The organism is Pseudomonas saponiphila, assembly GCF_900105185.1.
GTDB lineage: Bacteria > Pseudomonadota > Gammaproteobacteria > Pseudomonadales > Pseudomonadaceae > Aquipseudomonas > Aquipseudomonas saponiphila.
Genome location: NZ_FNTJ01000001.1, coordinates 2,561,447 through 2,619,117, shown reverse-complemented (window position 1 = coordinate 2,619,117; position 57,671 = coordinate 2,561,447). Strand labels below are relative to the sequence as shown.

General features: G+C 64.5%; 49 protein-coding genes, 1 tRNA gene and 2 pseudogenes (2 of these 52 running past the window's edge). 27 read left to right on the top strand and 25 right to left on the bottom strand.

Annotated elements, in window-relative coordinates; translation table 11 throughout:
• The 10 genes from speD to BLV47_RS12250 form a co-directional block, all read right to left on the bottom strand.
• Positions 1-260 carry the 5' portion of an adenosylmethionine decarboxylase gene (speD, locus tag BLV47_RS12295; RefSeq protein ID WP_016964572.1) on the bottom strand. Its footprint begins 160 nt before the window's first position, so only the first 260 of its 420 coding nucleotides appear in the window; its start codon is at positions 258-260; its stop codon lies beyond the left edge, outside the window.
• 323 nt (positions 261-583) lie between these two features.
• Positions 584-1,738: an NAD(P)/FAD-dependent oxidoreductase gene (locus BLV47_RS12290; protein ID WP_208605262.1), complete on the bottom strand. Its 1,155-nt coding sequence runs from the start codon at positions 1,736-1,738 to the stop codon at positions 584-586.
• A complete protein-coding gene (locus BLV47_RS12285) occupies positions 1,735-3,588 on the bottom strand; it encodes a LodA/GoxA family CTQ-dependent oxidase (RefSeq protein ID WP_092313888.1) in 1,854 nt (617 codons plus the stop codon). The genes BLV47_RS12290 and BLV47_RS12285 overlap by 4 nt, the downstream gene beginning before the upstream one ends.
• Positions 3,589-3,756: 168 nt before the next feature.
• The gene (locus BLV47_RS12280; protein ID WP_092313886.1) at positions 3,757-4,542 is read right to left on the bottom strand and encodes an SIR2 family NAD-dependent protein deacylase; all 786 of its coding nucleotides are present in this window, start codon (positions 4,540-4,542) and stop codon (positions 3,757-3,759) included.
• 312 nt (positions 4,543-4,854) lie between these two features.
• Positions 4,855-4,930: transfer RNA gene (locus BLV47_RS12275), tRNA-Gly, on the bottom strand.
• Between the two features lie 65 nt (positions 4,931-4,995).
• Positions 4,996-5,556 carry a CDP-diacylglycerol--glycerol-3-phosphate 3-phosphatidyltransferase gene (gene pgsA / locus BLV47_RS12270; RefSeq protein ID WP_011061839.1) on the bottom strand — a complete coding sequence of 187 codons (561 nt, stop codon included), beginning with the start codon at positions 5,554-5,556 and terminating at the stop codon, positions 4,996-4,998.
• Positions 5,557-5,588: 32 nt separating this feature from the next.
• Positions 5,589-7,412, bottom strand: a complete 1,824-nt coding sequence (gene uvrC / locus BLV47_RS12265) for an excinuclease ABC subunit UvrC (RefSeq protein ID WP_092313884.1) — start codon at positions 7,410-7,412, stop codon at positions 5,589-5,591.
• Position 7,413: 1 nt separating this feature from the next.
• Positions 7,414-8,055: a response regulator transcription factor GacA gene (gene gacA, locus BLV47_RS12260; protein WP_011061841.1), complete on the bottom strand. Its 642-nt coding sequence runs from the start codon at positions 8,053-8,055 to the stop codon at positions 7,414-7,416.
• Positions 8,056-8,226: 171 nt separating this feature from the next.
• Positions 8,227-8,679 carry a GNAT family N-acetyltransferase gene (locus BLV47_RS12255; RefSeq protein ID WP_092313882.1) on the bottom strand — a complete coding sequence of 151 codons (453 nt, stop codon included), beginning with the start codon at positions 8,677-8,679 and terminating at the stop codon, positions 8,227-8,229.
• Positions 8,679-9,434: a carbon-nitrogen hydrolase family protein gene (locus BLV47_RS12250; RefSeq protein WP_092313880.1), complete on the bottom strand. Its 756-nt coding sequence runs from the start codon at positions 9,432-9,434 to the stop codon at positions 8,679-8,681. Before BLV47_RS12250 ends, BLV47_RS12255 begins: the two co-directional genes overlap by 1 nt.
• A gap of 159 nt (positions 9,435-9,593) precedes the next feature.
• On the opposite strand from BLV47_RS12250, the gene BLV47_RS36730 reads away from it, so the two are divergent.
• The 13 genes from BLV47_RS36730 to BLV47_RS12190 all read left to right on the top strand — a co-directional run bounded on the left by BLV47_RS36730 (position 9,594) and on the right by BLV47_RS12190 (position 26,735).
• On the top strand, positions 9,594-9,728 hold the full coding sequence (locus BLV47_RS36730) for a hypothetical protein (RefSeq protein WP_279626575.1): 135 nt from the start codon (positions 9,594-9,596) through the stop codon (positions 9,726-9,728).
• Between the two features lie 347 nt (positions 9,729-10,075).
• Positions 10,076-11,167, top strand: a complete 1,092-nt coding sequence (locus BLV47_RS12245; RefSeq protein ID WP_092313878.1) for a 3-deoxy-7-phosphoheptulonate synthase — start codon at positions 10,076-10,078, stop codon at positions 11,165-11,167.
• A 193-nt stretch (positions 11,168-11,360) separates the two neighbouring features.
• Positions 11,361-11,642 (top strand): peptidylprolyl isomerase, encoded by a 282-nt coding sequence (locus tag BLV47_RS12240; protein ID WP_007924449.1) that lies wholly within the window; start codon positions 11,361-11,363, stop codon positions 11,640-11,642.
• Positions 11,643-11,773: 131 nt separating this feature from the next.
• Positions 11,774-13,636 (top strand): extracellular solute-binding protein, encoded by a 1,863-nt coding sequence (locus BLV47_RS12235; protein WP_092313876.1) that lies wholly within the window; start codon positions 11,774-11,776, stop codon positions 13,634-13,636.
• A complete protein-coding gene (locus tag BLV47_RS12230; protein ID WP_092313874.1) occupies positions 13,636-14,697 on the top strand; it encodes a microcin C ABC transporter permease YejB in 1,062 nt (353 codons plus the stop codon). Before BLV47_RS12235 ends, BLV47_RS12230 begins: the two co-directional genes overlap by 1 nt.
• A complete protein-coding gene (locus tag BLV47_RS12225) occupies positions 14,697-15,719 on the top strand; it encodes an ABC transporter permease (protein WP_092313872.1) in 1,023 nt (340 codons plus the stop codon). Before BLV47_RS12230 ends, BLV47_RS12225 begins: the two co-directional genes overlap by 1 nt.
• A 14-nt stretch (positions 15,720-15,733) precedes the next feature.
• Positions 15,734-17,308: an ABC transporter ATP-binding protein gene (locus BLV47_RS12220; protein WP_092313870.1), complete on the top strand. Its 1,575-nt coding sequence runs from the start codon at positions 15,734-15,736 to the stop codon at positions 17,306-17,308.
• A 238-nt stretch (positions 17,309-17,546) separates the two neighbouring features.
• A complete protein-coding gene (locus BLV47_RS12215) occupies positions 17,547-18,965 on the top strand; it encodes a sigma-54 interaction domain-containing protein (protein WP_092313867.1) in 1,419 nt (472 codons plus the stop codon).
• Positions 18,966-19,251: 286 nt separating this feature from the next.
• Positions 19,252-20,643 (top strand): GntP family permease, encoded by a 1,392-nt coding sequence (locus BLV47_RS12210; protein WP_092313864.1) that lies wholly within the window; start codon positions 19,252-19,254, stop codon positions 20,641-20,643.
• A 7-nt stretch (positions 20,644-20,650) separates the two neighbouring features.
• Complete coding sequence (locus BLV47_RS12205; protein ID WP_092313861.1) at positions 20,651-21,424, top strand: 3-hydroxybutyrate dehydrogenase; 774 nt, start codon at positions 20,651-20,653, stop codon at positions 21,422-21,424.
• A gap of 123 nt (positions 21,425-21,547) precedes the next feature.
• Positions 21,548-23,503 (top strand): acetoacetate--CoA ligase, encoded by a 1,956-nt coding sequence (locus BLV47_RS12200; RefSeq protein ID WP_092313858.1) that lies wholly within the window; start codon positions 21,548-21,550, stop codon positions 23,501-23,503.
• 364 nt (positions 23,504-23,867) lie between these two features.
• Positions 23,868-26,408: a PAS domain-containing hybrid sensor histidine kinase/response regulator gene (locus tag BLV47_RS12195; RefSeq protein ID WP_092313855.1), complete on the top strand. Its 2,541-nt coding sequence runs from the start codon at positions 23,868-23,870 to the stop codon at positions 26,406-26,408.
• A gap of 51 nt (positions 26,409-26,459) precedes the next feature.
• Positions 26,460-26,735 (top strand): peptidylprolyl isomerase, encoded by a 276-nt coding sequence (locus BLV47_RS12190; RefSeq protein WP_011061856.1) that lies wholly within the window; start codon positions 26,460-26,462, stop codon positions 26,733-26,735.
• A gap of 120 nt (positions 26,736-26,855) precedes the next feature.
• Here the strand turns inward: BLV47_RS12190 and BLV47_RS12185 are convergent, their stop codons facing one another.
• The 4 genes from BLV47_RS12185 to BLV47_RS12170 all read right to left on the bottom strand — a co-directional run bounded on the left by BLV47_RS12185 (position 26,856) and on the right by BLV47_RS12170 (position 30,720).
• Positions 26,856-27,764, bottom strand: a complete 909-nt coding sequence (locus tag BLV47_RS12185) for a sugar kinase (protein ID WP_092313853.1) — start codon at positions 27,762-27,764, stop codon at positions 26,856-26,858.
• A 417-nt stretch (positions 27,765-28,181) separates the two neighbouring features.
• Positions 28,182-29,399: an amino acid deaminase gene (locus tag BLV47_RS12180; protein WP_092313850.1), complete on the bottom strand. Its 1,218-nt coding sequence runs from the start codon at positions 29,397-29,399 to the stop codon at positions 28,182-28,184.
• A 47-nt stretch (positions 29,400-29,446) separates the two neighbouring features.
• Positions 29,447-30,211 (bottom strand): IclR family transcriptional regulator, encoded by a 765-nt coding sequence (locus BLV47_RS12175; protein ID WP_092313847.1) that lies wholly within the window; start codon positions 30,209-30,211, stop codon positions 29,447-29,449.
• 119 nt (positions 30,212-30,330) lie between these two features.
• Positions 30,331-30,720: a RidA family protein gene (locus tag BLV47_RS12170; RefSeq protein ID WP_047304975.1), complete on the bottom strand. Its 390-nt coding sequence runs from the start codon at positions 30,718-30,720 to the stop codon at positions 30,331-30,333.
• 445 nt (positions 30,721-31,165) lie between these two features.
• Here BLV47_RS12170 and BLV47_RS12165 point away from each other — a divergent pair, with 445 nt between their 5' ends.
• The 3 genes from BLV47_RS12165 to BLV47_RS12155 all read left to right on the top strand — a co-directional run bounded on the left by BLV47_RS12165 (position 31,166) and on the right by BLV47_RS12155 (position 32,180).
• A complete protein-coding gene (locus BLV47_RS12165; protein WP_092313844.1) occupies positions 31,166-31,435 on the top strand; it encodes a hypothetical protein in 270 nt (89 codons plus the stop codon).
• Between the two features lie 89 nt (positions 31,436-31,524).
• Positions 31,525-31,704 carry a type II toxin-antitoxin system HicA family toxin gene (locus tag BLV47_RS12160; RefSeq protein WP_092313841.1) on the top strand — a complete coding sequence of 60 codons (180 nt, stop codon included), beginning with the start codon at positions 31,525-31,527 and terminating at the stop codon, positions 31,702-31,704.
• 50 nt (positions 31,705-31,754) lie between these two features.
• Entirely contained in the window at positions 31,755-32,180 is a 426-nt protein-coding gene (locus BLV47_RS12155) for a type II toxin-antitoxin system HicB family antitoxin (RefSeq protein ID WP_092313838.1), read from the top strand.
• Positions 32,181-33,022: 842 nt separating this feature from the next.
• On the opposite strand, the gene BLV47_RS12150 is transcribed toward BLV47_RS12155, so the two are convergent.
• The 4 genes from BLV47_RS12150 to BLV47_RS12135 form a co-directional block, all read right to left on the bottom strand.
• Entirely contained in the window at positions 33,023-33,568 is a 546-nt protein-coding gene (locus tag BLV47_RS12150) for a hypothetical protein (protein ID WP_092313835.1), read from the bottom strand.
• A 188-nt stretch (positions 33,569-33,756) separates the two neighbouring features.
• Positions 33,757-35,190 carry an RtcB family protein gene (locus tag BLV47_RS12145; RefSeq protein WP_092313832.1) on the bottom strand — a complete coding sequence of 478 codons (1,434 nt, stop codon included), beginning with the start codon at positions 35,188-35,190 and terminating at the stop codon, positions 33,757-33,759.
• A gap of 198 nt (positions 35,191-35,388) precedes the next feature.
• Entirely contained in the window at positions 35,389-36,174 is a 786-nt protein-coding gene (locus tag BLV47_RS12140; RefSeq protein WP_092313829.1) for a hypothetical protein, read from the bottom strand.
• A 136-nt stretch (positions 36,175-36,310) separates the two neighbouring features.
• The gene (locus BLV47_RS12135; protein WP_092313826.1) at positions 36,311-37,135 is read right to left on the bottom strand and encodes a hypothetical protein; all 825 of its coding nucleotides are present in this window, start codon (positions 37,133-37,135) and stop codon (positions 36,311-36,313) included.
• Positions 37,136-37,362: 227 nt separating this feature from the next.
• Between BLV47_RS12135 and BLV47_RS12130 the strand changes: the two genes are divergently transcribed.
• The gene (locus BLV47_RS12130; RefSeq protein WP_092313823.1) at positions 37,363-37,935 is read left to right on the top strand and encodes a type 1 glutamine amidotransferase family protein; all 573 of its coding nucleotides are present in this window, start codon (positions 37,363-37,365) and stop codon (positions 37,933-37,935) included.
• Positions 37,936-37,980: 45 nt separating this feature from the next.
• Here the strand turns inward: BLV47_RS12130 and BLV47_RS12125 are convergent, their stop codons facing one another.
• Entirely contained in the window at positions 37,981-38,778 is a 798-nt protein-coding gene (locus tag BLV47_RS12125; protein ID WP_092313820.1) for a hypothetical protein, read from the bottom strand.
• Positions 38,779-39,183: 405 nt separating this feature from the next.
• Here BLV47_RS12125 and wecB point away from each other — a divergent pair, with 405 nt between their 5' ends.
• Positions 39,184-40,350, top strand: a complete 1,167-nt coding sequence (gene wecB / locus BLV47_RS12120) for a non-hydrolyzing UDP-N-acetylglucosamine 2-epimerase (RefSeq protein ID WP_092313817.1) — start codon at positions 39,184-39,186, stop codon at positions 40,348-40,350.
• A gap of 134 nt (positions 40,351-40,484) precedes the next feature.
• Here wecB and BLV47_RS12115 read toward each other — a convergent pair.
• A pseudogene (locus BLV47_RS12115) lies at positions 40,485-41,621 on the bottom strand (TerC family protein); the annotation flags it as partial.
• A 219-nt stretch (positions 41,622-41,840) separates the two neighbouring features.
• On the opposite strand from BLV47_RS12115, the gene istA reads away from it, so the two are divergent.
• On the top strand, positions 41,841-43,526 hold the full coding sequence (gene istA, locus BLV47_RS12110) for an IS21 family transposase (RefSeq protein WP_062838241.1): 1,686 nt from the start codon (positions 41,841-41,843) through the stop codon (positions 43,524-43,526).
• Positions 43,414-44,163: an IS21-like element IS1474 family helper ATPase IstB gene (gene istB / locus BLV47_RS12105; protein WP_062838242.1), complete on the top strand. Its 750-nt coding sequence runs from the start codon at positions 43,414-43,416 to the stop codon at positions 44,161-44,163. Before istA ends, istB begins: the two co-directional genes overlap by 113 nt.
• 94 nt (positions 44,164-44,257) lie before the next feature.
• Here the strand turns inward: istB and BLV47_RS12100 are convergent.
• The 3 genes and pseudogenes from BLV47_RS12100 to BLV47_RS12090 form a co-directional block, all read right to left on the bottom strand.
• Positions 44,258-44,695 (bottom strand): annotated as a pseudogene (locus BLV47_RS12100) (TerC family protein); the annotation flags it as partial.
• A gap of 342 nt (positions 44,696-45,037) precedes the next feature.
• A complete protein-coding gene (locus BLV47_RS12095; RefSeq protein WP_092317198.1) occupies positions 45,038-45,415 on the bottom strand; it encodes a VOC family protein in 378 nt (125 codons plus the stop codon).
• Between the two features lie 75 nt (positions 45,416-45,490).
• Complete coding sequence (locus BLV47_RS12090; RefSeq protein ID WP_208605260.1) at positions 45,491-46,372, bottom strand: LysR family transcriptional regulator; 882 nt, start codon at positions 46,370-46,372, stop codon at positions 45,491-45,493.
• A gap of 104 nt (positions 46,373-46,476) precedes the next feature.
• Between BLV47_RS12090 and BLV47_RS36185 the strand changes: the two genes are divergently transcribed.
• The 7 genes from BLV47_RS36185 (at position 46,477) to BLV47_RS12065 (ending at position 55,222) form a co-directional block, all read left to right on the top strand.
• Positions 46,477-46,626: a hypothetical protein gene (locus tag BLV47_RS36185; RefSeq protein WP_167365652.1), complete on the top strand. Its 150-nt coding sequence runs from the start codon at positions 46,477-46,479 to the stop codon at positions 46,624-46,626.
• On the top strand, positions 46,623-48,164 hold the full coding sequence (locus tag BLV47_RS12085) for an MFS transporter (RefSeq protein ID WP_092313811.1): 1,542 nt from the start codon (positions 46,623-46,625) through the stop codon (positions 48,162-48,164). The genes BLV47_RS36185 and BLV47_RS12085 overlap by 4 nt, the downstream gene beginning before the upstream one ends.
• 43 nt (positions 48,165-48,207) lie before the next feature.
• Positions 48,208-48,369 carry a hypothetical protein gene (locus BLV47_RS36180; RefSeq protein ID WP_167365651.1) on the top strand — a complete coding sequence of 54 codons (162 nt, stop codon included), beginning with the start codon at positions 48,208-48,210 and terminating at the stop codon, positions 48,367-48,369.
• Positions 48,370-48,497: 128 nt separating this feature from the next.
• Entirely contained in the window at positions 48,498-48,947 is a 450-nt protein-coding gene (locus BLV47_RS12080) for a PTS sugar transporter subunit IIA (RefSeq protein ID WP_092313808.1), read from the top strand.
• Positions 48,948-49,177: 230 nt separating this feature from the next.
• The gene (locus BLV47_RS12075) at positions 49,178-50,926 is read left to right on the top strand and encodes an efflux transporter outer membrane subunit (protein WP_092313805.1); all 1,749 of its coding nucleotides are present in this window, start codon (positions 49,178-49,180) and stop codon (positions 50,924-50,926) included.
• Between the two features lie 12 nt (positions 50,927-50,938).
• Positions 50,939-52,135 carry an efflux RND transporter periplasmic adaptor subunit gene (locus BLV47_RS12070; protein ID WP_092313802.1) on the top strand — a complete coding sequence of 399 codons (1,197 nt, stop codon included), beginning with the start codon at positions 50,939-50,941 and terminating at the stop codon, positions 52,133-52,135.
• A gap of 9 nt (positions 52,136-52,144) precedes the next feature.
• A complete protein-coding gene (locus tag BLV47_RS12065; RefSeq protein WP_092313799.1) occupies positions 52,145-55,222 on the top strand; it encodes an efflux RND transporter permease subunit in 3,078 nt (1,025 codons plus the stop codon).
• A gap of 170 nt (positions 55,223-55,392) precedes the next feature.
• Here the strand turns inward: BLV47_RS12065 and BLV47_RS12060 are convergent, their stop codons facing one another.
• Together BLV47_RS12060 and BLV47_RS12055 are read right to left on the bottom strand one after the other, a co-directional pair.
• Positions 55,393-57,012, bottom strand: coding sequence for a serine hydrolase domain-containing protein (locus BLV47_RS12060; protein ID WP_092313796.1), 1,620 nt, complete (start codon positions 57,010-57,012; stop codon positions 55,393-55,395).
• 237 nt (positions 57,013-57,249) lie between these two features.
• Positions 57,250-57,671 carry the 3' portion of a TetR/AcrR family transcriptional regulator gene (locus tag BLV47_RS12055; RefSeq protein WP_092313793.1) on the bottom strand. Its footprint extends 151 nt past the window's final position, so the window shows 422 of its 573 coding nt (coding positions 152-573); the start codon falls outside the window, past its right edge; the stop codon is at positions 57,250-57,252.

The window sequence follows — 57,671 nt, the reverse complement described above, 5'->3', positions numbered from 1 at the left end:
GTGAAGATGTCGAGAAACAGCGCACCGTGCTCGGGATAGGTGTGAAAGGAAGCATGGGACTCCGCCAGCATCACCAGCACCGTCGCCCCCTGGGGCTCGAAGCGCTTGGTCATGGTGCCGCACACGGTGGCCCCCGCTTCGACGGATGCTGCGCACAGCAACCGGGTCAGGGCCTCTAGGTCGTTGAGCTTTTCGGGAGAGATCTGATAGAGCTCGCCCAGGGTGTGCCTTCCAAAAAAAGCATTGGCATCCGGGTTCATATGACATCCCTGTATCGACACAGGCGGGTAGCGATGGTCGGTGAATAAATGGCTGCTGGAGCCCCACTGCACTGCTTGCAGGGCTCCGATGATGGGGCAGCCAGCGCCCGCGGATCCACAATTGCGTTCGTGGGGTTATTTGAGTTTGTGAGCAAATTATTCCAATTGTTTCCGAGCCGTCTTGCACAGCTCATCGCCGGCGCCAGACCGTTCGCCGGTCTTCTGCCCCACTGCTCCCCCCAGGGTTGATGCGGAATCGCCGCCAGGGCGCCCGGTGCCTGTTTGCCGTGAGCGGCGGCGCATGAGGCGGCCGCCGGAGCGGTTCATTGCGCTGGCGGCGCCTGCAACGGAGCGCGCCGTTGCGCCCAGAACGGGCGCTCGCGGTAACGCTCGGGCCGGGCGTAAGTGGCGGCCAGGTGCTGGCTATAGCGGGCCTGCACCTCGCGCATCTGCACAAAGTAGTGCTGGCCGGCGCGCGGGTCGCCGGCCAATTCCCCCTCGATCGCCGTGGCCGCGCTTTCCGCCGAGGCCAGGGCATGGAACAACCCCTGGGATGACAGCGGATCGAAAGCCAGCAGCGAATCGCCGACGGCGTAGAAGCCCGGTCCCGGCACCCCGTCGGCGGTATTCAAGAGCACGCTGCCGGCCGGTCGCACCCGGGTTGCCAGGGACGCAACAGCCTCGGGCAGCACCGGCGCCAACAGCGGCAGGCGCCTGGCGTGGCTCAGCAGCGCCGGCCCGTTGCGCAACGCTTGCAGGGCCGGATCCCGCCCATCCAGATGGTAGGCCAGCACCCGATCGCCCGAGGGCAGGCGCACGCTGTACCACCAGCCGTCCACATCCGCGCAGGTCCGCGTGCAACGATCCTGGTCCTGTGCCAGCGCCGGAAGCCGGGCATGGACGCAGAGCAGGCGGTCCTGCGTCTGCTGGCGCAGGCCCAAAGCGCGACACAGGACCGCGCTGCGGCCCGTGGCGTCCACCAGGGCTCGGGCGCTGTAGCACTGCCCTGTGCGTTCATCTTGCACCTGCCAGCGCCCACCTTCGCGCCGCACCTGAACACCTCCGGCTACCGCCGAGAAGACCGCCCCCGCTGCGCCTGCGGCGTTGCGCAGCATCGCGTCGAACCGCACACGGTCCAGGTGCCAGCCAGGGCCGTTGGGGTCACGCAGGGCATCGAACCACACCGCTTGCGGGGTTTCCCACACTGAAACACTGGCGCCGCGTGGTGCATGGCCGTCCGCCAGAAAACGCTCCAACAGCCCTTGTCGGCGCAACAGCACCGCTGCCGCGCCGGGCAATGACTCACCGATGCGCCAGGCTTGTGCAGCGGGCGAGGACTGGCTCGGCAGGCTGCGCTCCAGTACTCGCACGCGGTGCCTTGGCGCCAGCCTGTGGGCCAGCGCCGAGCCCGCTGGCCCGGCGCCGAACACGATGACATCGCAATGGCTCTCCAGCGCTGGCCGAGCCGTTGCGCTCACGGTTTCAACGTCCCGCTCATGAAGGCCCTGCGCATGCCGCTGTCGGTGAGTTTGCGCTCCTCGCGACTCAGGTCGTCACCGCCACGATCCTCGACCTGCATCACCGGCGGGAAGTCCGGATCGTCGGCGACGCCCTCGCGCACCTCGACGATCCCCTGCCGATCAAAGTGTTCCACCATCACCTGCAATTGGTGCTGGGCCCCGGCACCCAGCGTGCGGTCCCACTCGGAACGCTGCCAAAAGGCCGCCAGGCGTTCTTCACGATCCAGCGTGGTATCCCTGACCTTGCGGTAGTTCTCCTCGCTCAAGACCTGATTCGGCACCCGGGCCGGCCAGAAGGTCGGCAAATAGGGATCGTATTGCTTGTCGTAGCCGGAGCGACAACTGGCGGTGTCGGTCTGCCAGGGAATCGCCATCCAGCGGGTGATCGCTCCAGGAAACTGGGCATACAAGGGGCCGTCATAGGACAGGGCCTCGGCCACGGTCAGCGTCTTGCCGTAGTCCGGCTCGGGATTGTCGGCGGCGCGGTGGCGCCAGCGATAAGGCTCCATGTACATCGATGCATGCCGTACCGGCCAGGTCATTTCGCAGCCGGGATGGAAGGCGTCGGCCAGGCAGAACTCCAGCGCGGCGCGGTCGAGCATGGCCGGTTGTGCCGTTACGGATACTTGATCGAGGCTGTGCACCGGCTCGTGGACAGGGTAATAGTCGGCGCGGAAATCGCCCCTGGCCCACAGTTCCAGCATCCTCAGCTGGGTGGCGGTCAAGGCGTTCATCGCCCGTGGCGAGGCCGGCATGGGGATGTCCATCGCGTCGCCGTATACCCAAGGCCAGGGCTTGAGCGAAATATCCTGGTCCGCCGGATTGCGGAAAGCGTTGGCCACCGTGCGCCGCATTTCGGCGTAGAGGCTGCCTGGCTGCGCGAGCTTGTGCAGGTAATCCGGGTCCAGGAAATGCTGCGCCATGCCATGGCCAAAACCGGCGGCGAAGCCGGCGTTCATCCACTGCAGGTCACACATGGCCTTGAGGATGGGCAAGATGTCATCTCGAAACGAAGGCCTGGTCGGGGTGGGCAGGAGTCCGGCCTGGATCGCCACGTCGGTCATCAACGCATACAGGGTCCGCACCGATTTCTGCTGCGGGCCGTAGTTGGGCGGCGCCACCACCACCCAGGCCGGAGCCACCTGCAACTCCCGCTCGCCGAGGCGGACCCGGGCGGTCACCGGACCGTCGCTGGTGTCGTCGTACCATCCGTCGTTGTTGGCGAAATCCGTAGGCGCCTGGCCGTCGCACGAGGCCGACTTCCCATGGCCGCCGAATACCCTCAAGCGCCCGCAACCATCGGTGCGCAACTCGCCCAGGGGGACCTCGATGCCAAAACAGGTGCCACCGTCAAATCGCAAGTGGTCGCCCTGGGCATTGGGGGCATCGACGCTGCGTATTCCGGGGAGTATCGCCAGGGTACTGCGCTCGCTCACCGCGGCATTGCGGCGCGTCGACGGCGGCGCCGTGAGCGCCTCGGGAATATCCATCGCCAGTTCAAAGCGGTACCAGGCAGCCTTGCGGTTGGCCAGTTCCACCGACCAGCTGATCTGCACGCCCTCTTCCATCAGCAACTCGCGAACCACCTTGCCATGGGCGTCATAGCCGTAGAGGCGAAATTCCGCGACTTCGCGCTTCAAGGCTCCAGTGGCGTCCCGGTAGAACCCTGGCGGCTTCGGTGCCGGTTCCACGACCTGTGGCCCGATATAGAAGCCATCCTCTTGCATGGAGTTTCCGACCCGCGCGATCCCTATGGACGGGTGAATTTTTGCGTAGACGATGTCCGCATTTCCAAGCTTCTTGCTCATAGCTCTTCCCTTCCTGTGGAAAAACACAATCCGCTGTTCGTATCGGCCTAGCAGATCAAGCATAGCGAAGGACAAAATCCACGTTGTTCCTGCGGACAGAATCCGAGATAACGCCGGGGAAGATCGCGACATTGACGACGCACAGGCCCGGCAGAGCCGCCGGGCGCATCAGCATGAGTGGTGATCGGGGATGGCCTCTGCCCCTGCCGCTCGGAGCAGCGCAGGCAGGACCACGCCAGCACTTCCTTTGAGCATTATTTCGTCCGCGCCAACCAAGCCAACCTCTTCAAGGTTGACATGGATCACCGCAGCCCCGGCTGCGAGCGCCATTTCCGGAATGCCTGCTGCCGGCATGACTACGCCGGAAGTCCCCACGGAAATCAGCAAATCACACTCTCTCACACGCCTTACTGCGGATCGCCACGCGTCCTCGGGCAGCTTCTCCCTGAACCAGACCACCCCCGGCCGAAGCCTTGCGTTGCAATGGTCACACCGCGGAGGCTCGATCAACTGCCCTTCCTCAGCAACCCTCAGCTGGTCAGGTGTCAATTCGCCTGGCCGGTGACATGCAAAGCATTTCGCGTCCATCAAGCTGCCGTGAACGTGAACCACGTCCAATGAACCTGCCCGCTCGTGCAGGTCGTCGATATTTTGGGTAATGACGGACACCTCCCAGCCGGCATCTTGAAACCGGGGAATGCACAGGTGGGCTGGGTTTGGCTTCGCCCCGCTCACCTGGTGTCGCCTCCACAGGTACCAGCCCCATACGAGAGCTGGGTTCTCCTCAAAGGCGTCGGCTGTTTCCAGGCGTTGAGGGTCGTGCTTGGCCCATAACCCGGTTAGTTTGTCGCGAAACGTCGGTATTCCGCTCTCGGCCGAGATGCCCGCGCCCGAGAAAAAAACGATTTTCTTGGACCTGCGTAGAACATCGGCAGCTCTTTGCATTTGGCTCACGAGACACTCCTTGGCTCTGCAGCGACGACTGTTCAGTAAACATGGGAAAGCCCCATGGTCCCAGCTTAGGCACTCATGGTTGATCGGAAAACAAAGCGCAGCGAGCAGCGAAGCTCATGCTGGTAGCGCCGCGCTGTAAATTCATCCGATGCCAGCTGAGGTGATGAGGACAGATCTGGAAAGGGCTCGACCCTGGATTGGCGGGGAGCTGGAGAGGAGCAAGTGCCGGCGCCAGGCACGGAAACGCAAAAAGGACCCGAAGGTCCTTTTTGCGATCACTGCAGAATTCGTGGAACTCTGCAGCGCTATGTTTGGAGCGGGAAACGAGACTCGAACTCGCGACCCCGACCTTGGCAAGGTCGTGCTCTACCAACTGAGCTATTCCCGCAACGTCTTGGTGTTGCGCATTCTATAGAAATCCGAATGCGCGTCAAGCCTTTGATTCAAAAAAACTTATTTTTTCTCGTTGTCAGTTTTCAGGTGCGGCCAGGCAGCCCGCAGGTACTGCAGCATGGACCACAAGGTCAGGCCCGCCGCCGCCAGCAGCAAGGCGTAACCCACCAACACCCAGAAGCTGAAATCCGAAGGGTTGGCCAGGAGAATCACCAACGCCAGCATCTGTGCCGCGGTTTTCCATTTGCCCATGTTGGACACCGCCACCTGGGCCCGGGCGCCGAGTTCGGCCATCCACTCGCGCAGCGCCGAAATGACGATTTCACGGCCAATGATCACCGCGGCGGGCAAGGTCAGCCACAGGTTGTGATGCTCTTGCACCAGCAGCACCAGGGCCACCGCCACCATCAGCTTGTCGGCCACGGGGTCGAGGAACGCGCCGAATGGCGTGCTCTGCTGCAGGCGTCGCGCCAGATACCCGTCGAGCCAGTCCGTGGCGGCCGCGAAGGCAAACACTGAACTGGCTGCCATGTAGCTCCAGCTATAGGGCAAATAGAACAGCAATATGAAAATCGGGATGAGCAGGACGCGTAGAACGGTGATCAGATTCGGGATATTCATCGGCACAACTGGCTACGAGGTGATGGGGCATTCTACTCGCTGTGCAGGTTTGCATAAATCAACTCTGCGAGCTTTTTACTGATCCCCGGTGCTTTGGCAATCTCGTCGATGCTGGCACGGGACAGTTCCTGCAACCCACCAAAATGTTTAAGGAGATCACGTCGACGCTTGGGTCCGACGCCCGCCACCCCTTCCAGGGTCGAGGTGCGCCGGGTTTTGCCGCGTCGGGCACGGTGACCGGTGATCGCGAAGCGGTGAGCCTCATCGCGGATTTGCTGGATCAGATGCAAGGCCGGGGAGTCGCCCTTGAGGGTGAACTCGTGGGCCGCATCATTGAGGTAGAGGGTTTCGAAACCGGCCTTGCGCGTGGCGCCCTTGGCCACGCCAAGGAGAATCAGGTCCGGCACCGCCAGCTCGTTGAGCACGTCACGGGCCATGGACAGCTGCCCCTTGCCGCCGTCCACCAGGAGAATGTCCGGCAGCTTGCCCTCGCCTTCCTTGAGCTTGCTGAAGCGTCGGGTCAGGGCCTGGTGCATGGCCGCATAATCGTCGCCGGCGGTGACGCCTTCGATGTTGTAGCGCCGGTAATCGGATTTCAGCGGCCCTTCCGGGCCGAACACCACGCAGGACGCCACAGTGGCCTCGCCGCTTGAATGGCTGATGTCGTAGCACTCCAGGCGCTGCGGTGGCTCATCCAGGTTCAGCACTTCGGCCAGGGCTTCGAATCGCGCCGCGACATGCTGACGGTTGGCCAGGCGCGCGCTCAGGGCCTGTTCAGCGTTGGTCACCGCCAATTGCTGCCAGCGCGCCCGGGTGCCACGGACCCGATGGCTGATGGTCAGCTCGCGCCCGCGCAACTCATCAATGGCAGCGATCAGGGTCGGGAAGTCGTCATGCACCACGTTGACGATCAGCTCGGAAGGCAGGTCGCGCTCCGGACTGCTGACAAAATACTGGCCTAGGAAGGCCGACATGACTTCCGCCACGTCTTCCTCGATGCCCACCTGGGGGAAGAAGTTCTTGCTGCCCAGCACCCGCCCGCCCCGCACGCTGATCAAGTGCACACAAGCGCCGCCCGGGTTGACGAAGGCTGCCACCACATCCACATCGCCGGTGCCGCCTTCCATGCTCTGCTGGTCCTGGACCCGGCGCAGCAGGGAGATCTGGTCCCGCAGTTCGGCGGCCTTTTCAAAATCCAGGGCGGCAGCGGCCGCTTCCATGGCGCTGGAGAGTTCATCGGTCAGGGCATTGCTGCGCCCTTCCAGGAACATCACCGAGTGGCGCACGTCCTCGGCATACACTTCAGGCTCCACCAGGCCTACGCAAGGCCCCTTGCAGCGCTTGATCTGATACTGCAGGCAGGGTCGGGTACGGTTCTTGTAGTAGCTGTCCTCGCACTGGCGAACCATGAAGGTCTTCTGCAACAGGCTGAGGCTTTCGCGGATCGCGCCGGCGCTAGGGTAAGGGCCGAAGTACTTGCCCTTCTGCTTCTTCGCCCCACGATGGATGCTGAATCGCGGAAAATCACCGTCCGAAAGGAACACATAGGGATAGGATTTATCGTCGCGCAGCAGAATGTTGTACGGCGGCCGCCATTCCTTGATCAGCGTCTGCTCCAGCAGCAGTGCTTCGGTTTCGTTGGCGGTGATGGTGGTTTCGATCTGGGCAATACGCGCCACCAGGGCGGCGGTCTTCGGTGCCTGGCCGGTCTTGCGGAAGTAGCTGGACAGGCGGTTTTTCAGGTTCTTGGCTTTACCGACGTACAGCAAGCGTGCATCGCTGTCGAACATGCGATACACGCCAGGACGGCCACTGCAGGTAGAAAGAAAAGCGCTGGGATCAAACAGGTCGGTCATTTCAGAGGCTGGCATCGACCATGCCATGACGAACCGCCAGCAGCGTCAGCTCGACATCGCTGCTGATCGAGAGCTTCTCGAAAATACGATAGCGATAGGTGTTCACGGTTTTCGGCGACAGACACAGCTTGTCGGAGATGATCTGCACTTTCTGGCAGCCGACAATCATCAGCGCGATCTGAATCTCACGCTCGGACAAAGCGTCAAACGGCGAGTCGCTGGAAGGCTGAAACGATTTGAAGACCAGTTGCTGGGCAATCTGCGGGCTGATGTAACGCTGACCGGCAAATACCAGGCGAATCGCCTGGACCATTTCGTTGAGGCCCGCGCCCTTGGTGAGGTAGCCCGCCGCGCCGGCTTGCAGCAGGCGTGTCGGGAACGGATCCTCTTCGCAGACAGTCACCGCCACGACCTTGATGTCCGGATGGCTGCGCAGCAGTTTGCGCGTGGCTTCAAGACCTCCGATCCCGGGCATCTTGACGTCCATCAGGACGACGTCGGGCTTCAGCTCCCGCGCCTTGAGCAGGGATTCTTCCCCTGACTCCGCCTGCCCGACTACTTGCAGGCCATCGATGTCAGCCAACATTCGTGTAATGCCCGTACGAACGAGATCATGGTCATCGACTACTAGCACCCTAATCAAGCAGACACCTCGCGATTTGGTCTTTAAAGGTTGCCGGACACCTTAGCAAAAAAGCGACGTACAAACCTAATCACAAGCGCTATATAAAATTCATCGGCGAGCGATAAAGCGACAGCGCCTGCCCGACCGCGGACGGCCTGGCACCTTCAGGCCCCGACAGCCCGGGGCCCTCTACCCAGGATCGGCGCCTGCGACAGTAGGACGCTCCATACGCCAGAAACACTCCTCCTCCCCCACCACCTTCAAACCCATCCGCTGGTACAGACGCTGTGCCGGGTTGCCCTTGAACACCGTCAGGCGCAACAGCCCAAGGTGCTCCTGACGCGCCCGCTCCAGCAGCCGCGCCAGGGTCCAGGCGCCAACCCCACGCCCGCGCCATGCCTGCTGCACATGCAATTCACGAATATAAAGGGCCCGCAGGTCCCGACTCAGGCTGACATAGCCCAGCACCTCGTCTGCCTGGCAGATCAACAGGTTCTCGCGACCGGCCCAGGCCACATCGAAAGCCTCATCAAGCCATAGCAGATCATTGCGGATGTAGTAGCCGAGCATGGTCGAGCGGGTCAGGTCCCGGGCGAAGGCCAGGTCGGCCGCTGACGCCGGGCGCAATTGCAGCGCATTCATCAGCCGGCCACCGGCACAACCTGGGCCTGCCATTGCCCGGCAACACAGCGGGCAATCAGCAGCGCTTCGCCAACCCCCTCCACGGCGCCCAGCAACTGGCCGTCAGGGCCCCAGATCGCGCTACGCCCGGCACAGGCCCAACCCCCGCTGGGACCGCCATGATTGGCCATCAACAGCACAATGCCGTGCTCCCGGGCATAACCCTGCAACAACGCACTGTCGGCGGCATAACCACCCTCGCTGATCAGCACTCCGGCGGCATAGATGTCGGCACCGGCCGCCACTGCGGCCTGGACATGACTGGCATGGCAAAAATCCGCACACACCGCCAGGGCCAACCTTGCCTCTGCCAGTTGCAGCGGCGCCCCGCCAGAGCCGGGGGCAAAAAAGCGCTCCTCCCCGGCATGCAGATGCTGCTTGCTGTACACCGCCAGCGAGCCGTCGGCTGCCAGCACCAGCGCCCCGATCAGCACCGGCCCGTCCTCGACCAGGCGAATCGGCAAGCCCACCACCGCCGTCAGCCGCAGCTCCCGGGCCAGGTCCCGCAACGGCTGCAGCTGCGGGGCATCCGGGGCCAGCGCCAGTTGCGCGGCCAGCTGTGGCTCATAACCAGTCAGGGACAGCTCGGGAAACACCAGGACCTGCACCCCCTGCTGCGCCGCCAGCCGCATCAGATGCTGATGCCGGGCGAGATTCCCCAGCCAGTCGCCAGCAATGGACACCGATTGGGCGGCAGCGAGGGTCAGCACGGTCATGGAGATTCCTTGGCGAGGCAACGAGGGGGGAGCGGCGAGTGTGGCATAAATCCTGGCGCCGCTTAATCCATCGCCCAAGACAACCGCGCCCATAGAAATTACTGATTGAATCGCGGCCCTGGCCTCTAGTAAGCTCGCCCCACTTCACGGAGAAACCCCATGCTGTCCCAGACCCTTTCCCTGCATCGCCACACCGCCAGCGTACTGCGCTCGGTCGCGGCTGCCTGGGTCAACGGCACTCTGGCTCCGGTCAATTTTTATTTTGGGTATTGGTTTAGCCACTGGCGCGCCTGATACCCAACCGGCGCCCACTTTGACGGGTCGCCTACCAGAGAAATCTCAACCCCCGGTCGGCCTCCCGACCGGGGGTTTTGTTTTTTCCGGCACCACGTTTTCAACCACGACTTTTACGCAACACACCGAACTTACCGAGGATTGCCCCATGAACTACGCCACCTATTACCGCTACGACATGTTTTCCGCCTGGCGATTTAGCAGCCTCCGCTCGGGACAGCCTGCCGCCTCCGATCGGTCACCTACCGGTGGCAATTGCACACAGATGGCCAGTACGGCCAATTGTCGAACACCCCAGTAGGGCCGCGCGCGGGACATCACCCGCCGCCCGCCCAGGAAGACCGCACATGAACTCATCCGTATCCGCTCTGCCCCTGTCCGCCCAAGTCAGCGCCAATGAACCCCTGACCCGGCGCCTGCCCAGCTCCCTCGAGCTCAAGCAGCAACTGCCGCTGTCCCAGGCCTTGAGCCAGCAAGTTGCCAGCCACCGCCAGGCGGTGCGCGCCATTCTCGAAGGTCGCGACCCACGCCTGCTGGTAGTGGTCGGCCCATGCTCCATCCACGACCCGCAATCGGCCCTGGAATACGCCGCCAACCTGGCCCGTCTGGCCGAAGAGGTGAGCGAGCAGATGTTCCTGGTGATGCGCGCCTACGTGGAAAAGCCCCGCACCACCGTCGGCTGGAAAGGCCTGGCCTACGACCCGCGCCTGGATGGCAGCGACGACATGGCCGCTGGCCTGAGCCTGTCCCGGGACCTGATGCGCGAGATGCTGCGCCTGGGCCTGCCGATCGCCACTGAACTGCTGCAACCCATGGCCGCCGGCTACTTCGACGACCTGCTGAGCTGGGTGGCCATTGGCGCCCGCACCACCGAATCGCAGATCCACCGGGAAATGGCCAGCGGCCTGGAGATGCCCGTGGGCTTCAAGAACGGCACCGACGGCGGCGTCGCCATCGCCTGTGACGCCATGCGTTCGGCGGCGCACCCGCACCGTCACTTCGGCGTCGACAGCCAGGGCCACCCGGCAGTCATCCAGACCCCAGGCAACCCCGACACTCATCTGGTGCTGCGGGGCGGCCACAGCGGGCCGAACTACGATCGCCAGAGCGTGGCCCAGGTCCAGCGCGACCTGCACAAACTGAAGATCCCGGCGCGGATCATGGTCGATTGCAGCCACGCCAACAGTGGCAAGGACCCATTGCGCCAGCCGGCAGTGTTCAACGAAGTGCTGGAGCAACGCCTGCAGGGTGATCGCTCGCTGATGGGCGTGATGCTGGAAAGCCACCTGTTCGAAGGCTGCCAGCCCCTGAGCGGTCAGCTGCGCTACGGCGTTTCGGTGACCGACGGCTGCCTGGGCTGGGCCGCCACCGAGCAACTGCTGCGCACTGCCGCGCAACAACTGCAGCGGGCAGACAAGGTCGCTGCCGTCCCCGCCTGAGCACCGCCCGCCCCTGTAGGAGCTGGCTCGCCAGCGAAGACGACGCCAAGAGCACCGCCCGCTCCAAAGGCCTCTTCGCCGGCAAGCCGGCTCCTACAACACCCGCCGGGCGGCAACGCTTTGCAGGAACTTTGACAAGAAATAGCCACCTGAATCCGGTAGGCTCTCAACTTTCTTGAAAGGAGCAACACCCATGGCCAAAGCCACTGCCCGTCACATCCTGGTTGCCAGCGAAGCCAAGTGCAACGAACTCAAAGCCGAGATCGAAGCCGGCGCCGACTTCGCCGAAGTCGCGAAAAAGAACTCCACCTGCCCGTCCAGCCGCGACGGCGGCAACCTGGGCTCCTTCGGCCCGGGCCAGATGGTCAAGGAATTCGACACCGTGGTGTTCAGCGCCCCGGTCAACGTGGTGCAAGGCCCGGTGAAAACCCAGTTTGGCTACCACCTGCTGGAAGTCACCAGCCGCCAGGACTGATCCCCTCGCGCTTGCGTCTGCTCAACGGCCCGCCTCCTGGTGGGCCGTTGCGCTTGTAGAAGCGGCTGGCCAGTCACAGGCCGCTAGCGTACAAATCGTGGTCATCGATCACCCGGCTCGTAAGGCTGACAATGCGACTGCTTTTCCCCTCCGTACTGTTCACCGCGCTGCTGCTCGGAGCCTCGGGCGCCCAGGCGGCACCGCAACACGCCATGACCGTCTACGGCGAACCAGCCAAGTATCCCCAGGGCTTCAGCCACTTCGACTACGTCAACCCCCAGGCCCCCAAGGGCGGAACCCTGCGCCGCTCGGCCATCGAGATCGGCCGTTTCGACCATGTGCTGCCTTATATAGACAAGGGCATCGGCGTCTCCCAGCTCGACGGCCTGGTCTATTCGCCCCTGGCCCTGCGCTCCCTGGACGAGCCCTACACCGTCTACGGCCTGGTGGCAGAAAAGATGGAGCGCGCCGAAGACGGCCTGTGGCTGCGCTTCTACCTCAACCCCAAGGCCCGCTTCGCCGATAACACACCGATCACCGCCGAAGACGTGCGCTACAGCTACGACCTGCTGATGACCCAGGGCAGCATGCGCTACCGCACCCAGTTCGAGGACGTCAAAGGCGTCACCGTGGAATCGCCGCGGGTGGTGCGTTTCGACTTCAAGAGCAACGAAAACCGCACCCTGCCCCTGGATATCGCGACCCTGCCGGTGTTCCCCGAACACTGGTGGAAGAGTCGCGACTTCGCCGCAGGCGGCGGCTATGAAGCGCCCCTGGGCAGCGGTCCCTATCGGGTGGCCAAGGTGGATTCGGGCAACAGCATCACCTTCGCCCGCAACCCCGACTGGTGGGGCAAGGACCTGCCGGTGAGCCGCGGCCTGTACAACTTCGATCATTTCAGCGTCGAGTACTTCGGCGATATCGACGTCGCCCGGCAAGTGCTGCGCGGTGGCGCCTACGACTACAACCGCGAGTTCTCCGCCACCGGCTATTCCATCGGCTACGACAGCCCGGCCCTGAGCGACGGCCGCCTGCAGAAGGCCCACCTGGCCCAGTCGGCGCCGCAACCGGCCCAGGGCTACGTGTTCAACCTCGACCGACCGGTGTTCCAGGACCGCCGGGTACGCCAGGCCCTGGCCATGCTCTGGGATTTCGAATGGAGCAACCGGCAGATGATGCGCAACCTGTACATCCGCCAGCAGAGCTTCTTCTCCAACACCTCCCTGGCAGCCCGCAGCCTGCCAGACGCCGAGGAACTGAAGATCCTCGAACCGCTGCGCGGGCAGATCCCCGACGAAGTCTTCACCCAGGTCTTCGAAGCACCGAAGACCGACGGCAGCGGAGTCATCCGCGACAAGCAACTGCAGGCCCTGGCCCTGCTGGAACAGGCCGGCTGGAAAGCCGATGGCGACAAGCTGGTGAATGCCGAAGGCGAGCCCCTGAGCTTCACCTTCCTCATCACCCAGGGCTCCATCGAACGCCTGCTGCTGCCCTACAAGCGCAACCTGGCGCAGATCGGCATCAGCCTGAACATCCGCCGCATCGACCCTTCGCAATACGTCAACCGCCTGATGGCCCGGGATTACGACATGATCGTCACCGGCTACCCGGTGACCACCTCGCCGGGCATGGAGCTGTACAACTACTTCGGCTCGGCCGCGGCCAACGACCCCGGCTCCAACAACTACATGGTGCTCAAGAACCCGGCGGTGGACAGCCTGCTCAACGGCCTGGTGAAAGCCACCAGCCAGCCGGAGATGCTGCGCTACGCTCACGCCCTGGACCGGGTGCTGCAGTGGAACTACTACTGGATCGCCAACTACTACCCGCCCGGCACCTCCACGGTGTGGTGGAACCGCTTCGGCAAGCCCAAGGTGCCGGCGAGCAACGACGAAGCCATCGAAAGCTGGTGGGAAGTCAGCAGCACCGCGCTGACCAATGAACAGATGGCCGCCGAGCTGGTCCGCCGTGGCCAACCCGGAGGGCACCACTGATGCCGGCCTATATCCTGCGACGCCTGCTGCTGATCATTCCGACCCTGCTGATCATCCTCCTGGTGAACTTCGTCATCGTCCAGGCCGCCCCCGGCGGCCCGGTGGAACAGGCTATCGCCCGCCTGCAAGGGATCGGCGGCGGCGCGGTCGGCGGCTCCGCCGATGCCATGAGCAACAGCGGCTCGCGAGCCAGCCGCGGCCTCGATCCCAAGCTGATCCAGGACATCGAGAAACAGTACGGCTTCGACAAGCCGGCCCATGAACGCCTGTGGCTGATGCTCAAAAGCTACGCCCGGCTGGACTTCGGCAAGAGCTTCTTCCGCGGCGCCACGGTCACCGACCTGATCCTGGAAAAAATGCCGGTGACCATCTCCCTCGGCCTCTGGGCGACCCTGATCACCTACCTGGTGTCGATCCCCCTGGGGATTCGCAAGGCGGTGCACCACGGCAGCCACTTCGACATCTGGAGCAGCACCGCGATCATCATCGGCTACGCCATGCCGGCCTTCCTGTTCGCCATGTTCCTGATCGTGCTGTTCGCCGGCGGCACCTCGCTGAACTGGTTCCCGGTGCGCGGGCTGGTGTCGGACAACTTCGAGCAACTGAGCACCCTGGGCAAGGTCGCCGACTACTTCTGGCACCTGGTGCTGCCGGTGAGCTCCCTGGTGATCGGCGGCTTCGCCACCCTGACCATCCTCACCAAGAACTCCTTCCTCAACGAGATCACCCGCCAGTACGTGGTCACCGCCCGGGCCAAGGGCCTGAGCGAACGCCGGGTGCTGTATGGGCATGTATTTCGCAACGCCATGCTGCTGGTGGTGTCGGGCATTCCCCAGGCCTTCATCAGCGTGTTCTTCGCCGGCTCCCTGCTGATCGAGGTGATCTTCTCCCTCGACGGCCTGGGGCGCATGAGCTACGAGGCCGCAGTGTCCCGGGACTACCCGGTGGTGTTCGGCTCGCTGTTCATCTTCACCCTGTTCGGCCTCTTGATAAAACTCATCGGCGACCTGTGCTACACCCTGGTCGACCCACGCATCGACTTCGCCGCGAGGAACGCCTGATGCTCAAGCTTTCTCCCGTGGCCCGCCGGCGCCTGGACCGCTTCAAGCAGAATCGCCGCGGCTGGTGGTCGCTGTGGCTGTTCATCGGCCTGTTCATCCTGACCCTGGGTGGCGAGCTGATCGCCAACGACAAGCCGCTGGTGGTCAGCTACCAGGGCTCGCTGTATTTCCCGGTGTTCAAGCGCTACACCGAGCAGGAGTTCGGCGGCCAGCTGCCGTTCCAGGCCGACTACCGCAGCGACTACGTGCAGCAGCTGATCCGCAAGGACGGTGGCTGGCTGCTGTTCCCGCCGATCCCCTTCAGCGAAGACACGCCCAACTACGACCTGACCCAGCCGGCCCCCAGCCCGCCGAGCCAGGTCAACTGGCTGGGCACTGACGACCAGGCCCGGGACGTGGCCGCGCGGGTGATCTACGGCGCCCGGGTGTCGATCCTGTTCGCCCTGGCCCTGACCACCATCAGCGCCCTGATCGGCATCGCCGCCGGCGCCCTGCAAGGTTATTACGGTGGCTGGGTCGACCTTTTGGGCCAGCGCCTGCTGGAAGTCTGGTCCGGGTTGCCGGTGCTCTACCTGCTGATCATCCTCTCGGGCTTTGTCGAGCCGAACTTCTGGTGGTTGCTGGGAATCATGGCGCTGTTCTCCTGGCTGGCCCTGGTGGACGTGGTGCGCGCCGAGTTCCTGCGTGGGCGCAACCTGGAATACGTCAAGGCCGCCCGGGCCCTGGGCCTGAGCGACCGCAAGGTAATCCTGCGGCACATCCTGCCCAATGCCATGAACGCCACCCTGAGCTACCTGCCGTTCATCCTCACCGGCGCCATCTCGACCCTTACCGCCCTGGACTTCCTCGGCTTCGGCATGCCCGCCGGCAGCGCTTCCCTGGGCGAGCTGATCGGCCAGGGCAAGCAGAACCTGCAGGCGCCGTGGCTCGGGCTGACGGCGTTTTTCACCCTGGCGCTGATCCTCTCGCTGCTGGTGTTTATCGGCGAAGCGTTGCGCGATGCCTTTGATCCACGATCTTGAAGCGGACTCTAGACATGACTGACAACCTCATCGAAATCCGCCAGCTCAACGTGGCCTTCGGCGCCCAGACCGTGGTCCGCGACCTGAGCCTGGACATCCGCCCCGGCGAATGCCTGGCCCTGGTGGGTGAGTCCGGCTCGGGCAAGTCGGTGACCGCCCACTCGATCCTGCAACTGTTGCCGCAGACCGGCTGCAACAGTTCCGGCAGCGTGCGTTACCGTGGCCAGGAACTGATGGGCAGCGATCCGGCAACCCTGCAAAAGCTGCGGGGCAACCGCATCGCCATGATCTTCCAGGAGCCCATGACCTCCCTCAACCCGCTGCACAGCGTGGAGAAGCAGATCGGCGAAACCCTGCTGCTGCATCGCGGCCTGGGCGGCAAACAGGCCCAGGCGCGGATCCTTGAACTGTTGGAACTGGTGGGCATCCAGAAGCCCCGGGAACGGCTCAAGGCCTACCCGCACCAGCTCTCCGGCGGCCAGCGCCAGCGGGTAATGATCGCCATGGCCCTGGCCTGCGAGCCGGAACTGCTGATCGCCGACGAACCCACCACGGCCCTGGACGTGACGGTGCAGCGCAAGATCCTGCTGCTGCTCAAATCCCTGCAGCAGCGCCTGGGCATGTCCCTGCTGCTGATCAGCCACGACCTCAACCTGGTACGACGCATCGCCCAAAGGGTGTGCGTGATGAAGGCCGGGGAAATCGTCGAACAAGCCGACTGCGACACCCTGTTCAACGCCCCACAACATCCCTACAGCTGCGAACTGCTGCACGCCGAGCCCGAAGGCCAGCCGTTGTGCCGCGACAGCCGGGAAACCGTGCTGGAAGTGGATCGGCTGAGCGTCGAATTCCAGATCGGCGGCGGCCTGTTCCGGCGCAAAGACTACCTGCGAGCGGTGGACGACATCAGCCTCAGCGTGGAGCAAGGCAAGACCCTGGGCATCGTCGGCGAGTCCGGCTCGGGCAAGTCGACCCTGGGCCAGGCGATCCTGCGCTTGCTGGATTCCCGGGGCAGCATCCGCTTCCAGGGCCAGGCCCTGGATGGCCTCGACCAGAAGCAACTGCGGCCCTGGCGCAAGCAGATGCAGGTAGTGTTCCAAGACCCCTTCGGCAGCCTCAGCCCGCGCATGTCGGTGGCGCAGATCATCAGCGAAGGCCTGGAAGTGCACAGCCAGTACGATGCCCGCCAGTGCGATGAACAGGTGATCCGCGCCCTGGAGGAAGTCGGCCTCGATCCCGACAGCCGCCACCGCTACCCCCACGAATTCTCCGGCGGCCAGCGCCAGCGCATCGCCATTGCCCGGGCCCTGGTACTCAAGCCGGCGCTGATCCTGCTGGACGAACCGACCTCGGCCCTGGACCGCACCGTACAGAAACAAGTGGTGGCCCTGCTGCGCCAACTGCAGGAAAAGTACGGTTTGACCTACCTGTTCATCAGCCATGACCTGGCGGTGATACGGGCCCTGGCCCACGACATGATCGTGATCAAGGACGGCCAGGTGGTGGAGCGCGGCGCCAGCCATGAAGTCTTCGCCAACCCGCAGCACCCCTACACCCAGGAGCTGCTGGCCGCCGCCCACCCCAGCTGACCCGCAACTCCCCCCTGTAGGAGCTGGCTTGCCAGCGAAGACACCCGCAAGACCGCAGCCCAACCCAAAGGCCCCTTCGCCGGCAAGCCGGCTCCTACAACCCCCGCCATCACCGTAGGAGCTGGCTTGCCAGCGAAGACACCCGCAAGACCACCGCTCAACCCAAAGCCCCCTTCGCCGGCAAGCCGGCGACGTCAAATCGGGCATAATCCCTGGCGCCCATTTTCAGGATGCCGCCATGAACGACAGCGAAAGCCTCAAGGATTACCAGCGTGTGCGCCAACTGGCGATCCGCTCGCTGTTCGAGATCATCGAGCAGTCCAGTGAAGGCACGGTGATCGTCGACCGCGACGCCAATATCGTCTGGATGAACGAGCGCTACGCCCGGCGCTTCGGCCTGGAGTCCGCCGCCTTCGCCATCGGCAAGCCCTGCGAAAGCGTGATACCCGGCAGCCTGCTGCGGGAAGTGGTACGCAGCGGTCGCCCGATCCTGCTGGACATGCAGGACACCCCCAAGGAACCGCTGGTGGTGATGCGCCTGCCGATCCACGACGCCGCCGGCACGGTGATCGGCGCCATCGGCTTCGCCCTGTTCGACGAACTGCGCAGCCTGTCGCCGATGCTCAAGCGCTACCTGAGCATGCAGGAAGAACTGGCCTCCACTCGCTCCCTGTTGCGGGCCCGGCAGACCAAGTACAACTTCGCCCATTTCATCGGCACCAGCGCCGCCAGCCTGGAGGTCAAGCGCCGTGCCCGCCGTGGGGCCAGCGCCGAGTCGCCGATCCTGCTGCAAGGTGAAACCGGCACCGGCAAGGAGCTGCTGGCCCAGGCCATTCATGCTGCCTCGCCCCGGGCCCACAAGCCCTTTGTCAGCATCAACAGCGCGGCGATTCCCGAAGCCCTGCTGGAGGCGGAGTTCTTCGGCACCGCCCCCGGCGCCTTCACCGGCGCCGACCGCAAGGGCCGTGCCGGCAAGTTGCAGATCGCCCAGGGCGGCAGCCTGTTCCTCGATGAAATCGGCGACATGCCCCTGCCCCTGCAAAGCAAGCTGCTGCGGGTGCTGCAAGAGAAGGAGTTCGAACCGGTGGGCTCCAACGAAGTGATCCACAGCGACGTGCGGATCATCGCCGCCACCTCCACCGACCTGGAAGCGGCGATCAAGCGTGGCGAGTTCCGCGCCGACCTCTACTACCGGCTCAACGTGCTGCCGATCCAGGTGCCGGCCCTGCGCGAGCGCCTGGACGACCTGCCAGCCCTGAGCGAAGGGATTCTCGAAGACCTGCGCAGCCAGCATGAACTGGATCGAGAGGCCCTGGCCCTGCTGGCGCAACACGCCTGGCCGGGCAATATCCGCGAACTGCGCAACGTGCTGGAACGGGCGGCACTGCTCAGCGATGACCTGATACTCAATGCCGCGGACATTCGCGCGGCAATCGGCAACTTCAGCCCGGCGCAGCGCAATGCGGCCCCGCTGGCGGCCGAGTCGCCGAGCCAGGAAACCTTCGCCGCGGCCCGGGAGCGTTTCGACCGGCAACTGATCAGCGCCACCCTGGCGCAATGCGCCGGCAAGGTGGACGAAGCGGCCCGGCGCCTGGGGCTGGGGCGCTCGACGCTGTACAAGAAAATGGCGGCCTTGGGGATTGCCGAATCTCAATAAAGAGACACAAATCTCTTTTTGGAGAATCTACCGCGCGGGCTGCGCGCTTTTCGCTGGCAAGCCAGCTCCTACGATGCTTTGCACAACCTTTGTAGGAGCTGGCTTGCCAGCGAAGAGGCTGGCCAAGCCAAAAAAGTCTCAAAGCAGAGACAAACAACTCCGCCCAGCTCCCATGAAAATAAAAATATCCATATAATTCAATTACTTAAATACCTGGCACAGATCTCGCTAAACCGTTCTCCACACGCAACACCCGACAACAATAACAATCCTGGAGAGACACACCATGAGTGTGATCATTGCCTTGGCAGCCCTGGCGCTGCTGATGCTGGCGGCCTACCGTGGCTACAGCGTCATCCTCTTTGCCCCGATTGCCGCCCTCGGCGCGGTGCTGCTCACCGACCCGTCCGCCGTGGCGCCCGCCTTTACCGGGGTGTTCATGGAGAAGATGGTCGGCTTCATCAAACTGTATTTCCCGGTGTTCCTGCTCGGCGCGGTGTTCGGCAAGTTGATTGAACTGTCGGGCTTCTCGCGTTCCATCGTCGCCGCGGCCATCCGCCTGCTCGGCACCCGCCAGGCGATGCTGGTGATCGTGCTGGTCTGCGCCCTGCTGACCTACGGCGGCGTCTCGCTGTTCGTGGTGGTGTTCGCGGTCTACCCGTTCGCCGCCGAAATGTTCCGCCAGAGCAACATCCCCAAGCGGCTGATCCCGGCGACCATCGCCCTGGGCGCCTTCTCCTTCACCATGGACGCCCTGCCCGGCACCCCGCAGATCCAGAACATCATCCCCAGTACCTTCTTCAACACCACCGCCTGGGCCGCGCCCTGGCTGGGGGTGATCGGTACGGTGTTCGTGTTCTGCGCCGGCATGCTGTTCCTCCAGCGCCAGCGCAACAAGGCGCAGAAGGCCGGTGAAGGCTACGGCACCGAACTGCGCAACGAACCGGAAACCGCCCCAGACCTGAAGCTGCCCAACCCCTGGCTGGCGCTGTCGCCGCTGCTGCTGGTGGGCATCATGAACCTGCTGTTCACCCACTGGATTCCCCAGTGGTACGACAAGACCCACAGCCTCAGCCTGCCCGGCATGGCCGCGCCGGTGACCAGCGAAATCGCCAAGCTCACCGCTATCTGGGCGGTGCAGGCGGCCTTGCTAGTGGGCATCCTGATGGTGCTGGTGTGCGGCTTCTCGGCGATTCGCAGCAAGCTCGCCGAGGGCAGCAAGAGCGCGGTCAGCGGTGCCTTACTGGCAGCGATGAACACCGCTTCGGAATACGGGTTCGGAGCAGTGATCGCCTCCCTGCCAGGCTTCCTGGTGCTGGCCGACTGGCTGAAAAGCATCCCCAATCCGCTGGTCAACGAAGCCATTACCGTGACCCTGCTGGCGGGCATCACCGGCTCCGCCTCGGGAGGCATGAGCATCGCCCTGGCGGCCATGTCCGAAAGCTTCATCAGCGCCGCCCACGCCGCCAACATCCCCCTGGAAGTGCTGCACCGGGTGGCGTCCATGGCCAGTGGCGGCATGGACACCCTGCCGCACAACGGTGCGGTGATCACCCTGCTGGCGGTCACCGGGCTGACCCATCGCGAGGCCTACAAGGACATTTTCTGCATCACCCTGATCAAGACCCTGGCGGTATTCGTCGTCATCGCCACTTTCTACGCCACCGGCATCGTGTGAGGTATTCATGAGCATTCTTTCTGGCAAGACCGCCCTGGTCACCGGTTCCACCAGCGGCATTGGCCTGGGCATTGCCCTGGCGCTGGCCAAGGCCGGGGCCAAGCTGATTCTCAACGGCTTTGGCGATGCCTCGAAGGCGATCGCCGAGGTCGGGCAATTCGGCGGCCAGGTCGGTCATCACCCGGCGGACGTCAGCGACCCGGCGCAGATCGCCGAGCTGTTCGCCTACGCCGAACGGGAGTTCGGCGGCGTCGATATCCTGGTCAACAACGCCGGTATCCAGCACGTGGCGGCGGTGGAAGAATTCCCCGTGGAGCGCTGGGATTCGATCATCGCCATCAACCTGTCGTCGGTGTTTCACAGCACCCGCCTGGGGCTGCCGGGAATGCGCGCCAAGGGCTGGGGGCGGATCGTCAACATCGCCTCGGTGCACGGCCAGGTCGGTTCCGTGGGCAAGGCCGCCTATGTCGCGGCCAAGCACGGAGTCATCGGCCTGACCAAGGTGGTGGGCCTGGAAACCGCCACCAGCAACGTCACCTGCAACGCCATCTGCCCCGGCTGGGTGCTGACCCCGCTGGTGCAGAAGCAGATCGACGATCGCGTCGCGGCGGGCACCGACCCGCAACAGGCCCAGCATGATCTGCTGGCGGAAAAACAGCCGTCCCTGGAGTTCGTCACCCCGTCGCAACTGGGCGAGCTGGTGCTATTTTTGTGCAGTGACGCCGGCGCCCAGGTGCGCGGCGCGGCGTGGAATATCGATGGCGGGTGGCTGGCGCAATAAGCACGCGTTGGCATTGACCCCTTCGCCGGCAAGCTGGCTCCTACAAGGATGTGACGGTCCTTGCAGGAGCTGGCTTGCCAGCGAACATCACCCTAAAAAAACAATAAGAACACGAGGCCTTGCATGTCCGACATTCTCTGGCAACCCAGCGCCGAGCGCATCGGCAAGACGCGGATGGATGCCTTTCGCCGCTTCATCAACCAGCGTCACGGCCTGAATCTTCACGACTACCCCGCCCTGCACCAGTGGAGCATCGACCAGCGAGAAAGCTTCTGGCAGGCGATCGTCGATTTCTTCGAGGTCAGCTTCCACCAGCCTGCTCAATGCGTGCTCCGCGAAGGCCCGCAGATGCCCAGCGCGCAGTGGTTTCCCGGCGCCACCCTGAACTTCGCCGAGCACCTGCTCAAGCGCCGGGACGACGCGGTGGCGCTGGTGGCGATCAACGAAAACGGCCAACGCGAACAACTGACTCACGCCGAACTGGCGGCCCAGGTCGCCGGCCTGCAACGCAGCCTGCGCGCCGCCGGGGTCGGCCTCGGCGACCGGGTCGCCGCCTGCATGCCCAACACCTGGCAAACCCTGGTGGCGATGCTCGCCAGCACCAGCCTCGGCGCGGTGTGGTCCAGCTGTTCGCCGGATTTCGGCACCCAGGGGGTGATCGACCGCTTCGGCCAGATCGAGCCCAAGGTGCTGATCACCTGCGCCGGTTATCGCTACGCCGGCAAGGACATCGAGCAGACCGCCAAGGTCAATGAAATCCTTGCGCGCCTGCCGTCCCTGGAACAGTTGCTCATCATCCCCTATGCCCGTCCGCAAGCCCGGGCCGAGGACTACCGCACCCCGGCCCGAGTCAGCCTGTGGGACGACTTCTACCGCCCCGGCGGCGAGCCCGAGTTCGTCCCGGTGCCCTTCGCCCATCCGCTGTACATCCTTTATTCCAGCGGCACCACCGGGGTGCCCAAGTGCATCGTCCACGGCACCGGCGGGGTGCTGCTGCAACATCTCAAGGAACACGGCCTGCATTGCGACCTCGGCCCCGGCGAGCGGCTGTTCTACTACACCACCTGCGGCTGGATGATGTGGAACTGGCTGGTGTCGGCACTGGCCACCGGCGCCAGCCTGGTGCTCTACGACGGCTCGCCCTTTCATCCCGCCAACGAGCACCTGATCGACCTGATCGACCGCGAAGCCATCAACGTCTTCGGCACCAGCCCCAAGTACCTGGCGGCCCTGGAAAAGGCCGGCAGCCGGCCGCGCCAGAGCCACCTCCTGGACAGCCTGAAAACCCTGCTGTGTACCGGCTCGCCGCTGTCGCCACAGAGCTACGACTACGTGTACCGCGAGATCAAGCGCGACCTGTGCCTGGCCTCGATGTCCGGCGGCACCGACATCGTCGCCTGCTTCGTCGCCGGCAACCCGGTCCAGCCGGTGCGCCGTGGCGAGATGCAGGGCAAGGGCCTGGGCATGGCCATCGAAGTGTGGAACGACCAGGGCCAGGCGGTGATCGGCGAAAAAGGCGAACTGGTATGCACCCGGCACTTTCCGAGCATCCCGGTGGGCCTGTGGCACGACCCGGACCAGAGCAAGCTCAAGGCCTCCTACTTCAGCCTGTTTCCCGGGGTCTGGGCCCAGGGCGACTACGCCGAACAGCTGGCCTCTGGCGGCTGGCTGATTCACGGCCGCTCCGATGCGGTGCTCAACCCCGGTGGCGTGCGCATCGGCACCGCGGAAATCTACCGCCAGGTGGAAAAACTGGAACAGGTCCTGGAAAGCCTGGCCATCGGCCAGAGCTGGGAGCACGACGTGCGGGTGGTGCTGTTCGTGCGCCTGCGGGACGGCGTGGTGCTGGATGACCCCCTGCGCGAACGGATCCGCCAGGTGATCCGTGACAACACCACCGCGCGCCACGTACCGGCGAAGATCCTCGCGGTCACCGACATCCCGCGCACCATCAGCGGCAAGATCGTCGAACTGGCGGTGCGCAACGTGGTGCATGGCATTGCCGTGAAAAACACCGACGCCCTGGCCAACCCCGAGGCCCTGGAGCAGTTCCGCGACCGTGAGGAATTGCTCAGCTGACCCACCTCCTGCAGGAACCGGCTTGCCGGCGAAGGCATCCGCCAGCTTGCCGTCGCCGCCAAGGGCCTCTTCGCTGGCAAGCCAGCTCCTACACAGCCAACGCCGCTCCTCCCTCCGCGGGAGCCGGCGTGCCAGCGATGGCGTCTTCCAGTCCATGGCACCCGCCAGGGGCGGCTAGGTGCACCCTCGATAACCGTTCAGCCCCTCTAGACTGGTCATCTGCCGCAAAAGCGGGTGAAAATGCCCGCGCCAGAAGCGCCTACAATCCACCCGCTTGAATATGCACGGCATGTCCATGGGACTTTTCCAGTACGCGCCCCATGACCTTGCCGCGTAACACCGCTGCACCCAGGACACACCCGACATGAACGCCCCCCACTCCGGCAACGAAGCCGCCACCCTGATTGCCCGCCTGGACTGGTCGGCCACGGCCCTCGGTCACTCCGGTCAATGGCCCCAGAGCCTGCGTACCGCGGTGGACATCGTGATCCATTCGCCGATGCCGATGCTGCTGCTGTGGGGCGGCGAGCTGACCCAGATCTACAACGACGGCTTCGCCTTGCTGGCCGGCAACAAGCACCCCAACGCCTTCGGCAAGCCGGCGCACCTGATCTGGCCGGAGCTGATGGACTTCACCGACCCGGTCTACCGCGCGGTGCTCAACGGCCAGGTGCGCAGCTTCAGCGAGCAGCGTTTCAGCCTGCAGCGCAGCAACGGCACCCAATACGACCTGTGGCTGGACCTGACCTACAGCCCGATCCGCAACGAGCGCGGCGACGTTGCCGGGATCCTGGTGACCGCCATCGAAACCAACGAACGCCGGCGCATCGCCCTGGAACTGCAACAGCGCTCCGAGGCCAGCCTGCGGGCCCAGCACGAAACCGAGGAGCGCCTGCAACTGGCCCTGGCGGCCACCGACGCGGTGGGCACCTGGGACTGGGACATTGGCGAAGACCGCTTCATCGCCGACGCCCACTTTGCCCAGCTGCACAGCGTCGATCCGCAGCAATCGCGGCAACTGCCGATCAGTGAATACCTCAAGGGCGTGCACCCAGAAGACCGCGCCACGGTGGCCCGCAGCATCAAGCACTGCATCACCCAGGGCAGCGAATACGCCGAGGAATACCGCCTGCAACTGGCCGACGGCCAGGTGCGCTGGGTGTTCGCCAGGGGCCGCTGCTACAAGGATCACCATGGCCGGCCCACGCGCTTTCTCGGCGCCGCCCTGGACCTGACCGAACGCAAGCAGATGGAGCAGGCCCTGCGCCAGAGCCAGACCGAGCTGCAACTGATCATCAACGCCATGCCGGTGCTGATCGGCTATGTCGACCACGAAGAACGTTTCCGCCTGAACAACAGCGCCTACCTGGACTGGTACGGCCTGACTCCCCAGGAGCTGTACGGCAAGACCATCCGCGAAGTGGTGGGAGACGAGATCTACGCCACCCGAGCCGAGAACATCAAGGCGGCCCTGGCCGGCAAACCGTGCAGCTTCGAGGCCAATTCGCCGCACCGCGACGGCCGTCCGCGCCATGCCCTGATGAAGTACCTGCCACGCCACAGCGCCGACGGCGCGATCAACGGCTTCTACATCTTCGTCATCGATGAAACCGAGCGCCGACAGACCGAAGAAGCCCTGCGCAACCTCAACGAAACCCTGGAAGAACGGGTCAACCAGCGTACCGAGGCGCTGGCCACCGCCAACCAGCGCCTGCAGAACGAGATGTTCGAGCGCGAGCGTGCCGAAGACGCCCTGCGCCATGCGCAGAAGATGGAAGCCGTGGGCCAGCTCACCGGCGGCATCGCCCACGACTTCAACAACATGCTCACCGGCATCATCGGCAGCCTGGACCTGATGCAGCGCTACATCGATAACGGGCGCGGCGAGGAGATCGGCCGCTTTACCGAAGCTGCCATGTCCTCGGCCAAGCGCGCCGCCTCCCTGACCCACCGCCTGCTGGCCTTTTCCCGTCGCCAGTCCCTGGACCGCCGGCCCCTGGACCCCAACCAGTTGGTGCGTTCGCTGCACGAGCTGTTCAACCACACCAAGGGCGAGCACATCCAACTGCAGATGCAACTGGCGGACGATGTATGGCCGGTCAATACCGACGCCAGCCAGTTGGAGAATGCCCTGCTCAACCTGGTGATCAACGCCCGCGACGCCATGCCCCACGGCGGCTTGCTGCTGATCGAGACGGCCAACAGCTACCTCGATGGCAGCGACATCCGCACCCTGGAACCGGTCAAGGCCGGCGACTACGTGATGCTGGGGGTCAGCGACAACGGCGCCGGCATGAGCCCGCGGATCCTGGCCAAGGCCTTCGACCCGTTCTTCACCACCAAGCCCATCGGCCAGGGCACCGGGCTCGGCCTGTCGATGATCTATGGCTTCGCCCAGCAGTCCGGCGGACACGTGACCATCAGCAGCGAACCGGACCAGGGCACCTGCGTGCGCCTGTACCTGCCGCGCCTGCACAGCGCGCCCCCGGCAACGGCAGAACCGGCCGGCAGCCAGCCAGCGCCCCAGGCCCTGGCCGGGGAAAGCGTGGTGGTGGTGGAAGACGACCCGGCGGTGCGCATGCTGGTGCTCAATGTGCTCAACGAGCTGGGCTACCGCGCCTTCGAGGCGCAAGATGCGCGCAGCGCCCTGCCCTTGCTGGAGTCGCCGACACGCGTTGATCTGCTGGTAACCGACGTCGGCCTGCCGGGCATGAACGGCCGGCAGTTGGCGGAGATCGCCCGCCAGCAGCGCCCGGGGCTCAAGGTGCTGTTCATGACCGGCTACGCGGAAATGGCCGCCGAGCGCCAGGGCTTCCTGGAGCCGGGGATGGACCTGCTGGCCAAGCCGTTTTCGATTGAAGAACTGGCGCAGAAGATTCGTCAGATGATCGGCTGCGAGGCCTGAATTCAGGCATAATCCGCGGCCGCCGATTTCCCGCTACCAGGTCACCCGCCCATGAAAGCCCAAGCCCGCCATATCCTGGTGAAAACCGCCGAAGAAGCCGAACAGCTCAAGCAGCGCATCGCCAAGGGCGAAGCCTTCGACGTCCTGGCCAAGAAGTATTCCACCTGCCCGTCCGGCAAGCGCGGCGGCGACCTGGGGGAAGTGCGTCCGGGGCAGATGGTCGGCGCCATCGACCAGGTGATCTTCAAGAAGCCCCTGCGCACCGTGCATGGCCCGATCAAGAGCAAGTTCGGCTATCACCTGGTGCAGGTGTTCTTCCGCGACTGACGGCGCCAAACCACCCCGCCCCCCTCCGTAGGAGCTGGCTTGCCAGCGAAAGCGCCCGCACGCATGGCGCCACCTGCAAAAGCTTGTTCGCCGGCAAGCCGGCTCCTACAGGTCGTGTGTTCAATCCCGGGGAATCAACGCCCCGTGATGCTGAATCACCCGGCTCGCCAACCGGTGTCCGGCCTCTGCGGCCTGCACCGGGCTGCCGCCGCGCAAACGACAGGCCAGGTAAGCCGCGCTGAACGAGTCCCCAGCCGCCGTGGTGTCCACCACCCGCTGCACCGGCAGCGCCGGCACCTCGTAGCGCTCGGCGCCGCAACGCACCAGGCACGAATCCGCCCCGCGCTTGATCACCACCTCGGCAATGTTCGGGTAAGCCGCAAACACGCCATGGGCATAGTCATGGCCAAATAGCGCCTGCTCGTCCTCCAGGGTCAACAGCGCCAGGTCCACATGCTCCAGCACCTGCAGATAGGCCGCTCGCGCCTGCTCCACCGAGGCCCAAAGCCTGGGCCGATAGTTGTTGTCAAACACGATCTGCGCCCGGCGGATGCGCGCTTCCACCAGTAGGTCAATCAGTTTTTTGCGCCCCGTCTCCCCCAGCACCGCCAGGGTGATGCCGCTGAAATACAGCACATCGTAATCGCACAGGTCCGCCAGGATCGGCCCCGCCGCCGCGGTGTTGAAACAGTCCCGTACCGCCGCCTCATTGCGCCAGTACAAGAAGCGCCGTTCCCCCCGGGCATCGGTCTGGATGCAATACAGGCCCGGCAATCGCCCCGGCAGGCGCTGGACCTTACCCAGGCCGATCCCTTCCTCGGCCCAGCTCTGGCACATGGCATCGCTGAAACTGTCCAGGCCCAGGGCGGTGACGTAATCCACCTCGGCCAGCGGCCCCAGTTCGCGGCACAGATACACCGCCGCATTCAAGGTATCGCCCCCAAAACCCTGCTGCAGGCTGCCATCGTGATGCTGTTGCAACTCGATCATGCATTCACCGATGGCGGCAATGCGTTTCTTGTTACTCATGCTCATCTCCCCCCGTAGGAGCTGGCTTGCCAGCGAAGGCGTCCGCAAGACCTGCGCCCTATCCAAGGGCCGCCTCGCCGGCAAGCCGGCTCCTACAACATCGTGTATTGCACTCACCGCGTAGGAGCTGGCTTGCCAGCGAAGGCGCCCGCAAGACCTGCGCCCCATCCAAGGGCCGCTTCGCCGGCAAGCCGGCTCCTACAACATCGTGTATTACACCCACCGCGTAGGAGCTGGCTTGCCAGCGAAGGCGTCCGCAAGACCTGCGCCCCATCCAGGGGCCGCTTCGCCGGCAAGCCGGCTCCTACAACATCGTGTATTGCACTCACCGTGTAGGAGCTGGCTTGCCAGCGAAGGCGTCCGCAAGACCTGCGCCCCATCCAGGAGCCGCTTCGCCGGCAAGCCGGCTCCTACAGGTCAGAAGCAGGTTTCCAGGTTCTCGATCACTCGCAGCTGCTCATCCACCAGCAGGCCAATGCGCCACTTGTCGAAGGTCAGGCACGGGTGCGAGGTGCCAAAGGAAATGATGTCGCCAATCCGCAGTTCCACGCCCGGCGCGACGGTGAGAAATGCATGCTGGTCCATCACCGCAGTGACCTTGCACGCCGTCACATCATCCCCGGAGCCCGCCTCGGCCCCGGCGCGATAACGCCGCAGCGGCACCGGCAAACCGGCGTCGTAGGCCACATCGCGCTTGCCCAGGGCCACCACGGCAAAGCCCGGCTCCGGCAGCGACTGCACATGGGCCCAGACTTCCATGGCCGGGCGCAGGCCCTCGTGCAGATCACTGCGTCGATCCAGCACGCAGCACTGGGCCTCCTTGTAGATGCCGTGGTCGTGGGTGATGTAGCTGCCCGGACGCAGCACGCTGAGGAAGCGGCCCTTGGCGTTGTGCGTCTCGAACGACTCGGCGATCAGGTCGTACCAGGCCGAACCCGAAGCAGTGATGATCGGCCGCTCGATGGCGAACAGCCCGTCGCTGTGCAGATCCACCGCCAGCCGCACCAGGGAGTCGGCAAACTGACGAATGCCGCTGACGGCCTGGTCGCCATGGATCACCCCTTCGTAGCCTTCGATGCCGCACAGGGCCAGGGCCGGCTGCGCCTGGATCGCCTTGGCCAGGGCCAGTACTTCCTGCTCGCTGCGGCAGCCGCAGCGCCCACCGACCACGCCGTACTCGATCATCACCTTGAGGGTGACCCCGCGCTGGGCGAAAAACGCCCCCAGATCGGCGACGTTGTCCGGGTGATCGACCATGCAATAGAAATCGAAATCGGCGTCCGCCAGCAGCTCGGCGATCAACGCCATGTTCGGCGCCCCCACCAGTTGGTTGGCCATCAACACCCGGCGCGCGCCATGGGCGTAGGCGGCGCGGGTCTGTACCGCGGTCGCCAGGGTGATGCCCCAGGCACCGGCCTCCAGCTGCCGCTGGAACAGCGCGGGCATCATGCTGGTCTTGCCGTGGGGCGCCAGCTCGGCACCGCTGTCACTGACGAATTTCTGCATCCAGCGGATGTTGTGTTCCAGTGCCTCGCGGTGCAGCACCAGGGCGGGCAGGCTGACGTCGCTGAGCAGGCTCGCAGCGTGGGCCGCAGCGCCCTTTTCCACCAGGGGCAGATTCAAAGCAGAAGACATCTTGGCACTCCTTATCAAGGCGGCTGCGCACAGCCGCGACACAGTCATCAATCGTTGATACGCCGGGCCAGACGGTTGGCGCTGTCGATCAGCACCCGGCGATATTCCTGGTAATTGCTCTGGGCATCGGCCCTGGGCGCGACGATGCACAGGGTGCAGATGCACACCCCGCGCTCATCGCGCACCGGCGCGGCAAAACAATGGGTGAAAGTGTCGGCGACACTGTCGAAGGAGAAGAACCCCTCCTCGGTGGCCTGACGGATTTCCTTGAGGAAGGTCGCCAGCGGCAAGCGCTGGCCATCGGGGAGGATGAAGTCGCGCTCATCGATCAACTCGACGATCTGCTCATCGCTCAAATGCCCCAACAGCAAGCGCCCGGAAGCAGTCCAGGGGATCGGCGCGTTCTCGCCAATGTCCGAGGTAATGCGGAAATTTCGCTCGCCCTCCTTCATCAGCGCCACGGTGTATTTGCGCCCGTTGAGCAGGCACATCTGCGCGGTTTCCCGGGTCTGGCTGACAATTTCCTGCAAGGCCTGATCGGCTTCGCGGCTCAGATCGAAATGGCGCAAATGCGCCTGCCCGAGAAAATACAACTGGCGGCCCAGGTACACATGGCCGTCCTTGCCCACCGGCTCCAGCACCCGCCGCTCCAGCAAGGACGCCACCAGCTCGTAGACCGTGGACTTGGGACTGCCAATGCCCTTGGCAATATCGTTGGGCCGCAACGGCTGGCCGATCTCCTTGAGGAAATCGAGAATATCGAACGCCCGATCCAGGCCCTTGGCCCTGCGCTTGATGTTGTCTTCGCTCATCTACCTGCGCTCCCTCTATCGACCCGTAGGAGCCGGCTTGCCGACGAAGAGGCCCTCAAGCCTTGTGCCGCCCTCACGGGCGCCTTCGCTGGCAAGCCAGCTCCTACAGGCCGTGGCCATCAGGCCTTCTTCTTGTACGCCACACAATCGATCTCGACCTTGCAGTCGACCATCATGCTGGCCTGCACACAGGCCCGGGCCGGCGCGTGCTCGGGCTTGAAGTACTCGCCGAACACCTTGTTGAAACTCCAGAAATCCCGCGGGTCTTCCAGCCACACCCCGACCCGCACCACATCCTCCAGGCCGTACCCGGCCTCTTCGAGAATGGCCAGCAGATTGCGCATCGTCTGATGCGTCTGCTCGACGATCCCACCGTGAATGATCTCGCCATCCAGCGCCGGCACCTGGCCGGACACATGCAGCCAGCCATCGGCCTCCACGGCGCGAGCGAAAGGACGCGGCTGGCCACCGCCTGCGGTGCTGCCGGTGCCGTAACGGGTGATGCTCATGGGGAGTTCTCCTGGTTGAAGGTTGGCCAACTGGCGGCTCCATCCGGCCGCCCTGCGCAAGCGCCATCCAGCTCGCTGCGGACTTCTGCGCAAACTTTACCGCAGCAACCCGCGATGGCCTGGAAACGCACAGGCGTTGAACGAATAAATTCCACTATAACGGAACAAAATATCAAATAGCGGAACAGGCGCCAGAGTGTGCCATGGAGAACAAAGGAGATAACAGGGGGGATGGCAAAACTTTCCGGAACCAGGAATGGAGAGGCGAGAAAAGGCCATCGGCCAATGTCAGGCATTTCTGTATTTGCTGAAGGCACGCCCAAGCGGCTTGTGACGCCACTCGCCACCCTCTACATTCCGTTGCGTCGCAGTGGTCCGCGACCGGATTTGGCCGTCCGAATCTCCATGAGCACACCTCAATATTCCTTCATGGAGCGTCACTGCCATGGATCTGCAACCTTTCACCTCTTCCACCTCCGCCCACCCCATCGCCTTCATCAACCCACAAGCGCCGTTGCTTGACCTGCTGACCTACGCCGGCCTGCGCATCCGCGCCACCCGGGACATGCTGGACAGCCTTACCGACATGACCAGCCGCCACGCCGATCACCTCGACCTGCAGCGCTTCTCCAGCGTGGCGACCCTGATGTTGCAAGACGGCTGCGATGCATTGCATGCAGTTGAGCAGCGGGCAATGGGTCTGTCCGAGGAGTAATGGTCAGGTCACGCAAAAAACAACACACAAGTGTTGTACAAAAATATGAATGTTGTACCGTGCAGAAATCCAAGCCATGAGGCGAGGTGATGAAATTCAGCGAATTCAGACGATGGTTGAAATCTCAAGGCGTGGTGTTCGAGGCCGGTAAAGGCAGCCACTTCAAAGTCACGGCCCCAAACGGCAACAAGACCACCTTTGCGGATCACGGCAGCAAGGAAATGCCCGAACCCACCCGCAGGGCAATCATCAGGCAATTGGGGCTTTAGAACTCTCATTCATCCTCTGCACGCTGAAACGTCGCCTCCGAGGAGTGACCATGTACGACTACGCCATTCGCTTCGAGCAAGACCGTGCACCGGGAGTGGCGGTCTTCTGCCGCGATCTGCCCGAATTCAATAGCTTTGGCGATGATCCCGAGCACGCCATCAACCAGGCCATCGACGCGCTCGAAACCACTCTGTCCCTTTACGTCGATCAGCGCCGCGCCATTCCCCCGGCCTCCGCGCCGCTACCAGGGGAACAGGTCATTCATTTGCCAATGGTGACCGTGGCCAAGATAGCGCTGTGGAACACGATGATGGAGCGGGACATGCGCAAAGCCGATCTATGCCGACTGCTCGGAGTCCACCAGGCCCAGGGAGATCGCCTGGTAGACTTTCTACACAGCTCCAAAATGGAGCAGCTGGAAAATGCCCTGGCAGCCCTGGGTAAACGTCTTGCGGTATCAGTGGAGGCGGCATAGCCCGTAAAGCATTCGGCCAACGCCTACGCCTTGACGGTCAGAATCGGCGAAAACCGTGATGTATCGCGGCTAGCGGAACAACACGCGCTGCAACTGCCAGAGCCCTACCCCAAGGCACCGCCAAGGCTCCTGCTCTGCCCTGCTTAGATCTGATCTGATTTGCTTGGCTTTGGCTTTGGCTTTGGCTTTTGATCTTCAAGGCCCTGTCAACCACGATGGCCGCACGCAGGCATTGATCCGTGGCTAACCCGGCAGGACGCCGGGTTAGCCGCCATCCGGCCAGGGATGGCCGGTGGCGGCGGCCCACGGATCAATGCTGGAGTGCGGGCATGCCTCGCTATGCGAGGCACCGAGTGGAGGGGCAAGCGTTTTTGGTTCCTTTTTAGACGACTGTAAAAAGGGACTCGCCGTAAGGGCGAAACCGCCAGTGGCCGCAATCACAGCAATGGATATGTACACAGTCCCTCGCTGTAAAAGCGAAACCGTCAGCAGCGGCACCCGCAGCAACGGATATGTACGCGCCCCTCACCGTAAGGACGAAACCTACAGCAGCAACGGATATACCCCAAAATCCGCGATATTAGGGATTACGACCGCTGCGCGCTCGGGCGGGAGCAAGCTCCCTCGCCACAAAGGTTGTGGCCATAGCAGAGGACTAGGGGTTACCGCAGCAACAAGCACTTACTACGCCAGATACTCCGGCGCCCTCAAGGCAGCCTTCGCTGGCAAGCCAGCTCCTACAACAGCGAGCCGCACCCTAGGCGTCCCCCATGCGCCTGAATTTTTCCGTTACCCATGTGGGTGAACTCCTCCCACACAGCCAACCTCAAGCCCAAAAGCCATCAGTCAACATCAGCAACACACAGCACCCACCACAGATTCCGCGCCCCCTGGCAGGCGACATAGGCAGAAGAAATCGTCGAGTCCCTCGTCAACTCAGACCAATCAGGGCTATCGAACCGATACACCACCAGCTCGGAAAACGGCGCCGGAAACACCGCCTCCAGCGCCTCGGCCACCAAGGCCCGGGCCTTGACCAGAGGCAATCCGGCAGCGCTCCCGTGGCATCCACCCCGCAGCACCACCGCCAGCAACGAGCCCTCGAACTCATATCGATTCAACATGGAAAAAGGCCCGAACTCAGGCTCGACCTCCCCGATGGCCGTCGAGCTGGCGAGGCCGCTGAAACGCTCGAGAAACTCGGCCAGTCGCTGCCTCTCACCCAGCACCTTGATGGCGGGATCGGGCTTGAAGAAACAGGACACCACCTCCCCACACTGGGCAAGCACGGCAAGCAGTTCGGCAAGGGGTTGCTTGTCGACGACAAACTCGCTGGCAGCGGTCAATGGCGCTACCGCATCGTGCTTCAGGTTTTCATCTTGATTCATGCTTAAGCACCCGAGGTTGATCACAAACAGGCAAACACCCTAGCGGCTATCGCACCCTGGGCTTTTGCGACCGCAGATAACTGCGACGGCGCCGCTCTGAGCGAACAGGCCGGGGGGCGACAATGTATCGACCGCACAGTTGCACGGCAAACCCGAAAGCCATCAACGCCCCCGCCAGCCCAGCGCTCTTACGCCTTGAAGGTCAGAATCGGCGAAAACCGCGCCATCACCGACACCGTGCCCTCTTCCACCTGGGACTGGATCACCTGGCCGATTTCCTTGTAGGCCCCCGGTGCTTCCTCGATCATCCGTTCCTCCTTGGTGGTGATGCACTCCACACCCTGCAAGCCGAGGAACGCCTTGTCCTGCTTGGCCTTGAACACAATCTCGCTGCGCGACATCGAGCGCCCGGCACCGTGGCTGGCCGAACGCAGCCAGCGCTCATTGCCCAGGCCGGTGAGCAGGTAGGAGTCATGCCCCATGCTCCCCGGAATCAGCAACGGCTGCCCGGCGTAGGCCGGTGTCGCGCCCTTGCGATGCACGTTGCCGTCTTCTTCGCGCAGCACGATGTTGTGCGGCACATCGACAATCAGCGGCGCTTCGATGCCCGCACCGAACACCTGCCGGGTGCGCTGGCGGACCATTTCCGCGATCAGCGCGCGGTTGGCATCGGCGTAATGGGCAGCGCTGTGCATAGCCAGCAGGTACTCGTCGGCCATCTCGCCAATCAGGGCGAAGATCTTCGAATCAGGATGCTTGATCCCCGCCGGCCACAGGGCCTTGGCCTTGTCCATCCAGCGCCGCCCGACATAGAAGCCCACATCGCGGGAGCCGGTGTGGATCATCATCACCACCTGCCCTACCGACAGGCCCTGGGCGAAACAGGCCTGGCGATCCACCAGTTCGGTGACCACCTGGATCTCGACAAAGTGATTGCCGCCACCCAGGGAGCCCAGGCCCGGGTCACGGAGGATTTTGCGCGACAGATCCTGCAAGGCTTCCGGCGCGTAGTCGGCGCTACCCCGGGCGAACGACGACTCATGCAGGCCCGACAGCTCACGTTGCAGCTGGGCGAAATCCGCCCCGGCAAACAAGCCGATCGGGTCCTGCTGCTGCACCTGGGCCCAGAAGTCCCCGAGCCCGGCCTGAAACAGCGCAGTCATGGCCATCGGGCTGGTAGGAATGTTGCGCGTACCTTCCAGCAGATCGCCGCGCACCAGGGCGGTCCACTTGGCTTTCTGCGCCATGAACTGCTCGTAGTTCAGACCCAGCTTGTGCAGGCGCATGCCGCAATTGATGTCGGTGCCGATGGCTTGCGGCACCACCAGGTCGTGGCTGGTGACAATCACGCTGCCCACCGGAATCGGGCTGCCGGTGTGGAAGTCCGGCGTGGCGCAGGCGCACTTCACTTCGCCGCCATGGGGGTGAGCCACCTTGGCGAAATCCATCAGTTGCAGGACGGCTTTTTCTTCAATGGCAAAGCTTTCGGGCAGCAACAGATCCACCTTGAGCCCGGCGTCGTTGATCGAAGAGATGGAGAGGGAGTTGGAATTCAGGCGTTCGATGGCCACCCCGGAACGGGCGAGCTTGTGCTGAATTCTTTTCAGAGGAGTCTTGGTCATTTTCAACTGCTTTTCTTGGACGCAACAAAACAACCACCCGGTTGGTGGCTGGAATTGTCTGGTCAGCAGCGAAACTTAGACGGCGCGGATGATGGGGGAATGACGCAGTGGATGTAAATAGACCGGGGGAATTTATTTGCCCAGGCGCCCGGGAAGGCGCCTTCGCCGGCAAGCCGACTCCTACCGCGCGGCGTGGCGTCAGTACGGTGCCGGGCCGCCACGCCACGGCATGTATTCCACCAGCACCTCACCGCGACTCTGGCCGCCGGGCTGGCTGAGAAAGTCCGGCATCTGTCGCAGATCCAGCTGCAGGCAGCGCTGGGTCAAGCGTTGGCGCAAGGCGATATCAGCCTTGAACGCTGCTGGCCGGAGCGCGCTGCGTTCCAGGTTCACCAGGCATTCCTCGACCCGCCCCTGGGCATTGGCGCTGTATTGAAAGCGCGCCACGCCGATGCTGTCGATGCCCGACCCGGCAACTGCCTGCTCCCAGAAAAAACGGCTTTGCTGGTAGCGGCTGGACCTCAGCCGATAGGCTTGCTGCTCACGGCTGGACAGTTGGCTGAAGCGCGGAAACTCCAGGTCGGCAATCGCCTTGATGCCGTCCTCATCGCCGAAGGCCTCGGGCGCGGCAGCAGGAAACAAGGTGTTCCAGCACACCTGGCGGGCCAGCCGCAGCAGAGTCGGGGTGGCCAGCGCCTGTGAGGTATCTGCGCCGCGGCCCGGTCGCACCGTGCAGTCCAACACTTCGTTCTGCCGATTGAGCTTGATCCGCAACTCCACCGCGCCAGTCAGGCCCTGGGGGTTGGCGGCCATGATGTCACGCCTCAGCACTTCGCTGATGGCGGCAGAAAACTCCAGGCTTTTCCGGGTTTCCAGGGCCTGGGCGGCGATCTGCTCCGGGGTCTGGCTCTGGCAGGCGCTCAGGGTCAGCAAGATCGGAATCAGCAAGGCCAGGGTCGTGGTGCGCAAGAATGCTAGTGGCATGAAGGGGTGACTCATTGATCAATGACGAGGAACAGGGGCGATGCCCCACGCCCCAGAAAAAGGCCGGCTCATTCACTGAACGAACCAAGAGCCAAAGCTTTAGTGAAAGCTGCTCAGCGAGGCGCAGTAACCAGGCTCAACCTTCGGTGCCGCTTGCCTGCGGTAGCTGCGCGGCCTTGTTCGGCCCGCCTTTCCACGGCGTGTAAAACACGCTGGCATGGATCGGCTGCACCTTGCCCTGATCGACCGCAAAACCCGGCATCTGCCGCAGGTCCAACTGCTCACACAGCTGGGTGACGCGATTGCGCAATTGATTGTCGGGCTTGAATGACTCGGGTCGGTAGCGCACCGCCCGCAGGTTCACCCAGCACTCCTGGACCCGGCCCTGGGGGTCGGCCTTGACCTCAAAACTGGCGACCCCGACGCTGTCCACCGGCAAACGGGCCAGCGTGTGCGTCCAGAAGAAATGGCCTTGGGCGTATTGAGCGGCATTGAAGGCAAACTCCTTCAACTGCTCAGGCTCCAGGGTCAAGCGAGGGAACATCAATGTCCCTTTGACCTCCAGCAGGCCATCAGGCTCAAAGGCGGCGGCGGGCGCCAAGGGGAACACCGTGTTCCAGCAGACGCCCTTGAGCATCTCGCCAAGTTTCGGGTTGTAGGGATAGGCCCTGGCGTCAGGCAAGGGGCTGCTCTGCGCTGCACAACCGATGACCTGATTCTGCCGATTGAACTGCATGACCAGTTCCACGCTGCCCATCAGTTGCTCGGCGTTGGCCCTGAGGCTTTCGCGGTACAGCACCTGCTGCACAGAGTTGGCATAGAACTGCGTCTCCAGTTGTCGTTGCTGCTCTTCCTGGGACGGCGGGGTGCCAGGCAAGTCCGACTGGCAAGCGGACAGTGCCAGAAGCAGGCCGAGCAGGAACCCGCACCGCGCCGGGGTTCTGTTCAGACAGTTGTACATGTTCAGTTCCTTTGATGGGTTCACTCACGAACCGTCCTGTTCTGCGTTCAATGACCTCAAGAGGCCGGATCCTAAGGCAACATCCACGTTAAAAGCCAACGACACGACCGCCGCCGCTCCAAGCTCGCGATTGGCAGCGGTGCCGTAAAAGCTTCTCCAGCCACCCGCCGAAAATCAGGTTACCCTGTCGCTCCCCACCCACACCTAAGTCCAAGGAAGGAAGCTCCATGACCCGTGCCATCACCCTGCTCAGTGACAACTTCGCCGACTGGGAAACCGCCCTGATCAACGCCACCGGCCGTGGTTTCTACGGTTTCGACTGCCGCTACGCCACCCCCAAGGGCGCCGTCGTGACCTCTATGGGCGGCCTGCGGGTGACCCCAGACCTGGCACTGGATGACATTCATCTGGATGAAGTCGACCTGCTGATGGTCTGCGGCGGCACCATCTGGCAAAGCGCCAATGCACCGGACATTGGCGACCTGCTGCGCGCCGCCCAGGCACGCCACATCGTGATCGCCGCGATCTGTGACGGCACCCGCGAGCTGGCCCGCGCCGGGGTACTGGATGCGCTGAAACACACCTCCAACTCGGCGGCCAATCTGTTGGCGGTGAACTATGGCGGCGCCGCGTTCTATCAGGATGTGCCCCACGCCGTGGCGGACCAGCGCGTGATCACTGCCCCGGGCAGCGCCCCGGTGAGCTTCATGGCGCAGATTCTCGCCACCCTGGGCATCAACGACGCCAACCTGACCGCCTATCTCGCGATGCACGCTGCGCAACACCGCGCGTCGCAATGAATCGGCTGCCCATAGGCGGCTGGCGGGCCAAGGCGCTTGCCTTGCTCAAGGCCGCTTCGGCCCACCCCTCCAGGGGCTGTATTGCAGTTCGACGAGGAATCGATCGCCCACCGTCTCCGAGGCGAAAAAACCCGGCATCTGCCGGATATCCAGGGCCGTGCAACGCTCTTGCAGACGCTGTACCCGTTCAGGGTCCGGCTTGAAGTCGCAGGCTCTGGCGGCAATGGCGGACAATCGCACCTGACAAGCTTGCACCTGTCCCTGAGCGTTGGCGTGGCCCTCGATCCGGGCGCTGCCCAGGCTGTCGAGGGTCTCTGCGGCGAACAGTTGCCGCCAGAAATACTGCTCTTGCGCCTTGTACTCGCGCACCGTCTCGCGAATCTTCTGTTCCTCCACGGGCAAGCGACCAGGAGGAGTGACCACCACCGGCAACACCACCTCAAGATTGGCTGCGGGCCGGCCTGAGAACAGCTGCGGTTCGGCCCTGGGGAACACCGAATCCCAACAGATCCGCTCCACCGCCGCGGCCACCAGGCGATTATCCGGATAACGCGGCAACGGGTATTCGGGGAGTGCCTCGGTGCTGCAGGCCACCATCCGATTCAGCGGATCGATCACCGCTCGCAGCGACACGCCGCCGGACCAGCCATCGAGATCAGCGCTGCGCACGCCCTGTTCCAGCACCTGACGGAATTCGTCGACAAAGCGCTGGTAGCGGCGTTGCTGCTGTTGCTCCGGCGTCTCTGGGGCGGCGGTCTGGCAAGCGGCCAGCGCCAGCAGGCCAGTCAGCATCAGCGCCGCCAGAACGGCGCGGGTAAGGTCGATCGAGAAGCGGGCGTGCACGGTTCACTCCATGAAAAAGGGCCTCGGCCCCTGGACCTGAAACAGGCTGCTGCGTCACAGGGGCGTTGAGCATAAAGGCCGGCGCGAGGTCTCACAAAATTTTCTGCGCAGGAAAACGCCAGCATGCACCCAGGCCTCGACCTGATGGGCCCAACTGATCCAAGGCCTGGGGTATACGCCATGGAACCATCCCCGGGGCTGTGCCAGAGGCAACATGACTGGGTATTTTTCGCGACGTTTTCCAACCTACTCCCACCTCCTTTGCCAGCCGCGCACCATCAGCCCTCTCATTCTTGGCTCTCGTGCTTGAGCGTGACTCTCTCGGTTTGCTGGTTGGACAAGAACGGTTCCCACTGCTTTCATTCACAGCCTGGTCCAGCTGCAGTGCGCTCAGGGAGTGGTTCAATGCCTTTTAAGATCATGATGGTTTTTGGAACGCGCCCGGAAGCAATCAAAATGGCGCCGCTGGCCCGGGTGCTGAGGCACTGGCCCGGTCTGCAACTGCATATATGCTCCACCGGGCAGCACCGGGAAATGCTCAAGCAGGTCCTGGACGCCTTCGAACTGCAAGTCGACCAAGACCTGGAAGTGATGACCCACGGCCAATCCCTTAATGGCCTCTCGCAACAGTTGCTGAAGCACCTGGACATCACCCTCGAACGCCTGCAACCGGATATCGTCCTGGTCCATGGCGATACCACCACCAGCTTCATCACCGCCCTCGCCGCCTTCAACCGCCAGTTGCCCATCGGTCATGTCGAGGCCGGGCTGCGTTCGGGCGACCTCAGGACGCCCTGGCCCGAGGAAGCCAACCGGCGCCTGACCGGGGTCATCGCCGACCTGCACTTCGCTCCGACCGCCGAGGCCAAAGCCAACCTGCTGCGGGAAAACGTTCCCGCGGACAGCATCGAGGTCACCGGCAATACGGTGATCGATGCGCTGCGCTGGATGCGGCAGCACCAGCAACAGAGCCAATGGAGCCCCGCCATCGATTCGCCCCTGGCGGTGCTGGAACACAACCGGCGCATGGTGCTGATCACCAGCCATCGCCGGGAAAACTTCGGCCAGGGTGTCCGCCATATCTGCCAGGCCCTGGCAATCCTGGCCCAGCGCTATCCGGATGTGCAGTTCGTCTACCCGGTACACCTCAACCCACAGGTACAGAGCGTGGTCGGTGACCTGCTCTCGGATACGCCCAACATCTACCTGATAGCGCCTCAGGACTATCAGCATTTTGTCTGGCTGATGGCGCGCTCGTACTTGATCCTCAGTGACTCCGGCGGCATTCAGGAGGAAGCACCCGCCATCGGTAAGCCGCTGCTGGTGCTGCGGGAGGTGACCGAGCGACCGTCGGCGCTGAAAGGAGGCACGGTGCTGCTTGTGGGTACCGACCGCGAGCGCATTGTGCGGCATGCCTCAGAACTGCTAGACAATGCACAACTCCATGCCCGCATGAGCCGGGTGCACAGCCCCTATGGCGACGGCCACGCCAGCGAACGCATTGCCCGCCGCCTGGACAACTGGCTCAAGGCCCAGCCCCGGCCCAACAAGGCATGCGCCTTGCCCGCATAACCAGAGAACGACCCGCTCAAGCAGGTCAACGGCGCCTGAGCAAACGCCAGCGGCGACGATATGCATAAGCACATCGCCGCCGACATCCCATCAGGGGCAGAGGCGCGGCCAGGGCTGGCGCCCTCGCCAATCGCTCAGTCCGCGACCTGCCGCGCCAGCAGCACCTGGGTCACCCGGCGCTCTTCCACGGCCTTGACCTGAAGCGTCCAACCGCCCCACTCCACTCGGTCGCCCTTGATCGGCAAGCGGTCCAGCAGGCTCATCACCAGGCCGGCCAGGGTCTGGTAGTCCTCGGTGGGCTCGGCGCCAAAGCCGGTGCGCTGACGCACCTGCGGCAGGTTCAGCGCACCGTTGACCAGAAAGCCGCCCTCTTGCTCCACCACGTCCGGTCCCTCGATCTCACTGGCGTCCGGCAGCTCGCCAGCGATGGATTCGAGAATGTCGGTCATGGTCAGAATGCCCATGAAGTCGCCGAATTCGTTGATCACGAAGGCGATGTGGGTCGACGCCTTGCGCATCTGCTCCAGCGCGTTGAGGATCGAAAAGCTCTCCAGCAGGTTGATGGTCTTGCGCGCCAGGTGCTCAAGGTTCGGCTGGTTGCCCGCCAGGTATTCCTTGAGCAGCTCCTTCTTGTGCACAAAGCCCAGGGGTTCATCCACCGCGCCATCGCGAATCAGCGGCAGGCGCGAGTAGGACGAATGCATCAGCTTGGTCCGAATGCTTTCCGGGCTGTCGGTCAGGTCAATGCAGTCGACTTCGGCGCGCACCGTCATCAGGCTGCGGATCGGCCGCTCCGCCAGTTGCAGGACGCCGCTGATCATCACCCGCTCGCGGCGGTCGAACAGCTCGCGGCTGGGCGTCTCGCCATCTTCCAGCAGATCGGCAATCTCCTCGCCCACCTCTTCCGCCGCCAGCTTGCGTCCGCCCAGCAGGCGCATCACCGCATAGGCCGTGCGCTCACGCATCGGACGCAGGCCCTGCATGGATTTCTTGCGCCGAGCCCGGGCGACCTGGTTGAACACCTCGATCAGGATCGAGAAGCCGATGGCCGCGTACAGGTAGCCCTTGGGAATATGGAAGCCCAGGCCCTCGGCGGTCAGGCTGAAGCCGATCATCATCAAGAAGCCCAGGCACAGCATGATCACCGTCGGGTGAGCGTTGACGAAGCGGGTCAGCGGCTTGCTGGCAACGATCATCACAGCGATGGACACCACCACCGCGATCATCATCACCGCCAAGTGCTCGACCATGCCCACCGCGGTGATTGCGGATTTCGGAGCACCGTGACCGGCCGTTTCGGTTGATCGTGACCGGTCATTTCGCTAACGCGTGACCGCTCATTTCGGTAGCAACGTGACCGATTTTCCGCCTGTTCCGAAACAGGTGGTCACGGCTTACCGAAATCGCCGGTCACGACTTAGCGAAAGCCTTCCCCTTCGTTGCGCATGACCTGATGCGCCGCCATCCTCGACCGATTTCGGGAGAGGAAGATGGCGGCGCCGCGAGTAGCCATGCGAAACATCAAAGAATGTCTGCGCCTCAAGTTTGAGGCCGGCTTGTCCCACGAGAAGATTGCCCGTGCCTTGCAGCTGTCCAAGGGCGTGGTTAGCAAGTACATCGCGGCGGCGCGGGTGGCCGGGCTGGACTGGCCGGCGCTGGTGGCCATGGACGAGGCCGCGCTGGCGGCCGCCTTGTTTGCACCGACGTCGACGAACAAGCCGCGCGGTGAGCGAGTGCTGCCCGATGTGCTGAGCATCCACCGCGAGTTGCGACGCAAGGGCGTGACCTTGCAGCTGCTGTGGGAGGAATATCTCGCCGCGCATGCGGGCCAGCCGACCTACCGCTACACCCAGTTCGTCGAGCACTACCGGCGCTACGCCCAGACGCTCAAACGTTCGATGCGTCAGCTGCACCGTGCGGGCGAGAAGCTATTCATCGACTATGCCGGGCCGACGCTGCCGGTGGTCGACCCGGCCACCGGCGAAGTGCGCCGGGCGCACATCTTCGTCGCCGCCCTGGGCGCCTCGAATTACACCTATGCCTGCGCGACGCCAGGCGAAACCCAGGTGGACTGGCTGACCTCGCTGGGCCAGGCTCTGACCTACTTTGGCGGCGTGCCGGAAATGGTTGTGCCGGACAATCCGCGCGCCCTGGTCGCCCAGCCGGATCGCTACGAGCCGGGCCTGAACCGGGCCACGCTGGAGTGCGCGCGTCATTACCAGACGGTGATCCTGCCGGCACGGCCACGCAAGCCTCAGGACAAGGCCAAGGCCGAGGTGGCGGTGCAGGTGGTCGAGCGCTGGATCATGGCGCGGCTGCGCCATCGGCAGTTCTTCAGCCTGCATGCGCTTAACCAGGCCATCGCCGAGCTGCTGGAGGATCTGAATCGGCGCCCGTTCAAGCGGCTCGATGGCTGCCGGCGCGACTGGTTCGAGCGCCTGGATCGCCCGGCCTTGCGAGCGCTGCCGGTGCATCCCTACGAGGTCGCCACCTTCAAGCGCTGCAAGGTCAGCATCGACTACCACATCGAGGTCAATGGCAGCTTCTACAGCGTGCCCTCCGCCCTGGCCCGGCAGAACGTGGACGTGCGACTGACGGCACACACCCTGGAAGTGCTGCATGGCAACCGGCGGGTGGCCAGCCACCTGCTGCTGGGGCGACGCGGCGCTTACAGTACCCAGCGCGAGCACATGCCCGCGGCGCACCAGGCGCATCGCGAATGGACGCCACAACGCCTGCTCGACTGGGGCGCGCGGATCGGCCCCTACACGCGCCAACTGATCGATCACCAACTGACCCACAAGCCGCACCCGGAGATGGGCTACCGCGCCTGCCTCGGCCTGCTCTCGCTGGCCCGGCGCTATGGCAATGCACGCCTGGAAGCCGCTGCCGAACGTGCCGTACACCTGCGCGCCTTCACCGGGCGCAGCGTGCGCAACCTGCTCCAGCAAGGCCTGGATCAACAGCCGCTGCCCCAGCGTGCCGCCGAAACGACCTTACCCGGCGACCACGAGAACGTCCGTGGCGCCGACTACTACCAACCCCCGCAACAGGAGCTGTTCGATGATGCCGCAACACACCCTGAATCAACTGCACCAGCTACGCCTGGACGGCATGGCCCGCGCCCTGGAAGAGCAATGGACGCTGCCGGCCAGCCACAGCCTGAGCTTCGATGAACGCCTCGGCCTACTGCTCGACCGCGAACTGGCCTGGCGTGACAACCAGCGCCTGGTACGGCTGCGCAAGAAGGCCAAGCTCAAGTACGCCAACGCCTGCCTGGAAGATCTCGACCGCCGCACCGGACGCGCCCTGGACGAGCGTCTGATCGCCACCCTGGCCAGTGGCGACTGGATCCGCCAGCAGCACAACCTGCTGCTGACCGGCCCGACCGGTGCCGGCAAAACCTGGCTGGCCTGCGCCCTGGGCAACCAGGCCTGCCGCCAGGGCTATAGCACCCTGTACCTGCGCACCCCGCGCCTGCTGGAACAACTGCGCATCGCTCATGGCGACGGCAGCTTCGGCCGTACCCTGCAACAGCTGGCAAAGGTCGACGTCCTGGTGCTGGACGACTGGGCGCTAGCCCCGCTGGAGGAAGGAGCCCGGCATGACCTGCTGGAGGTGATCGACGACCGCGCTGGCAGCCGCTCCACCATCCTGACGAGCCAACTGCCCATCGAGCACTGGCACGGCTGGATCAACGACCCGACCCTGGCCGATGCCATCCTCGACCGCCTGGTGCACAACGCCTACCGACTGACGATGAAAGGCGAGTCGCTGCGCCGAAAAAAAGCCGAGGAACAAGCCGCATCGTGACCGATGCGATTACAATCCAGAACCCGCGCAACCGGGGTGGAAGCACCGGTCACGTATTAGCGAAACGCTCGGTCACGTTCACCGAAATCCGCACGGTGATCACCGCGTCCAGGGAGAACACTGCATCGAGCACCACAATCTGCGCCACGATCGGCCAGAACAGGGCGTAAGTGGTGCTGCCCGCGCGCTGGCTGACATGGCCCTCCAGGCGTTCGTGCAACTCCATGGTGGCCTTGAACAACAGGAACACACCGCCGAACAGCATGATCAGGTCACGGCCGGAGAAGCTGTGCCCAAGCACTTCGAACAGCGGCTGGGTCAGGGTCACCATCCACGAGATGCTGGCCAGCAGGCCCAGGCGCATCAGCAATGCCAGGGACAGGCCGATCAGCCGCGCGCGGTCACGCTGCTCCGGCGGCAGCTTGTCCGCGAGGATGGCGATGAACACCAGGTTGTCGATGCCCAGTACCAGCTCCAGGACGATCAGGGTCAACAGGCCAAGCCAGGCCGTGGGGTCTGCAATCCATTCCATAACGACTCAAGTTCTCCGGAAAATTCAAACGGCCAGACGCGAGCGAGCGCCAAGACGCAGGAACTGCGAGATCTTGGGAGCGGGCTGGTCAGAAAAGGATGTGGCAAATGCCAGAAAAGTGCGGCCGGGAGAATGGCTGCCTGAAGAGCAAGGCCTCAGTGCGAGCGAATGGCGCGATAGGTCATGGGGCGAAACAAGGAAAGAGCGCCGACTGGGGGGCTCCGAGAGCGTGTTCATGCAAGTCCTGAGTGAAAAAACGGACTTGGAGATTACAGCCAGGACGGGCCGATTCCCCAGCGGGAAATCATTACAAAACTTTATCCGGCATCCCCCTGGCCGGTGCTAGAGCAGCTCGGAAATCTCGATCAGGTTCAAGTCCGGATCCCGCAGGTACACCGAGCGGATCGGCCCCGTGGCACCGGTGCGCGGCACTGGCCCTTCGATGATCGGCCAGTTGACCCGCTGCAGGTGAGCAATCACCTGCTCCAGGGGCACGCTGGCGATAGAGCACAGGTCCAGCGCCCCCGGCACCGGCAGGTGGGCCTTGGGCTCGAATTCCTGACCGCGCACGTGCAGGTTGATCTTCTGATTGCCGTACTTGAAGGCCTTGCGCCCTCCGGCAAAGGTTTCCAGGCCCATCCCCAGCACCCGCACATAGAAGTCCTCGGCAGCCACGGGATCGACGGTGGTCAGTACCAGATGGTCCAGGTGATCAAGCATCAACGGCATAACTCCTGAAGGGTAGGAAACGGCCCGGGGATTATGCGCGCCGGGCGCGCCCTTGAACACGCGCTATCAAGCCTTGCGCCGGTACTCGCGACGCACCTGCTCGATGTAGCGCACCACCGCCGGCGCCTGTTCGAAACGCCGGTGAATCAACGACAGCCAGGAACTTGCCGAGCTGCCGCCGATGGGCCGGTACACAACGTTGGGCAGGTTGACATGGCCCACCACCGATTCGGGTACCACCGCCACGCCCTGCCCCAGGGATACCAGGGCCAGTACCGCCACCAGGCCACCGGGCTGGGCGCCCAGTTTCGGGGCATAGGCCCCCTGGGCCGCGACCTGCAAGGTGCCGCTGATCTGTTCCGGAAGGATGAAGGTTTCATTGAGCAGGTGCTCGGAGGCGATCTGCGGCAGGCGGCACAGCCAGGACTCGGCGGACAGCGCCAGGACGAAGCCTTCAGCGTCCAGGGCAATGGCCTCGACGCCCTCGGGCAGGGTCATGGGCGAACGGATGTAGCCGACATCCAGGCGCCCGTCGGCGACCCGCGCCGGCAGGGTCGCCATCGGACACTCCCGCACATTCAGGCTGACGTCCGGACAATCGCGGCTGAAACCCTGCACCTGCTTCTGCAGCAACCCGCCGTACACCGCCGACGCCACATAACCCAGCTCGATATGACCGATCTCGCCCCGTCCCGCGCGCTGGGCATTGCGCTGGGCGAACTCGAACTGGCGCACCGTGGCTTCGGCCTCCATGAGCAAGGTGGCACCGGCTTCGGTGAGGCTGACCTCGCGCTGCTGACGCACGAACAGGCGGGTGCCGAGGGCTTTTTCCATGTCCTGGATCTGCCGGCTCAAGGTCGGCGGGGCAATCCCCAACTGCTCGGCGGCACGGGTGAAATTGCGTTGCCGGGCCACGGCGAGGAAGTAGCGAAAGTGGCGAATTTCCATAAACGGCATTAGCTCAAAGGTAATGAACTGGCGCTTGGCGGCTAACAAAAGCCCGCAAAGCCCGGGATAAGCTGGGCGGACCTTCACAGTAGAGAGCCTCTGCCATGTCCGTCAAACCGCTGTTTCCGGCAATGATCGTCTGTTGCGGCCTACACAACGCCGTGGCCGGGCACACTCGACTCGGCATTGCCTACAAAGCAATCTGCACCCCGGACACTCCCCACAGCCTGCGCAACCGGCGGACTGCGCCATGAGCCGCCCCGTCAACCCGCGGGCAACCCTGCTGACCGCTTCCGGGGTCTGCTCGCTGATCGTCCTCGACACCAACATCGTCGCCGTCGCCCTGCCGAGCATCGCCCGCGACCTGGGGGCCAACTTCGCCGATATCGAATGGGTGGTCAGTGCCTACATGCTGGCCTTTGCCGCCTTGCTGCTGCCGGCGGGCAGCCTGGCCGACCGCTTCGGGCGCCGAAAGACCCTGCTCTGCGGCCTGGGCCTGTTCATCCTCGCTTCCCTGGGCTGCGGCGCCGCCCCCAATGCGCTGCTGCTGGACATCGCCCGAGCCTTCAAGGGCGTGGGCGCGGCGCTGCTGCTGACCTCGGCCCTGGCTTCCATCGGCCACACCTTCCATGACGAGGTGGAGCGGGCCAGGGCCTGGGCCTTCTGGGGCGCTTGCATGGGCATGGCGATGACCGCCGCGCCCACGGTCGGCGGGCTGATCACCGAATACTGCGGCTGGCGCTGGATCTTCTACTTCAACCTGCCGGTGGGCGCCCTGCTGTTGTGGAGCGTGCTGCGCAATGTGCCCGAATCCCGAGATACCCAGGCCGCGCGCCTCGATCCCTGGGGCAGCCTGGCCTTCAGCGCCAGCCTGCTGTGCCTGATCTGGGGCCTGATCGAAGCCAATCGCATCGGCTGGGGCCACCCGGCCACCACCACCCGGCTGCTGGCAGGCGTCGCCCTGCTGGGCCTGTTCGTGCTGATCGAACGCCTGCAACGCCGGCCCATGGTGGATCTGCAGCTGTTCCGTCATCCGCGTTTCATCGGCGCCCTGCTGGGCATGTTCGCCTACGCCGGCTGCGCCCAGGTGATGATGACCCTGCTGCCCTTCTACCTGCAGAACGGCCTGGGCTTCTCGGCCATTGCCTCGGGCCTGGGCATGCTGCCCTTCGCCCTGACCATGCTCATCTGCCCACGGATCGGCGCGCGCCTGGCAGGACGTTATGCTCCGGCAACCCTGATGGCCGCCGGGCTGACCCTGGTCGGCGGCGGCAACCTGCTCAGCGCCTGGGCGGTGCACAGCGGCGGCTACCTGAGCTTCGCCCTGGCGATTGCCGTGACCGGCGCCGGGGCCGGCCTGCTCAACGGCGACACGCAGAAAAACATCATGGCCTGCGTCCCCCGGGAGCGCACCGGCATGGCCTCGGGCATGAGCACCACCATGCGCTTCAGCGCCATCATGCTGGCCATCGGCGTGTTCGGCGCGCTGCTGGCCAGCCATACCCAACAGCTGTTGCAAGGCAGCCTGCGGCAACTGCCCGGCAACTGGACGCTATACGCGCCGGACATTGCCTCCCGCGTGGTGGCCGGGGACATGCCCGGCGCCCTGGCCGGCCTGCCACCACAAGCCCGGGCCATGGTTGAGCCCCTGGCGCAGCAGGCGTTTGTCGGCGGCTTCGGGCTGGTGCTAGCGGTAGCGGGCCTGCTGGCCCTGCTAGGCGCCCTGGTGGTCGGCCGGCTGATGCACAATCCCCTGCCCCAGGCGCAAGGGCTGGCCCTGAAGCTGGAGTAGCCGCCTGGTACCCGCTGCCGCACGTTCGGCAGCGAGTCCCCCCTTGCTCCAGTCAATGGGCATCCACATGCCGGTACAGGTTTCGCCGTCGATCCTGATCCGTGTTGATGCTCCGCCAGGCCTGCTCAAGACTCTGATTTCCAGCAGCCTGCTGAAAATCCGCGAAGCGCACCGACGGCTGCACCCGGCCCAGGCCATGGGCTGAAAGGCAGCGACTTCAGGGCCCGACGCCGACCTAAAAAGTTCGTAAAGAATGCTGGGGCCGCCCCCGTCGTGTCCGGCAAATGCGCTTCAATAAAGCTCACGCCAAGCCTGAAACTCCCGGAGAACAGCATGAGCAAGCTTGCCCGCTACCTGCAGGTCGAAGACATTCTCCTGGCCGTCAACGTCTCGAACAAACAGCGCTTGTTCGAGCAGGTGGGCCGTCATCTTCAGGAGACGCGACAGTTGCCCGGCGATGGGGTCACGGCCAGTCTGTGGCGCCGGGAGCTGGCCGCCAGTACCGCGATCGGCGATGGCGTGGCGCTGCCCCATGCCCGGTTGGCGGAACTGGACGCCATCCACGCCCTGTACCTGCGGCCGCAGAGCCCCATGGCCTTTGCCGCCCCCGACCACCAGCCGGTGAGCGATATTCTCGTGCTGCTGGTGCCCGCCCCCGCCGATCAGCAGCACCTGGACTTGCTGGCGGACACAGCGCGGCTGTTTTCCAACCCGCGCTTTCGCCTGGCGCTGCTGCGCTGCAAGGAGGCGCTACAGGTCAAGCAACTGTTCGATCACTGGTAGGGGTCAGCGCCGTCGAGCAGGCGCGGGGCGATGGACACCGATGGAGATAGCTCCAGGCCACCGATCGCCGCACCGCACAAGATTTCCTCTATTGGCGGTTAGTCCACTCATCCATTAACGTTCATGGCACCTCGCGCAGCGCGCTGCTTGAGGGGGGTGCCTGTCCTGCGCTTGGCCCGGCAGCCAGATGGCCGTTGAAACCTCTCACCGATCGATCCATTCGAGTGATTATGAAAGAGCGACAGCTGCCGCCCCCATCCCCCGGCGGCCGGCCACCGAGCAACGGCCGCGCCGGTCGAAAACCCACCCGACACCCTGTCCTGTTCGCCTTCGCCCTGCCGCCCTTGAGCCTGATCTGCAGCGCCTGGCTGGCCGGCTGCGCGGTCGGGCCGGACTTCACTCGCCCCGAACTCGCCGCAGACGCCGGCTACAGCGCCACGCCCCTGCCCGCCAGCACGGCCTCGGCGCAGATCGCCAACGCTGGCACGGCGCAGCGCTGGGTGGCCGGCATGGACATCCCCGGGCAATGGTGGACGCTGTTCCGCTCACCCGAGCTCAACACCCTGGTGGAGGAAGCACTGCGGGCCAACCCCGATATCGACGCCGCCCAGGCCGCCCTGCGCCAGGCCAATGAGTTGCTGTATGCCGAGCAGGCTTCGCTGTTCCCGTCCCTTGGCGCCTCGCTGTCGAAAACCCGGGAAAAAGCCTCCGCTGCCAGCGCCCTGGGCACCAGCGGCGCGGCGGCGGCCGGTGGCTCGTCAGGGCAGATCTTTACCCTCAACTCGGCGTCGTTGACTGTGTCCTATGCCCCCGACGTGTTCGGCGGCAACCGCCGGCAGATCGAGGCCAGCGGCGCCCAGGTGGACTACCAGCGCTACCAGCTCGAAGCCGCCTACCTGACCCTGAGCGCCAACCTGGTGAACAGCGCCATCAGCCTGGCCTCGGTGCGCGACCAGATCGCCGCCACCGAAAGCGTGATCGGCCTGCAGAGCGATCAGCTCGAGCTGCTGCGGGCGCAACGCCGGCTCGGGGCCATCGGCGACAGTGACCTGCTGACCCAGGAAGCGACGCTGGCCCAGACCCGCGCCACCCTGCCAGCGCTGCAGAAGCAACTGGCGCAAACCCGCAACCAGCTGCAGGCCTATTTGGGCCGTTTCCCCAGCCAGGACCGCGGCGAGCACTTCCAGCTGGCGTCCCTGCACCTGCCCGAGGAACTGCCCCTGAGCCTGCCCTCGGCGATAGTCGAGCAACGACCCGACGTGCGCGCAGCCGAGGCCCAGTTGCATCAGGCCAGTGCCGAGATCGGCGTGGCCATCGCCAATCAGTTGCCGCAGTTCAGCATCACCGGCTCCCTGGGCTCCACGGCGCTGGCCGGCACCCGGCTGTTTTCCTCGGGCACCGGGGTCTGGAGCCTGGCCGGTTCGATCACCCAGCCGATCTTCGACGCCGGGGCCCTGGAGCATCGCAAGCGCGCCGCGGTGGCCGCCTACGATGAGGCCGCCGCGCGCTATCGCAGCACGGTGATCGCCGCCTTCGAGGATGTGGCCAACGCCCTGCGCGCCCTCGAAGCCGACGCCGAGGCCCTCAAGCAGCAAGTGGCCGCCGAGAGCGCCGCGCGCCAGAGCCTGGACCTGGCCCAGGCCCAGTACCGCCTGGGCGCGGTGGGCTACCTGAACCTGCTCACCGCCCAGCAGACCTACCAGAACGCCATTGTCGGCCGGGTCCGGGCCCAGGCCGCCCGCTACAGCGACACCACCGCACTGTTCCAGGCCCTGGGCGGCGGCTGGTGGAAACGCCACGATGTCGATCCTTCCAGCCTCGGCAGTCCCGACCGTTTCGGCTGGCCGTCGCTCAAGGAGATGTATCCGCCGGCCCCTGCGCACGACCGCGAGCACGCTCAAGTCGGGGCCGCAGCGACCGGTATCCGCACCTTGGCGCCCGCGCCGGCCGCCACCACCCGACCTGCACCCTTGCCCTAAGTGAGATCCGCCATGGCCGACGTCAATTCCAGCTCCGCCACCGCGCACCCCGCCGCGGCTCCGCAGGCGCCGCGCAAGCGCCGCCTGCTGCGGCCCATGCTGATCATGCTGGGTGTGGTGCTGCTGATTGTCGCGGTGATCGGCGGGGTCAAGTTCGCGCAGATCTCCAAGCTGATCGCCCAGGCCAAGGTGCCTCTGCCACCCGCCGTGGTGACCGCGCTCAAGGCGCAATACGAAGACTGGCAACCGAGCCTCTCGGCCGTCGGCTCGATGAAGACCGTGCGCGGGGTGGACGTCACCACCGAGGTCGGCGGCATCATTCGCAGCATCGGCTTCAAGCCCGGCCAGGAAGTGGCGGCGGGCGACCTGCTGGTGCAGTTGAATGCCGACGCCGACATCGCCCAGTTGCGCGCGCTGGAGGCCACGGCCAACCTGGCCGGCACGGTACTCAAGCGTGACAGGGCGCAGTTGGCGGTGAGCGCGGTGTCCCAGGCCCAGGTCGAAGCCGACGAGGCGGACCTCAAGGCCAAGCTCGCGGCCGCCGAGCAGCAGCGCGCGCTGGTGGCGAAAAAGAGCATCCGCGCGCCCTTCGCCGGCCGTATCGGCATCACCGGGATCAACCTCGGGCAATACCTCAATCCCGGAGACAAGATCGCCAACCTGCAGACCTTCGACCCCATCTACATCGACTTCAACGTGCCCCAGACCCAGGTGCAGCAGGTTGCCATCGGCCAGAGCGTCACGGTCAGCGCCGATGGCCTGCCCAAGCAGAACTTCAGCGGTCGGGTCAGTTCCATCGACACCCAGTTCGACCCCAATACCCGCAACGTCACGGTGGAAGCCACCATCGACAACCCCAAGCGCAGCCTGGTGCCGGGCATGTTCGCCCGGGCCGTGGTCGCCTTCGGCGGCACCCAGCGCTACCTGACCCTGCCGCAGACCTCGGTCACCTACAACCCTTACGGCACCACGGTGTTCATCGCCACCCAGAAGAACAACGAGCAAGGCGAGGCGCTGTTCACCGCGCAGCAGACCTTTATCGAAACCGGCCCGACCCGGGGCGACCAGGTGGCGGTGCTGTCCGGCGTCAAGGAAGGCGACCTGGTGATCACCAGCGGCCAGATGAAGCTCAAGAACGGTTCGCCGGTGAAGATCGTCGACCGCGACGCGCCCTTGAACGATCCCTCCCCGACGCCACAAGAACACTAGGGCCCGGCCATGAATTTCACCGACACCTTCATCAAGCGCCCGGTCTGGGCCGTGGTGGTTTCGCTGTTCATCCTGATCCTGGGTCTGCGCTCGATCTTCGAGCTGCCGGTCAACCAGTGGCCGCGCACGGAAAACACCGTGGTGACCATCAGCACCTACTACTACGGCGCGGATGCAGCGACGGTGGCCGGCTTCATCACCCAGCCCCTGGAAGCGGCCATCGCCCAGGCCCAGGGCATCGACTACCTGTCCTCCTCCAGCATCACCGGGCTGTCCACCATCACCGCGACCCTGCGCCTGAACTATGACTCGAGCAAGGCGCTGACCGAGATCAACACCCAGGTCAACTCGGTGAAGAACCAACTGCCGGCCCAGGCCCAGGAACCGGTGCTGACGGTGGCCGTAGGCCAGACCACCGACGCCATGTACCTGGGTTTCTACAGCGACACCCTGGCCACCAACAACATCACCGATTACCTGGTGCGGGTGGTCAAGCCCAAGCTCGACTCCCTGGAAGGCGTACAGACCGCGGAGATTCTCGGCGGGCGCCAGTTCGCCCTGCGCGCCTGGCTCGATCCCGACAAGCTGGCGGCCCACAACGTCACCGCCCAGGACGTGGCCAGCGCCCTGGCCAGCAACAACTACCTGTCCGCCGTGGGCTCGACCAAGGGCCAGATGATCACCGTGGACCTTACCGCCGGCACCGACCTGCACACGGTGGACGAATTCAAGCGCCTGGTGGTCAAGCACAACGGCGACGCCCTGGTGCACCTGGAGGACCTGGGCAACGTCACCCTGGGCGCCGAGAGCTACAACAGCAGCGTGGCCTTCTCTGGCAAGCGCTCGGTGTTCATCGGCATCAAGGCGGCGCCGACCGCCAACATCCTCAATGTCGCCGAGAACGTGCGCAAAGCCTTTCCCGACCTGCAATCGCAACTGCCCGCCGGGGTGCGCGGCGAGATCGTCTACGACTCCACGGCCTTCATCAACACCTCGATCTACGAGGTGGTGAAGACCCTGGTGGAAGCCATGATCATCGTCTCGGTGGTGATCTACCTGTTCCTCGGCTCGTTCCGCGCGGTGATCGTGCCCCTGGTGGCGATCCCGCTGTCGCTGGTGGGCACCTTTTTCGTCATGTACCTGCTGGGCTACTCGATCAACCTGCTGACCCTGCTGGCCCTGGTGCTGGCCATCGGCCTGGTGGTCGACGACGCGATCATCGTGGTGGAGAACGTCGACCGGCACATCAAGGAAGAAGGCCGCGGCGTGCTGGACGCGGCGCTGCTCGGGGCCCGTGAACTGGGTGGCCCGATCCTCGCCATGACCGTGGTGCTGATCGCCGCCTACGTGCCCATCGGCCTGCGCAGCGGCCTGACCGGGGCGCTGTTCAAGGAGTTCTGTTTTTCCCTGGCCGGCGCGGTGACGGTGTCGGCGGTGATCGCCCTGACCCTGTCGCCGATGATGACTTCGCAGCTGTTCAAGGACGGCCAGGAAGAAGGCCGTTTCGCCAAGCGCCTGGACCGTTACTTCGACTGGCTGCGAGGACGCTACCATCGAGTGCTGGCGGCCGGGCTGGATAGCTGGCCGGTGCTGGTGACCTTCGGCTTCCTGCTGTTCCTGCTGGTGGCCGCCAGCGGCATGACCGCCAAGAGCGAGCTGTCGCCCACCGAGGACCAGGGTCTGGTGTTCATGCAGATCAAGGGCGCGCCCACCGCGTCGCCGCAGCAGATGGAGCGGATTGCCGACCAGGCGTTCCAGATCGCCAACAAGGAGCCCGAATACCTGCAGATGTTCCAGCTCACCGGACTGCCGTCGCTGAACCAGGGGCTGGGCGGGGTGCTGCTCAAGTCCTGGGAGGACCGCAGCCGCACCCAGGCGCAGTTGATCCTCGACCTGCAGCAGAAATGGAACCAGGTACCCGGCGCCGCCATCGCCGCCTTCCCCCTGCCGTCACTGCCAGGGGCCCAGGGCCTGCCGGTGCAGTTCGTGATCAGCACCACCGAATCGGTGGCCAACCTCAACGAAGTGGCTCAGGCAGTGCTCGCCGAAGCCACCAGGCAGAAGCTGTTCTGGTTCTCCGACCTCGACCTCAAGCTCGACAAGCCCCAGGCCAAGCTGGTGGTGGACCGGGAAAAGATCGCCGCCCTGGGCATGACCCAGGCCGACGTCGGCGCCGCGCTGTCGGCGGCCCTGGGGGGCAACTACGTGAACTACTTCTCCACCGCCGGGCGCTCCTACCGGGTGATCCCCCAGGTGCTGCAGGTGGACCGCCTGAACCCGCAGCAGATCCTCGACTACTACATCCGCACCCCGTCAGGAAGCATGATCCCGGCCAGCACCGTGGCGCATATCGAGACGTCCACGGAGCCGGAGTCGATCAACCACTTCCAGCAACTCAACTCGGCCACCCTGTCCGGGGTCAGCGGCCTGTCCCAGGGCGAGCTGCTGGCCAAGCTCAAGGGCATCCTCGAACAGGTGGCGCCCTCGGGCTATTCCACTGACTACGCCGGCGAGTCACGGCAGTTCATCCAGGAATCCGGAGGCTTCGTCGGCTTGCTGCTGTTCTCGATCCTGATCGTCTACCTGGCCCTGGCGTTCCAGTTCGAGAGCTACCGCGACCCGGTGGTGATCCTGTTCTCGGTGCCGCCGGCGCTGTTCGGCGCCCTGGCCTTCATCACCATGGGCTTTGCCTCGATCAACGTGTACACCCAGGTCGGGCTGGTGACCCTGCTGGGTCTGATCACCAAGCACGGCATCCTCATCGTGCAGTTCGCCAACCAGTTGCAACTGGCCGGGTACAGCAAGCGCGAAGCCATCGAAGAGGCGGCGGCGGTACGCCTGCGGCCGATCCTGATGACCACCGCGGCCATGGTCCTGGGGGTGGTGCCGCTGGTCTGGGCGTCCGGCGCCGGGGCGGCGGGCCGCCACGACATGGGCCTGGTGATCTTCGCCGGGCTGTCCATCGGCACCCTGCTGACTCTGTTCATGGTGCCGGCCATGTACCTGTTCATTGGCACCACTCACTCCGCGGCCACCAGTACGGCACCAGGCCCGATAGCAGTCGAGGAAGGCGCGCCCGGGGCCTGAGCCGGCCCCCGAAGTGGCTGCCGCCTTTTTCCGAGCCCCGAGCCACATCGCAAAATGCCCAGCCTGACGAGTTCGACTCAAGAACAAGAGGCCTGTTGCAAGCTCCAGCACCTGCGCCACGTTGCCCAAAGCGGCAAGCGCTTCCGGGCGCTGCCGCGCCAGGCATGGCGCTATTCCTGCCGGACCTTGCCGAAGCGCAGGTTGCGCGCCAGGCTGCTGGTCAGCAGCGTTCCTTGCTCGGCAAAGCTGAGCACCCCCAGCTCCCCGGCGCTGAAGCGCTCCGCGGTCAGTGGCTGCATCGGGTAGGTGTGCGGGCCGATACGCACGTAGAGCTTGCCTTGCCGGGCATAGACCTTGAGCTGCCCGGGACTGGTTTTCAGGGCATAGAGACCGACGTAGGGACGGATGTCCGTGGGCTTCCAGGCCGGGGCCAGGGCATAACTCGAAGCCGGGTTGTTGGCCACGATCCGCCCTGGCCCAGCCGCCGCCAGGTAGATCGGCGTGCCGTCGTTGTCTGCTGCCAACACCCGGTCACTGTGCCGGAGCAGCGGCAGAACATCAGGGAAGCTCTCCAGCGCCCAGCCCTCGCCGCTGCGTTGCAGCTGGAATTGACGGCCCGATGCGTCCTGGTAGCTGCCGGCCACCAGGGTTTCCAGGGCAGCCTTGGGCACCGCCCTGATGCTCGGCGGCGGCGCTGGAATGTCCCCTTGCGTGGGAGCGCCGGGCGAGCCCAGCAAGGTATCCAGCAATTGACGAGCGCGCTCCGACGCCTGGCCATCCTTCAGGTTGCACAACACCGCGGTGGCAACATCCAGCTTGGGATACCAGGCCACGTCGGTGCTGAAACCGGCCCAGCTGCCACTGTGGGACAGCTCCTGCAAGCCGCGATAGCTGCGGTTGGCCAGGCCCATGCCGTAGTAGCCCGGGTCGCCGTCGTTGAAGGGCGCGGTCTGGCGCATCTGCTTGACCAATGCCTGGCCTCCGATCCGCCCGGTGGACAGGTTGCGCAACCACCGCATGAGGTCCGCCACGTTGCTGTGCACCTGGCCGTCGCCGGTCTGTTCCCAGCGCGCATCCACCGCCACGAGGGGCTTGCCCTGCTCGTCCAACTCATAGCCCTGCGCCAGGTTCGGCAGCTGCACCGGGTACTGGTCGACGATGCTTGAGTGCTGCATGCCCAGGGGCTGGAAGATGTTGGCCTGCGAATAGTGCTTGAGCGGTTGGCCGCTGACCCGCTCGACGATGCTCGACAGCAGCAGGTAACCGCTGTTGCTGTAGCTGAATTCGCTGCCGGGCGGGAACATCAGGCTGTCCTGGCGCGCCAGCAGGTCCAGCGCCTGTTGCTGGGTGAAGCGCTGGGTCAGGGGGATCCCCGCCAGCTCGGCCAGCAGCATGTAGTCCTGCAACCCTGAAGTGTGGTGCAGCAGATGAGCGATCTTGATGCCCTGGGCATAGGCCGGCAGCTCGGGCAGGAAACGCCGGATCGGATCATCCAGGCTGAGGCGCCCCTGGGCCTCAAGCTGGAGGATCGCGAAAGCGGTGAACTGCTTGGACACCGAAGCCAGGTTGAACAAGGTATCGGCCTGGATCGCCGTGCCGGTCGCCAGGTTGCCGACGCCATAACCCGCGCTCCAGATCAACTTGCCGCCGCGCATCACCCCGGCGGCGCAACCGGGCTGGTCGGCCACAATATCCTCGAACACCTTGTGGAACGCCGGAAGCGCGCCGGCACTGGCCAGGGGCAAGGCCCCCAGGGTCGAGATCAGCAAGCAGGTCAGCAGTGCGCGCATGTGGTTCTTCCTTCAGTCGCGTCAGTCCCGAGTGCTCCAGCGGAGCAGTCAGCAGTATCCCCAGCGCCGGCGTTGCAATCTGTGGCGCTCTGGTGATTTTCTGTGAACAAAGGTGCAGGGATGTAAAGCGCGCCCGGATCTGTCGCAAAGGCCCGGTGACAGCCCGCCGACCGACCTGGACTGGCCGGGGTACTTCATCAGGGATGACGTCAAGTCGCTGGACACCGGCAGCGGGAGTCAGATGCAAGTGAGCGACGGCCAGGTATCGGACCGCAGCAGGCGCCGCAACCCCGCCTCGAATGCACCGTCCAGCCCTGCCCCGGCCTCGCCGGCCAGGGCCAGCGCCAGGGCGTGGCCGTGGCTGTAGTCCACCAGCAGGTCGAACAGCACCGGATCGGCGTCGAAGGCCTGCACTTCCTGGCGCAGGCGCTGGCTGAAGGCTGCCAGGGAACCGGCGAACAACCGCGGATCGCCGAGGATGCACAAGGTCAGCGCCGGGTGGCGACGGACCCGGGCCATGTACGCACACAACAGCGCCTGGATCCGTTGCCCCGGCAGCAACGACGGCGCCGGCTCGGGCAATGGCTCTGCGTGCACCCGCTCCACCAGCAGGCGCATCAGGTTGTGCTGATCGCCGACGTGATAGGCCACCGACATCG

Coding starts and splice junctions, on each gene's coding strand:
- BLV47_RS12285 (WP_092313888.1), bottom strand. CDS start 3,588: ATGAGCAAGAAGCTTGGAAATGCGGACATCGTCTACGCAAAAATTCAC.
- pgsA (WP_011061839.1), bottom strand. CDS start 5,556: ATGAATATCCCGAATCTGATCACCGTTCTACGCGTCCTGCTCATCCCG.
- uvrC (WP_092313884.1), bottom strand. CDS start 7,412: ATGACCGACCTGTTTGATCCCAGCGCTTTTCTTTCTACCTGCAGTGGC.
- BLV47_RS12255 (WP_092313882.1), bottom strand. CDS start 8,679: ATGAATGCGCTGCAATTGCGCCCGGCGTCAGCGGCCGACCTGGCCTTC.
- BLV47_RS12250 (WP_092313880.1), bottom strand. CDS start 9,434: ATGACCGTGCTGACCCTCGCTGCCGCCCAATCGGTGTCCATTGCTGGC.
- BLV47_RS36730 (WP_279626575.1), top strand. CDS start 9,594: ATGCTGTCCCAGACCCTTTCCCTGCATCGCCACACCGCCAGCGTACTG.
- BLV47_RS12245 (WP_092313878.1), top strand. CDS start 10,076: ATGAACTCATCCGTATCCGCTCTGCCCCTGTCCGCCCAAGTCAGCGCC.
- BLV47_RS12240 (WP_007924449.1), top strand. CDS start 11,361: ATGGCCAAAGCCACTGCCCGTCACATCCTGGTTGCCAGCGAAGCCAAG.
- BLV47_RS12235 (WP_092313876.1), top strand. CDS start 11,774: ATGCGACTGCTTTTCCCCTCCGTACTGTTCACCGCGCTGCTGCTCGGA.
- BLV47_RS12230 (WP_092313874.1), top strand. CDS start 13,636: ATGCCGGCCTATATCCTGCGACGCCTGCTGCTGATCATTCCGACCCTG.
- BLV47_RS12225 (WP_092313872.1), top strand. CDS start 14,697: ATGCTCAAGCTTTCTCCCGTGGCCCGCCGGCGCCTGGACCGCTTCAAG.
- BLV47_RS12220 (WP_092313870.1), top strand. CDS start 15,734: ATGACTGACAACCTCATCGAAATCCGCCAGCTCAACGTGGCCTTCGGC.
- BLV47_RS12215 (WP_092313867.1), top strand. CDS start 17,547: ATGAACGACAGCGAAAGCCTCAAGGATTACCAGCGTGTGCGCCAACTG.
- BLV47_RS12210 (WP_092313864.1), top strand. CDS start 19,252: ATGAGTGTGATCATTGCCTTGGCAGCCCTGGCGCTGCTGATGCTGGCG.
- BLV47_RS12205 (WP_092313861.1), top strand. CDS start 20,651: ATGAGCATTCTTTCTGGCAAGACCGCCCTGGTCACCGGTTCCACCAGC.
- BLV47_RS12200 (WP_092313858.1), top strand. CDS start 21,548: ATGTCCGACATTCTCTGGCAACCCAGCGCCGAGCGCATCGGCAAGACG.
- BLV47_RS12195 (WP_092313855.1), top strand. CDS start 23,868: ATGAACGCCCCCCACTCCGGCAACGAAGCCGCCACCCTGATTGCCCGC.
- BLV47_RS12190 (WP_011061856.1), top strand. CDS start 26,460: ATGAAAGCCCAAGCCCGCCATATCCTGGTGAAAACCGCCGAAGAAGCC.
- BLV47_RS12185 (WP_092313853.1), bottom strand. CDS start 27,764: ATGAGTAACAAGAAACGCATTGCCGCCATCGGTGAATGCATGATCGAG.
- BLV47_RS12180 (WP_092313850.1), bottom strand. CDS start 29,399: ATGTCTTCTGCTTTGAATCTGCCCCTGGTGGAAAAGGGCGCTGCGGCC.
- BLV47_RS12175 (WP_092313847.1), bottom strand. CDS start 30,211: ATGAGCGAAGACAACATCAAGCGCAGGGCCAAGGGCCTGGATCGGGCG.
- BLV47_RS12170 (WP_047304975.1), bottom strand. CDS start 30,720: ATGAGCATCACCCGTTACGGCACCGGCAGCACCGCAGGCGGTGGCCAG.
- BLV47_RS12165 (WP_092313844.1), top strand. CDS start 31,166: ATGGATCTGCAACCTTTCACCTCTTCCACCTCCGCCCACCCCATCGCC.
- BLV47_RS12160 (WP_092313841.1), top strand. CDS start 31,525: ATGAAATTCAGCGAATTCAGACGATGGTTGAAATCTCAAGGCGTGGTG.
- BLV47_RS12155 (WP_092313838.1), top strand. CDS start 31,755: ATGTACGACTACGCCATTCGCTTCGAGCAAGACCGTGCACCGGGAGTG.
- BLV47_RS12150 (WP_092313835.1), bottom strand. CDS start 33,568: ATGAATCAAGATGAAAACCTGAAGCACGATGCGGTAGCGCCATTGACC.
- BLV47_RS12145 (WP_092313832.1), bottom strand. CDS start 35,190: ATGACCAAGACTCCTCTGAAAAGAATTCAGCACAAGCTCGCCCGTTCC.
- BLV47_RS12140 (WP_092313829.1), bottom strand. CDS start 36,174: ATGCCACTAGCATTCTTGCGCACCACGACCCTGGCCTTGCTGATTCCG.
- BLV47_RS12135 (WP_092313826.1), bottom strand. CDS start 37,135: ATGTACAACTGTCTGAACAGAACCCCGGCGCGGTGCGGGTTCCTGCTC.
- BLV47_RS12130 (WP_092313823.1), top strand. CDS start 37,363: ATGACCCGTGCCATCACCCTGCTCAGTGACAACTTCGCCGACTGGGAA.
- wecB (WP_092313817.1), top strand. CDS start 39,184: ATGCCTTTTAAGATCATGATGGTTTTTGGAACGCGCCCGGAAGCAATC.
- istA (WP_062838241.1), top strand. CDS start 41,841: ATGGCGGCGCCGCGAGTAGCCATGCGAAACATCAAAGAATGTCTGCGC.
- istB (WP_062838242.1), top strand. CDS start 43,414: ATGATGCCGCAACACACCCTGAATCAACTGCACCAGCTACGCCTGGAC.
- BLV47_RS12095 (WP_092317198.1), bottom strand. CDS start 45,415: ATGCTTGATCACCTGGACCATCTGGTACTGACCACCGTCGATCCCGTG.
- BLV47_RS12090 (WP_208605260.1), bottom strand. CDS start 46,372: ATGGAAATTCGCCACTTTCGCTACTTCCTCGCCGTGGCCCGGCAACGC.
- BLV47_RS36185 (WP_167365652.1), top strand. CDS start 46,477: ATGTCCGTCAAACCGCTGTTTCCGGCAATGATCGTCTGTTGCGGCCTA.
- BLV47_RS12085 (WP_092313811.1), top strand. CDS start 46,623: ATGAGCCGCCCCGTCAACCCGCGGGCAACCCTGCTGACCGCTTCCGGG.
- BLV47_RS12080 (WP_092313808.1), top strand. CDS start 48,498: ATGAGCAAGCTTGCCCGCTACCTGCAGGTCGAAGACATTCTCCTGGCC.
- BLV47_RS12075 (WP_092313805.1), top strand. CDS start 49,178: ATGAAAGAGCGACAGCTGCCGCCCCCATCCCCCGGCGGCCGGCCACCG.
- BLV47_RS12070 (WP_092313802.1), top strand. CDS start 50,939: ATGGCCGACGTCAATTCCAGCTCCGCCACCGCGCACCCCGCCGCGGCT.
- BLV47_RS12065 (WP_092313799.1), top strand. CDS start 52,145: ATGAATTTCACCGACACCTTCATCAAGCGCCCGGTCTGGGCCGTGGTG.
- BLV47_RS12060 (WP_092313796.1), bottom strand. CDS start 57,012: ATGCGCGCACTGCTGACCTGCTTGCTGATCTCGACCCTGGGGGCCTTG.